Annotated in this window: 56 protein-coding genes (2 of these 56 running past the window's edge); 29 read left to right on the top strand and 27 right to left on the bottom strand. The window is 48.4% G+C overall.

Going from position 1 to position 57,671, the window contains the following annotated elements; all coding sequences use genetic code 11:
• The 7 genes from hisD to rho form a co-directional block, all read right to left on the bottom strand.
• Positions 1 to 1,150, bottom strand: the 5' portion of a protein-coding gene (hisD, locus tag ACWHX8_RS03995) for a histidinol dehydrogenase (protein ID WP_447970675.1). It extends 134 nt beyond the left edge of the window; 1,150 of the gene's 1,284 nt are visible here — the first part of the coding sequence; the start codon lies at positions 1,148 to 1,150; the stop codon falls past the left edge of the window.
• A 123-nt stretch (positions 1,151 to 1,273) separates the two neighbouring features.
• The gene (gene hisG, locus ACWHX8_RS03990) at positions 1,274 to 1,909 is read right to left on the bottom strand and encodes an ATP phosphoribosyltransferase (RefSeq protein WP_447971858.1); all 636 of its coding nucleotides are present in this window, start codon (positions 1,907 to 1,909) and stop codon (positions 1,274 to 1,276) included.
• Positions 1,909 to 3,165, bottom strand: a complete 1,257-nt coding sequence (gene murA / locus ACWHX8_RS03985; RefSeq protein WP_447970674.1) for a UDP-N-acetylglucosamine 1-carboxyvinyltransferase — start codon at positions 3,163 to 3,165, stop codon at positions 1,909 to 1,911. The genes hisG and murA overlap by 1 nt, the downstream gene beginning before the upstream one ends.
• Before the next feature lie 17 nt (positions 3,166 to 3,182).
• Entirely contained in the window at positions 3,183 to 4,046 is an 864-nt protein-coding gene (gene prmC, locus ACWHX8_RS03980; protein WP_447970673.1) for a peptide chain release factor N(5)-glutamine methyltransferase, read from the bottom strand.
• Between the two features lie 105 nt (positions 4,047 to 4,151).
• Positions 4,152 to 5,231 (bottom strand): peptide chain release factor 1, encoded by a 1,080-nt coding sequence (gene prfA, locus ACWHX8_RS03975; protein ID WP_447970672.1) that lies wholly within the window; start codon positions 5,229 to 5,231, stop codon positions 4,152 to 4,154.
• Positions 5,232 to 5,311: 80 nt separating this feature from the next.
• Entirely contained in the window at positions 5,312 to 5,536 is a 225-nt protein-coding gene (gene rpmE, locus ACWHX8_RS03970) for a 50S ribosomal protein L31 (RefSeq protein WP_447970671.1), read from the bottom strand.
• Between the two features lie 410 nt (positions 5,537 to 5,946).
• On the bottom strand, positions 5,947 to 7,197 hold the full coding sequence (gene rho / locus ACWHX8_RS03965) for a transcription termination factor Rho (protein ID WP_447970670.1): 1,251 nt from the start codon (positions 7,195 to 7,197) through the stop codon (positions 5,947 to 5,949).
• A gap of 572 nt (positions 7,198 to 7,769) precedes the next feature.
• Here rho and ACWHX8_RS03960 point away from each other — a divergent pair.
• Together ACWHX8_RS03960 and ACWHX8_RS03955 are read left to right on the top strand one after the other, a co-directional pair.
• On the top strand, positions 7,770 to 8,186 hold the full coding sequence (locus ACWHX8_RS03960; protein ID WP_447970669.1) for a DUF2203 domain-containing protein: 417 nt from the start codon (positions 7,770 to 7,772) through the stop codon (positions 8,184 to 8,186).
• A gap of 117 nt (positions 8,187 to 8,303) precedes the next feature.
• Entirely contained in the window at positions 8,304 to 8,588 is a 285-nt protein-coding gene (locus ACWHX8_RS03955) for a YciI family protein (RefSeq protein WP_447970668.1), read from the top strand.
• A gap of 60 nt (positions 8,589 to 8,648) precedes the next feature.
• Here ACWHX8_RS03955 and ACWHX8_RS03950 read toward each other — a convergent pair whose 3' ends face one another.
• A complete protein-coding gene (locus tag ACWHX8_RS03950; protein ID WP_447970667.1) occupies positions 8,649 to 9,119 on the bottom strand; it encodes an EVE domain-containing protein in 471 nt (156 codons plus the stop codon).
• Positions 9,120 to 9,266: 147 nt separating this feature from the next.
• Between ACWHX8_RS03950 and ACWHX8_RS03945 the strand changes: the two genes are divergently transcribed.
• The 3 genes from ACWHX8_RS03945 to ACWHX8_RS03935 all read left to right on the top strand — a co-directional run bounded on the left by ACWHX8_RS03945 (position 9,267) and on the right by ACWHX8_RS03935 (position 12,604).
• On the top strand, positions 9,267 to 9,707 hold the full coding sequence (locus tag ACWHX8_RS03945) for a PGPGW domain-containing protein (protein ID WP_447970666.1): 441 nt from the start codon (positions 9,267 to 9,269) through the stop codon (positions 9,705 to 9,707).
• A gap of 270 nt (positions 9,708 to 9,977) precedes the next feature.
• Positions 9,978 to 11,927, top strand: a complete 1,950-nt coding sequence (locus ACWHX8_RS03940) for a carbon starvation CstA family protein (protein ID WP_447970665.1) — start codon at positions 9,978 to 9,980, stop codon at positions 11,925 to 11,927.
• 179 nt (positions 11,928 to 12,106) lie between these two features.
• On the top strand, positions 12,107 to 12,604 hold the full coding sequence (locus ACWHX8_RS03935) for a YajQ family cyclic di-GMP-binding protein (RefSeq protein ID WP_447970664.1): 498 nt from the start codon (positions 12,107 to 12,109) through the stop codon (positions 12,602 to 12,604).
• Between the two features lie 25 nt (positions 12,605 to 12,629).
• Here ACWHX8_RS03935 and ACWHX8_RS03930 read toward each other — a convergent pair whose 3' ends face one another.
• A complete protein-coding gene (locus tag ACWHX8_RS03930) occupies positions 12,630 to 13,334 on the bottom strand; it encodes a hypothetical protein (protein ID WP_447970663.1) in 705 nt (234 codons plus the stop codon).
• Positions 13,335 to 13,342: 8 nt separating this feature from the next.
• Entirely contained in the window at positions 13,343 to 14,092 is a 750-nt protein-coding gene (locus ACWHX8_RS03925; RefSeq protein ID WP_447970662.1) for a hypothetical protein, read from the bottom strand.
• Positions 14,093 to 14,324: 232 nt separating this feature from the next.
• On the opposite strand from ACWHX8_RS03925, the gene ACWHX8_RS03920 reads away from it, so the two are divergent.
• From ACWHX8_RS03920 to ACWHX8_RS03880, 9 genes are all read left to right on the top strand, one after another.
• Positions 14,325 to 16,097 carry a caspase family protein gene (locus tag ACWHX8_RS03920; protein WP_447970661.1) on the top strand — a complete coding sequence of 591 codons (1,773 nt, stop codon included), beginning with the start codon at positions 14,325 to 14,327 and terminating at the stop codon, positions 16,095 to 16,097.
• Positions 16,098 to 16,611: 514 nt separating this feature from the next.
• Positions 16,612 to 17,493 carry a hypothetical protein gene (locus tag ACWHX8_RS03915; protein WP_447970660.1) on the top strand — a complete coding sequence of 294 codons (882 nt, stop codon included), beginning with the start codon at positions 16,612 to 16,614 and terminating at the stop codon, positions 17,491 to 17,493.
• A gap of 99 nt (positions 17,494 to 17,592) precedes the next feature.
• Positions 17,593 to 18,753 carry a hypothetical protein gene (locus ACWHX8_RS03910; RefSeq protein ID WP_447970659.1) on the top strand — a complete coding sequence of 387 codons (1,161 nt, stop codon included), beginning with the start codon at positions 17,593 to 17,595 and terminating at the stop codon, positions 18,751 to 18,753.
• 26 nt (positions 18,754 to 18,779) lie between these two features.
• Complete coding sequence (locus ACWHX8_RS03905; RefSeq protein ID WP_447970658.1) at positions 18,780 to 19,166, top strand: hypothetical protein; 387 nt, start codon at positions 18,780 to 18,782, stop codon at positions 19,164 to 19,166.
• 5 nt (positions 19,167 to 19,171) lie between these two features.
• On the top strand, positions 19,172 to 19,624 hold the full coding sequence (locus ACWHX8_RS03900; protein WP_447970657.1) for a CsgE family curli-type amyloid fiber assembly protein: 453 nt from the start codon (positions 19,172 to 19,174) through the stop codon (positions 19,622 to 19,624).
• 74 nt (positions 19,625 to 19,698) lie between these two features.
• Complete coding sequence (locus ACWHX8_RS03895) at positions 19,699 to 20,121, top strand: curli assembly protein CsgF (RefSeq protein ID WP_447970656.1); 423 nt, start codon at positions 19,699 to 19,701, stop codon at positions 20,119 to 20,121.
• Between the two features lie 20 nt (positions 20,122 to 20,141).
• Positions 20,142 to 21,032 (top strand): CsgG/HfaB family protein, encoded by an 891-nt coding sequence (locus ACWHX8_RS03890; RefSeq protein WP_447970655.1) that lies wholly within the window; start codon positions 20,142 to 20,144, stop codon positions 21,030 to 21,032.
• A gap of 231 nt (positions 21,033 to 21,263) precedes the next feature.
• Positions 21,264 to 21,503, top strand: a complete 240-nt coding sequence (locus tag ACWHX8_RS03885; RefSeq protein ID WP_447970654.1) for a CopG family transcriptional regulator — start codon at positions 21,264 to 21,266, stop codon at positions 21,501 to 21,503.
• On the top strand, positions 21,504 to 21,959 hold the full coding sequence (locus tag ACWHX8_RS03880; protein WP_447970653.1) for a putative toxin-antitoxin system toxin component, PIN family: 456 nt from the start codon (positions 21,504 to 21,506) through the stop codon (positions 21,957 to 21,959).
• 533 nt (positions 21,960 to 22,492) lie between these two features.
• On the opposite strand, the gene ACWHX8_RS03875 is transcribed toward ACWHX8_RS03880, so the two are convergent.
• The 4 genes from ACWHX8_RS03875 to ACWHX8_RS03860 form a co-directional block, all read right to left on the bottom strand.
• Positions 22,493 to 24,004: an alginate export family protein gene (locus ACWHX8_RS03875; RefSeq protein ID WP_447970652.1), complete on the bottom strand. Its 1,512-nt coding sequence runs from the start codon at positions 24,002 to 24,004 to the stop codon at positions 22,493 to 22,495.
• A gap of 500 nt (positions 24,005 to 24,504) precedes the next feature.
• Positions 24,505 to 24,795 (bottom strand): twin-arginine translocase TatA/TatE family subunit, encoded by a 291-nt coding sequence (gene tatA, locus ACWHX8_RS03870; protein WP_447970651.1) that lies wholly within the window; start codon positions 24,793 to 24,795, stop codon positions 24,505 to 24,507.
• Between the two features lie 60 nt (positions 24,796 to 24,855).
• The gene (tatA, locus tag ACWHX8_RS03865) at positions 24,856 to 25,164 is read right to left on the bottom strand and encodes a twin-arginine translocase TatA/TatE family subunit (RefSeq protein WP_447970650.1); all 309 of its coding nucleotides are present in this window, start codon (positions 25,162 to 25,164) and stop codon (positions 24,856 to 24,858) included.
• A 109-nt stretch (positions 25,165 to 25,273) separates the two neighbouring features.
• Positions 25,274 to 26,686, bottom strand: a complete 1,413-nt coding sequence (locus ACWHX8_RS03860) for an SAM-dependent methyltransferase (RefSeq protein ID WP_447970649.1) — start codon at positions 26,684 to 26,686, stop codon at positions 25,274 to 25,276.
• Between the two features lie 269 nt (positions 26,687 to 26,955).
• Here ACWHX8_RS03860 and ACWHX8_RS03855 point away from each other — a divergent pair, with 269 nt between their 5' ends.
• Both ACWHX8_RS03855 and ACWHX8_RS03850 read left to right on the top strand, forming a co-directional pair.
• Positions 26,956 to 27,546, top strand: a complete 591-nt coding sequence (locus ACWHX8_RS03855; protein ID WP_447970648.1) for a hypothetical protein — start codon at positions 26,956 to 26,958, stop codon at positions 27,544 to 27,546.
• A gap of 384 nt (positions 27,547 to 27,930) precedes the next feature.
• Positions 27,931 to 28,191, top strand: a complete 261-nt coding sequence (locus ACWHX8_RS03850; protein WP_447970647.1) for a DUF4321 domain-containing protein — start codon at positions 27,931 to 27,933, stop codon at positions 28,189 to 28,191.
• Between the two features lie 484 nt (positions 28,192 to 28,675).
• Here ACWHX8_RS03850 and ACWHX8_RS03845 read toward each other — a convergent pair whose 3' ends face one another.
• Positions 28,676 to 29,089 (bottom strand): hypothetical protein, encoded by a 414-nt coding sequence (locus ACWHX8_RS03845; RefSeq protein ID WP_447970646.1) that lies wholly within the window; start codon positions 29,087 to 29,089, stop codon positions 28,676 to 28,678.
• Between the two features lie 477 nt (positions 29,090 to 29,566).
• Positions 29,567 to 31,573: an excinuclease ABC subunit UvrB gene (uvrB, locus tag ACWHX8_RS03840; protein WP_447970645.1), complete on the bottom strand. Its 2,007-nt coding sequence runs from the start codon at positions 31,571 to 31,573 to the stop codon at positions 29,567 to 29,569.
• 210 nt (positions 31,574 to 31,783) lie between these two features.
• On the opposite strand from uvrB, the gene ACWHX8_RS03835 reads away from it, so the two are divergent.
• Positions 31,784 to 32,410 carry a PEP-CTERM sorting domain-containing protein gene (locus ACWHX8_RS03835; protein ID WP_447970644.1) on the top strand — a complete coding sequence of 209 codons (627 nt, stop codon included), beginning with the start codon at positions 31,784 to 31,786 and terminating at the stop codon, positions 32,408 to 32,410.
• Positions 32,411 to 32,530: 120 nt separating this feature from the next.
• Here ACWHX8_RS03835 and ACWHX8_RS03830 read toward each other — a convergent pair whose 3' ends face one another.
• Positions 32,531 to 34,207: a formate--tetrahydrofolate ligase gene (locus tag ACWHX8_RS03830; RefSeq protein WP_447970643.1), complete on the bottom strand. Its 1,677-nt coding sequence runs from the start codon at positions 34,205 to 34,207 to the stop codon at positions 32,531 to 32,533.
• A gap of 273 nt (positions 34,208 to 34,480) precedes the next feature.
• Here ACWHX8_RS03830 and ACWHX8_RS03825 point away from each other — a divergent pair, with 273 nt between their 5' ends.
• Positions 34,481 to 35,821, top strand: a complete 1,341-nt coding sequence (locus tag ACWHX8_RS03825; protein WP_447970642.1) for an endonuclease/exonuclease/phosphatase family protein — start codon at positions 34,481 to 34,483, stop codon at positions 35,819 to 35,821.
• Positions 35,822 to 35,981: 160 nt separating this feature from the next.
• On the opposite strand, the gene ACWHX8_RS03820 is transcribed toward ACWHX8_RS03825, so the two are convergent.
• Positions 35,982 to 36,920 carry a cation diffusion facilitator family transporter gene (locus ACWHX8_RS03820; RefSeq protein ID WP_447970641.1) on the bottom strand — a complete coding sequence of 313 codons (939 nt, stop codon included), beginning with the start codon at positions 36,918 to 36,920 and terminating at the stop codon, positions 35,982 to 35,984.
• Between the two features lie 104 nt (positions 36,921 to 37,024).
• Here ACWHX8_RS03820 and ACWHX8_RS03815 point away from each other — a divergent pair, with 104 nt between their 5' ends.
• Both ACWHX8_RS03815 and ACWHX8_RS03810 read left to right on the top strand, forming a co-directional pair.
• Positions 37,025 to 37,609: a DNA-3-methyladenine glycosylase I gene (locus ACWHX8_RS03815; RefSeq protein ID WP_447970640.1), complete on the top strand. Its 585-nt coding sequence runs from the start codon at positions 37,025 to 37,027 to the stop codon at positions 37,607 to 37,609.
• Positions 37,610 to 37,788: 179 nt separating this feature from the next.
• A complete protein-coding gene (locus tag ACWHX8_RS03810; protein WP_447970639.1) occupies positions 37,789 to 38,037 on the top strand; it encodes a hypothetical protein in 249 nt (82 codons plus the stop codon).
• Between the two features lie 190 nt (positions 38,038 to 38,227).
• Here ACWHX8_RS03810 and ACWHX8_RS03805 read toward each other — a convergent pair whose 3' ends face one another.
• A complete protein-coding gene (locus ACWHX8_RS03805; RefSeq protein ID WP_447970638.1) occupies positions 38,228 to 38,779 on the bottom strand; it encodes a metal-dependent hydrolase in 552 nt (183 codons plus the stop codon).
• A gap of 61 nt (positions 38,780 to 38,840) precedes the next feature.
• Positions 38,841 to 39,527: an HAD family hydrolase gene (locus tag ACWHX8_RS03800; RefSeq protein ID WP_447970637.1), complete on the bottom strand. Its 687-nt coding sequence runs from the start codon at positions 39,525 to 39,527 to the stop codon at positions 38,841 to 38,843.
• Positions 39,528 to 39,778: 251 nt separating this feature from the next.
• On the opposite strand from ACWHX8_RS03800, the gene ACWHX8_RS03795 reads away from it, so the two are divergent.
• Entirely contained in the window at positions 39,779 to 41,713 is a 1,935-nt protein-coding gene (locus ACWHX8_RS03795; RefSeq protein WP_447970636.1) for a CocE/NonD family hydrolase, read from the top strand.
• 591 nt (positions 41,714 to 42,304) lie between these two features.
• On the opposite strand, the gene ACWHX8_RS03790 is transcribed toward ACWHX8_RS03795, so the two are convergent.
• Positions 42,305 to 42,988: an urease accessory protein UreH domain-containing protein gene (locus ACWHX8_RS03790; RefSeq protein WP_447970635.1), complete on the bottom strand. Its 684-nt coding sequence runs from the start codon at positions 42,986 to 42,988 to the stop codon at positions 42,305 to 42,307.
• A 10-nt stretch (positions 42,989 to 42,998) separates the two neighbouring features.
• Positions 42,999 to 43,646 carry an O-methyltransferase gene (locus tag ACWHX8_RS03785; protein WP_447970634.1) on the bottom strand — a complete coding sequence of 216 codons (648 nt, stop codon included), beginning with the start codon at positions 43,644 to 43,646 and terminating at the stop codon, positions 42,999 to 43,001.
• A gap of 273 nt (positions 43,647 to 43,919) precedes the next feature.
• Here ACWHX8_RS03785 and ACWHX8_RS03780 point away from each other — a divergent pair, with 273 nt between their 5' ends.
• Both ACWHX8_RS03780 and ACWHX8_RS03775 read left to right on the top strand, forming a co-directional pair.
• The gene (locus ACWHX8_RS03780; protein WP_447970633.1) at positions 43,920 to 45,482 is read left to right on the top strand and encodes a carboxypeptidase M32; all 1,563 of its coding nucleotides are present in this window, start codon (positions 43,920 to 43,922) and stop codon (positions 45,480 to 45,482) included.
• A 266-nt stretch (positions 45,483 to 45,748) separates the two neighbouring features.
• Positions 45,749 to 46,057 carry a ComEA family DNA-binding protein gene (locus ACWHX8_RS03775; RefSeq protein WP_447970632.1) on the top strand — a complete coding sequence of 103 codons (309 nt, stop codon included), beginning with the start codon at positions 45,749 to 45,751 and terminating at the stop codon, positions 46,055 to 46,057.
• A 123-nt stretch (positions 46,058 to 46,180) separates the two neighbouring features.
• Here ACWHX8_RS03775 and ACWHX8_RS03770 read toward each other — a convergent pair whose 3' ends face one another.
• Complete coding sequence (locus ACWHX8_RS03770) at positions 46,181 to 46,741, bottom strand: hypothetical protein (RefSeq protein ID WP_447970631.1); 561 nt, start codon at positions 46,739 to 46,741, stop codon at positions 46,181 to 46,183.
• Positions 46,742 to 47,585: 844 nt separating this feature from the next.
• Between ACWHX8_RS03770 and ACWHX8_RS03765 the strand changes: the two genes are divergently transcribed.
• The 5 genes from ACWHX8_RS03765 to ACWHX8_RS03745 all read left to right on the top strand — a co-directional run bounded on the left by ACWHX8_RS03765 (position 47,586) and on the right by ACWHX8_RS03745 (position 53,019).
• Positions 47,586 to 48,083 (top strand): Fur family transcriptional regulator, encoded by a 498-nt coding sequence (locus ACWHX8_RS03765; RefSeq protein ID WP_447970630.1) that lies wholly within the window; start codon positions 47,586 to 47,588, stop codon positions 48,081 to 48,083.
• A 19-nt stretch (positions 48,084 to 48,102) separates the two neighbouring features.
• Positions 48,103 to 49,149 carry an extracellular solute-binding protein gene (locus ACWHX8_RS03760; protein ID WP_447970629.1) on the top strand — a complete coding sequence of 349 codons (1,047 nt, stop codon included), beginning with the start codon at positions 48,103 to 48,105 and terminating at the stop codon, positions 49,147 to 49,149.
• Between the two features lie 10 nt (positions 49,150 to 49,159).
• A complete protein-coding gene (locus tag ACWHX8_RS03755) occupies positions 49,160 to 50,749 on the top strand; it encodes an ABC transporter permease (protein WP_447970628.1) in 1,590 nt (529 codons plus the stop codon).
• A gap of 424 nt (positions 50,750 to 51,173) precedes the next feature.
• Positions 51,174 to 52,262, top strand: coding sequence for an ABC transporter ATP-binding protein (locus tag ACWHX8_RS03750; RefSeq protein ID WP_447970627.1), 1,089 nt, complete (start codon positions 51,174 to 51,176; stop codon positions 52,260 to 52,262).
• A 13-nt stretch (positions 52,263 to 52,275) separates the two neighbouring features.
• Positions 52,276 to 53,019, top strand: a complete 744-nt coding sequence (locus tag ACWHX8_RS03745; protein ID WP_447970626.1) for a Spy/CpxP family protein refolding chaperone — start codon at positions 52,276 to 52,278, stop codon at positions 53,017 to 53,019.
• An 806-nt stretch (positions 53,020 to 53,825) separates the two neighbouring features.
• Here ACWHX8_RS03745 and ACWHX8_RS03740 read toward each other — a convergent pair.
• The 4 genes from ACWHX8_RS03740 to ACWHX8_RS03725 form a co-directional block, all read right to left on the bottom strand.
• Positions 53,826 to 54,248, bottom strand: a complete 423-nt coding sequence (locus ACWHX8_RS03740) for a type II toxin-antitoxin system VapC family toxin (RefSeq protein WP_447970625.1) — start codon at positions 54,246 to 54,248, stop codon at positions 53,826 to 53,828.
• Between the two features lie 3 nt (positions 54,249 to 54,251).
• On the bottom strand, positions 54,252 to 54,518 hold the full coding sequence (locus ACWHX8_RS03735) for a type II toxin-antitoxin system Phd/YefM family antitoxin (protein ID WP_447970624.1): 267 nt from the start codon (positions 54,516 to 54,518) through the stop codon (positions 54,252 to 54,254).
• Between the two features lie 91 nt (positions 54,519 to 54,609).
• Positions 54,610 to 55,551 carry an FAD:protein FMN transferase gene (locus ACWHX8_RS03730; protein WP_447970623.1) on the bottom strand — a complete coding sequence of 314 codons (942 nt, stop codon included), beginning with the start codon at positions 55,549 to 55,551 and terminating at the stop codon, positions 54,610 to 54,612.
• Positions 55,552 to 55,696: 145 nt separating this feature from the next.
• Positions 55,697 to 56,278, bottom strand: coding sequence for a hypothetical protein (locus tag ACWHX8_RS03725; protein ID WP_447970622.1), 582 nt, complete (start codon positions 56,276 to 56,278; stop codon positions 55,697 to 55,699).
• Between the two features lie 802 nt (positions 56,279 to 57,080).
• Between ACWHX8_RS03725 and ACWHX8_RS03720 the strand changes: the two genes are divergently transcribed.
• Positions 57,081 to 57,671, top strand: partial view of a hypothetical protein gene (locus tag ACWHX8_RS03720; RefSeq protein WP_447970621.1) — the start only. 846 nt of this gene lie beyond the right edge of the window; 591 of the gene's 1,437 nt are visible here — the first part of the coding sequence; it begins with the start codon at positions 57,081 to 57,083; the stop codon falls past the right edge of the window.

The raw sequence follows: 57,671 nt of genomic DNA, 5'->3' as shown, positions 1-57,671 counted from the left end.
CATCTAGCGATAAGCTTGAAAAGAATCGCGCACTCCCACCAGTCGGCAGCACATGATTGGGTCCGGCTACATAGTCCGCGACGGCCGGAGGCGTATAGCGACCCAGAAAGATCGCCCCAGCATGTCGAATATGTGGAAGATAGGCATCCGGCCGGTCAAGATTGACTGACAAATGTTCTGGCGCAATTTGGTTCGAGAGTGCAAACGCTTTGGCTAAACTCGGCACCACAAACGCAAACGCATATTTTCGAATGGATGTTGTCGCAATTTTTCGACGTCCCAACGATGCAAGCTGTTGATCAATCATGGCAACCACGTTTTGCGCAAGCTTCTTGGAGGTTGTGACGAGATAAACACGAGCCTCTTCATCATGCTCAGCCTCACACAAAAGATCAGCGGCCACATGGGCTGGGTTACTCGTTCCATCGGCAATCACCAATAACTCACTGGGACCTGCCACCATATCAATATCTACCTGCCCGTAGACCAACCGCTTTGCCGTGGCGACATAGAGATTCCCTGGTCCAACGATTTTATCCACCGGCTGAATCGTCTTCGTTCCAAAGGCCATCCCGCCAATCGCTTGCACACCACCCACTCGATAGATTTCATCGACTCCCGCAATTGCAGCAGCGACGAGCAGGTACGGATGAATCTCTCCCGTTGACGTTGGCGTACACATCACAATTCGCTTCACACCGGCAACCTTCGCTGGAATAGCATTCATCATTACCGACGAGGGATAGAGGGCTTTTCCGCCAGGCACATATACACCAACAGCATCAAGTGGGGTCACTAACTGACCCAGTCGCACACCACCCTTATTGTACGTCCATGTCGAAGTCCGCTGACACTCATGAAATTCTCGAATTCGATTTGCCGCAAATCGAAGAGACTCCTCTTCCTCTTTCCCAATTTGCGCATGAGCCTTCTGAATTTCTTTACGTGTGACATGAAATTGTTTGGGCTGAAGACTCAATTGATCAAACTGCTTTACATAGCGAACGATAGCTGCATCGCCACCCTTTTTAATCGCCTGCAATATACCTTTTACAGACGTTTCCACCCGCTCATTCTGTTGAGCCGAACGATGAATGACGCCTTGGATAAGACGAGAAAACGTTTGGTCTTGATGTGAAATAATCTTCATATTCGTATAACGTTGAAACTGTATGACATTACCGTTACCTGATTCTCCAACAGTATAGATGGTATTTCTGAGGCCAAGCCTCAATCTGTTGCGGCATCATGAGACTCTGGAGTATCACGGACGCTATGGTCGGCTTTTTTTGAGTCGCTCAATCAATTCGGTAATGGCCGCATGCTTCATCTTGAGGCTTGCCCGGTTCACGATCACGCGTGCAGACGACCAGGCAATGACTTCCGTCTCGACAAGATTATGCGCTCTGAGCGTCCGGCCTGTTGAAACTAAATCGACAATCCGTTCGGTCAACCCAACAAGCGGGGCTAATTCAATGGAGCCATAGAGCTTAATGATTTCAATCGGTATGCCCAGTTGATTGAAATGTTTTTCCGTAATATTGGGATACTTGGTCGCGACGCGAAGCTTTGAAGACAAGCGATTCGGAAACGTCTTTCCTTTGGGCATAGCCACAACAAGCTTGCAGGTTCCCATTTGTAAATCAAGCGGTTCATACACATCCGGCTTTTGCTCAAGCAAGACATCTTTTCCCACCACACCTACATCAGCAGCTCCATATTCCACATAGGTCGGAACATCAGTGGGTCTGACAATAAGCAACGTATGACCGTCCTCTGGACATTCCCAGACTAACCGGCGTTCATCAATATTGCGGTCATGCCCCTTATAGCCAGCTTGACGAAAGAGGTCTAACGTTGGCGTCAGTAACGTTCCCTTAGACAGGGCTATGGTAACCGTATCGCTCATCATGATCCCGACAGACGTTGAACATTGGCCCCAAGCCCTTGGAGTTTTTCCTCAAATCGCTCATAACCCCGATCTAAATGATAGACACGCGAGACGGTGGTCTCTCCTTCAGCCGCCAAACCAGCAAGGATCAGCCCGGCGCTGGCTCGAAGGTCTGAGGCCATCACTGGCGCTCCGGTAAGAGTCGGCGTACCTTGAATTACCGCATGGTGTCCATCAACTTCAATTGTTGCACCCATGCGATGTAATTCCGGAACATGAAGAAACCGCCCTTCAAACACGGTCTCAGATACGACACTCGTCCCACTCGACACGCACATTAACGCCATCACCTGAGCCTGCAAGTCGGTAGGAAACCCTGGATACACTAAGGTCTTGATTTCCAGCGGCCGCAATCGTTGCGGAGCCGTCAGTCGCACGCCATGTTGCTCTTCATACACATCACATCCAGCTTCTTCTAGTTTACTGAGCACGGCACTTAAATGGGCAGGGATACAGTGATTCACCAGCACATCGCCCTGCGTGACCGCACCAGCCATTAAATACGTCCCGGCTTCGACACGATCAGGAATGACTGAATACTCCGCACCGTGCAATTCACTGACACCGTCAATCGTAATCGTATCGGTGCCGGCACCAAACACCTTTGCGCCACGCTTCACGAGAAAATCCGCTAAATCAACAATCTCCGGTTCCTTGGCTGCATTGTGAAGCACCGTCGTGCCATCGGCAAGACAGGCGGCCATCAAGAGGTTTTCCGTACCCGTGACAGTCGGAAAATCCAGTTCAATACGCCCGCCTTTGAGCTTCGACGCCTTCGCATGAATATAGCCATGCTCGACATACACATCCGCACCCAACGTCACCAAGCCCTTTAAATGCAGATTGACAGGCCTGGTGCCAATGGCACATCCACCTGGGAGCGAAACAGTCGCCTCGCCAAATCTCGCAAGCAAAGGCCCTAACACCAACACAGAGGCCCGCATGGTTTTCACCAAATCATAGGGAGCCTCGGTCGCATGGATATCCGATGCATTGAGGGTTACACAGGACCCTTCCGATTGATACGCGACGCCAAGAAGGTGAAGAAGCTTCACCATCGTTGACACGTCCCTGACCTGAGGGAGATTCGAGATGATGCAATCGCCACCACCTAATAAGGTAGAAGCCAGGATGGGCAGAGCAGCATTTTTTGCGCCGCCAATCGCCACCTCCCCCTTCAAACAACGTCCGCCTGAGATTACGACTTGATCCAATTGTATGACGAACGGCGTTACCCTGTTCGCTCTAAACAGACGACTCGCTGAATGCCCAGCGAGTCATGAATAATTTCATGTACACGAAAGCTCCCACTGCGGCAGGCTTCGTCACACAAACAATCGGCTTGGCCTTGCCCGACTTCAACAATTACATGCCCGTGAGGTTGTAAGATTCCTTCAGCTTCAGGAAGCAAGCGTCGATAGATAGCCAGGCCGTCAGCCCCCCCATCTAAGGCAAGTGTCGGCTCAAAATCACGAACATCTCGGGAAAGGGAGGCAAGCTCCCGTTCTGGAACATAGGGGAGATTGGCCACGATTGCCGTCACTTTACCTAGGAAGCTAGCTGATGACAAGGGGGACACAAGATCGCCAACACAAAATTTTACCCGGTCATATTGGCCATGAGACTTGGCATTCCCCACCGCGACGCGCAGAGCTTGAACAGAGCGATCCATAGCCACAATCATCGCATCAGAGCGTTCCACGCTCAGCGCAATGGCCAGACACCCTGACCCGGTACCGACATCCACTATGACCGGGCTGACAAAAGACTCAAGCCGCGACATGACCGCTTTGACCAACAACTCCGACTCCAGTCTCGGAATCAACACATGACTGGAAACCGCAAATTCCATCCCCCAAAACTCTTGCGTTCCTAGGATATATTGAAGTGGCTCCCCACCGGCTCGACGCTTGATGCAGCTCAAAGCTTGGCGCTGATCGTCATCCGGCACATGACGATCCGGTGATGCGTGAATCATCAAACGTGTGAGACCGATCGTCTGTTCGAGAATCCACGCCGCTTCATTGGCAGCATTGGTCACACCCCAAGCCGACAGCGTTCGAATGGCTTCTCGGTACAACTGCGAATAAGACATGCATCGACTCACAACCGACAAAAATCAGGCTTTACGAACATACGAACAATGGATTCAAGCGCCGTCTATAGGATGAGGGTCGTCGTCACGCGAATGCGCACACGTTTACTGAACGCGTAACGCGTCAATGAGATCATCAAGGTCTCCTTCAAGCACACGTTCGAGCTTGTGAAGAGAAAGACCGATACGATGGTCGGTCACTCGATTTTGCGGAAAGTTGTAGGTTCGAATCTTTTCACTACGATCACCAGTGCCGACCTGAGAGCGACGATTTTCAGCAATTGAGGCATCCTGCTTCTCTCGCTCCGCATCACCAATACGTGTCCGAAGCGTTCGCATTGCCTTATTGCGATTTTTCAACTGTGATCGCTCATCTTGACAGGTCACCACCACGCCAGTGGGAATATGTGTGATACGTATGGCGGAATACGTCGTATTCACACTTTGCCCACCAGCTCCGGAGGAACAATACGTGTCGATACGCAAGTCTTTCGGGTCAATCTGGACCTCCACTTCTTCGACTTCAGGCATCACCGCCACTGTCGCCGTGGACGTATGAATTCGGCCGTTCGCTTCCGTTGTCGGCACACGCTGCACTCGATGGACACCACTTTCATACTTAAAGCATCCATAGGCCCCTTTTCCTTCAACTAACAGCGAAGCATCTTTATACCCGCCAATACCAGTCTCGTGTGACTCAACCAATTCAGCATGCAACCCTTTAGCTTCAGCAAATTTGACATACATCCTGAGAAGCTCACCGGCGAATAATGCCGCCTCACTGCCTCCAGCTCCCGCACGAATTTCAATAAAGGTATTTTTGTCGGCCCCTGCATCACGAGGACGCATTAACTCCTGAGCCTGCTGCTCCATGTCCTCACGACGTGCGCAAAGCACGGTTAACTCTTCTTCAGCAAGACTGCGGAGCTCAACATCCGACCCAACGTCCTCCAGCATTCGCTGCGTATTGGTGATGTCTTCAAGAACCGATTGATAGGCAAGGTATAAATGAGCGGTTTCTTCAATCTCAGATCGTTCTTTATTGAGAGAAACAAGCAATGACGGTTGGCTCAGAACGGCGGGGTCAGCAAATTGATCGTTCAGCGTTTCATATCGATTGGCAATCGCTTCCCATTTTGTCAGGAACGCCCCTTCGGACGTATCAAGTTTTCCTTGTTCTGCCATAGCAGGGGTACTTCTACAAACACCAAAACGTTTGCCTTTATATCGATTTCAACGAGCGACCAGTCTCGCCTTTACCTAATTTACGACTTTGATTTCGAGGTCTTTGTATTCCGCGCATATTTTTTCTTGAACCGTTCAACGCGCCCTTCAGCGTCTACAATTTTCTGCGTACCGGTAAAGAATGGATGACAGTTTGAGCAAATGTCGACTTTCAAATCTCCCACCGTCGTACGGGTCTCAAACTTCATACCACACGCACAACTCACCGTGGCCATTTCATACGTTGGGTGAATATCTTTTCTCATGTGCATCCTCCGATTAATCTGATGTTGTGTTTTCCCGTTTGGCACGTATATAGAATTGCTCTAGTACACGATAATTCCAGGTTCAATTACCCTTTGATTATGGCTCATTTGCCGGATAAGAGCTTTGGCGTACAGCGTTGCCATTACAGGTGTACTATAGTGGTTTAACTTTCAAATGAGCTTGTCCCCTCACCCTAACCCTCTCTCCAGAGAGGCAAGGAACGTAAAGTGTGTACCAGTTGAAAGGTAAAATACTCTAGTACACGATAATTCCAGGCTCAATTACCCTTTGATTATGGCTCATTTGCCGGATAAGGGCTTTGGCGTACAGCGTTGCCATTACAGGTGTACTAGTATGCAAGAGTTGAGGGCTTGGATTCAATACCTAGCACTATCGCTCGTGAAACGTCTTAGCGATTCATCGACTGCAGAAACTCTTGATTGTTTTTGGTGCCTCCGATTTTATCCATCAAAAACTCCATCGCTTCCATCGTCCCTAAGGGACTCAGGACTTTTCGAAGAATCCACATCTTATTGAGACGATCCCGATCCACCAACAACTCTTCTTTTCGGGTACCTGATTGATTAATATCAATAGCAGGAAACAGGCGTTTATCGGCAAGGCGACGATCCAGATGGACTTCCATGTTTCCGGTTCCCTTGAACTCTTCGAAAATCACATCGTCCATACGACTTCCCGTATCGACCAACGAGGTCGCTAAAATAGTCAGACTTCCGCCATGCTCAATGTTCCGTGCCGCCCCAAAAAATCGTTTTGGACGTTGAAGCGCATTCGAATCTAATCCACCGGACAAGACCTTCCCACTGGGAGGAGCAATCGTATTGTAGGCCCGAGCCAGCCGTGTAATGCTATCGAGAAGAATCACGACATCGCGTTTATGCTCAACCAGTCGCTTCGCCTTTTCCATCACGATTTCCGCTACCTGAGCATGACGTTGAGCCGGCTCATCAAAGGTTGAGCTGATGACTTCAGCAGACTTTACTTGCCGCTGCCAATCCGTCACTTCTTCCGGACGCTCATCAATCAACAACACAATGAGCGTAATTTCAGAATGATTGCTCAAGATCGCCCGGGCCATGGCTTGAAGAAGCATGGTCTTCCCGGTTCGCGGTGCAGCGACAATCAGACCACGCTGTCCCTTCCCGATGGGCGTCGTCAGCTCCAAGACCCGAGTGCAATACTCTTCTTGATCAAATTCAAGGTTAATACGTTCTTCCGGATACAGAGGAGTTAAGTTATCGAAAAGAATTTTATCTCGCTGAACTTCCGGATCGTCAAAATTTATCTTTTCGACTTTCAGCAATGCAAAGTACCGCTCACCTTCTTTGGGCGGTCGAATCTGGCCTGAGACGATATCGCCGGTTCGTAAATTAAATCGACGTATTTGGGATGGGGAGATATAAATATCATCGGGGCCCGGCAAGTAGTTTGAATCCGGAGCGCGAAGAAACCCAAAACCATCAGACAGCGTTTCAAGAACACCTTCCCCAAAAATCACCCCGTTTTTCTCGGTTTGTCCTTGCAGTATGGAGAAAATGAGCTCTTGCTTTCGAAGATTCGGCGCCCCATCTATTTTCAGTTCACGGGCCAGGTCGTTGAGTTCACCAATCGATTTCTGCTTCAGTTCAGCCAAGTGCATAATATTCTCCATTAAGGGTCAAATTTCCGGACATCCATGATTCAGACTATCCCGTTCGCTTGTGCTCACATCATTAAAAAAGAATGAAAACGATATGACATAGTGTGGACAATACAACAGAAAGAAAGAAACGTATTGGGATTAATTCTTCTGGTTACTTATGTGTCTAGGTGTACTGGAAGACTAATTAGAGAAACTGTGAGGCCACAATCTGAATCCTGACTAAGAACTCGTTTTCAGCCCAGAGCTTTGAATGAACGTTGGTAGATCCGGGAAGCTACGCAGGCAGAAATGATTTCCAAAGAGTCGGGAAGGTGTATTCAATTTTGTATCTTACGGATGATGATAATGTCAATAGTCTTTCTCGGTAAATTCACTCAATAACTTAAATGAAAATAATCACAACGAAAAAAATAATGAAGTTACAAGCAGTTACAAGTACGCGCCTCAGACACTTTACCGAGCCTACATAACGAATGCAGCGACAAAGATTCCTGACATGATTGCGCCCAGGTACAGGTTATGATAAATGAAGAACAAGCGTTTTACTTGAGCCCAACGTCTTTTTCATCATGCACAATCAAGAAGATCCACAAGAAAACGAACGTATCTTCACCCTCGATGAGGCCAATGAGCTCATTCCTCAGCTTGAACAACTGTGGACGCTGATTAAACAAGGAAAAACCATTCTCGTTCAGACTCGAGACGAAATTAAAAAGGCAAGTGCAAACGCACACTTAGGAGGAGGGAGCCTTGCCGGCCCCAAATACATTCAAGCTCTCAAAGACATTAACGAAAGCTTGCACACGGTTCACGAATTTGGAGTCATTGTTAAAGACGTCGATCTCGGACTGTGTGACTTCCCCTATCTTCTGGATGGGAAAATCGTCTACCTCTGCTGGAAACTTGGAGAAGAGAAGATCTCATGGTGGCACGAAGTCAGTAGCGGATACTCTGGCCGACAGGTCTTACCGGAGAGTACGAGTTAATGAGACTTGGCACATGCCGAATTCATCACGCCGTCCCCCTTCGATACCGACATCACACTGAACTGACAATCGATTCATGACATTCCCCAAACAACACCGTCGAGAACATACGTCTTTATGAAATTCGTTATTATTGGGCATGATGGCCCTGAAGGTTTAACGAAGCGCCCGATTCATCGGCCTGCCCACCTAGAACGGCTTAAGGCCTTGGACTCTCAAGGGCGCCTTATCCTTGCAGGTCCCTTTGCCGATCACTCTGGAAGCCTCGTGATCATCGACGTTGATTCCCAAGCCGAAGCCGAAACCTTTGCCCAGGAAGACCCGTATACCATACACGGCGTCTTTCAACATGTGGAAATTCACCCGTTCACTCAAGTCCTTCCCGAAACATCACCCGACTGAAAATCCGTACGTGTCATGAACATTCCACGACGCAACAATCAGCAGTTTCTCGGGCATGCCTCATGACACTTTTCCGGCAAGTCGCAGAATAGCCTTCCACTCATGTGCACGTACTGGTTGGACCGAAAGCCGAGAGCCTTTTCGAAGGAGTTCCATGTCACGCAATTCGGGAACGTCTCTCAAAAGCGAAAGCGAAAGATCGGCAGTAAACTTCCTCACGAATTTGACATCGACCATAAACCACATGGACGCCTCAGGCGTGCTTTTGGAGTCGTAGTAGCGGCTGTTCGAATCAAAGGCATAGTGGTCAGGATAGGACGCCTTCACAATCTCAACAAGACCTACGATGGCAGGAGGATCTGCATTGCTATGATAAAAAAAGGCTTGATCGCCACGCTTCATGGCGCAGAGAAAATTTCGAGCTTGATAATTTCGTACGCCCTCCCAACAAGTCGTTTGACGTGAAGACGCTGCAAGATCATCAATAGAAAAGGTCTTCGGTTCGGATTTTAAAAGCCAATATTGAGACATGCGATGTTGACTTTCTGTAAACACTGGAGTGAAAGGATTTGGTCTGAACGTGGAAATATGCCTGGAAAATTATAGGATGTCCATTGTGAGGAATACAATCACGATAGAAACGACGCGGCACCGCCTTCCCCAGTTCAGGGGTCATTCATGATTGATCAACTCATTCAATTCGCTGAATCATGGATTTCCAAAGAAGCGTGGGTTGGCCTCATTGTGTTTTCCGTCGTTGCCTTCGTGGGCACACTGCTTGCTATTCCCGCAATTCTCATTCGGTTGCCACCGGATTACTTCCAGAATCATCACCACAAACCCTGGTTCGCCAATCATCATCCCATTGTGCGCATGCTGGGTCTGGCCATCAAAAATATTGTGGGAATCATTTTTCTCCTCGCAGGCATTCTCATGCTGGTGCTGCCAGGGCAAGGCTTGCTCACCATACTCTTAGGCATTCTCTTTATCGATTTCCCCGGCAAACATCGACTGGAAAAAAAGCTCATTCAACATCCAAGCATTCTCAAAACCATCAATGCACTCAGGGGAAAAGCCGGCAAACCTCCGTTTACGTTCGATGAGCCACTCGGGTCTTGAGTACCGCATCAACTCACATGATATTCATCTCAATGATTTACTCCGAATCATTCCATTGCTAGGATAGAGCGAATCCAAATGCACAGCAGTGCGCTTGGACACGATACCTACAAAACCTTGCACTACTCACAGACATTCAACGTTGTCACTCAATAATCCAGCTAATCTCTGCATGACAGGTGTCCAAGTCAAGTTGAACCATGAGGACTTGCAACGCGGTATCCAAGGCACCAAGGGTACGGAAATTCATTGAATCAGCTATAATCGTCTATGCCAAAGCTCCATACAGTCGGCTGGATTGGCCTGGCGATCCTCTGTGCGATCGCATTTGGTCAAGTCGTCGGCTTCGTCAACCCTGCCGAAAAAGTCAATGGCTTATGGTTAGTCGTCGCCGCCTCGTGTTTTTATATCTTGGCCTACCGGTTTTATGGGCGGTTCTTAGCTCGACGCGTCATGAACCTGGACAATCAGCGACGCACGCCAGCCCATCGCCTGGAAGACGGCACCAACTTCTACCCGGCTAACAAATATATTCTCTTTGGTCATCACTTTGCCGCGATTGCCGGAGCCGGCCCACTTCTTGGGCCAGTCTTAGCTTCGCAATTCGGTTACCTTCCAGGGTTTCTCTGGATTGTCGTAGGCGCGGTACTCGCTGGCGCGGTCCAGGACTTCGTGATTCTCGTAGCCTCCATGCGGCGAAACGGCCGTTCGCTACCGGAAATTGCACATGCCGAAATCGGTTCTGTCACCGGAATGGCCACAGCCATTGCCGTGCTCTTCATCGTCATTGTGGCACTGGCAGGATTGGGGCTTGCTGTCGTCAATGCGCTCCATCAAAACGCCTGGGGAGTTTTTACCATTACGATGACTATCCCGATTGCCTTTGTGATGGGTACCTACTTACAGAAATTTCGCCCTGGCCGAATTGGAGAGATGTCACTCATCGGGGTTGCCTTATTGACTATCGCAATTATTGTCGGTCGGACGGTGGCGCAGTCTGAATGGGCCGAATGGTTTCTCTTCGATCGACCAACCTTAGTGTGGGGACTGGCGATTTATGGTTTTTTCGCATCGGTACTTCCCGTCTGGATGCTCCTCGTACCTCGGGACTACCTGTCGACGTTTATGAAACTTGGCGTTGTCGCCCTACTCGGAGTCGGCGTCATCGTGCTTGCGCCAGTCATTGAAATGCCACGCACGACGGATTTCGTCTATGGTAACGGCCCAATTATTCCAGGCACGCTCTTTCCATTCTTGTTCATCACGATTGCCTGCGGGGCGATATCAGGGTTTCATTCTTTAGTCTCGTCCGGGACAACGCCGAAGCTCATCAGCCAAGAATCGCAAGCCATCGTGGGCTACGGTGCGATGTTACTGGAAAGTTTCGTGGGGGTCATCGCGCTTATCGCAGCCTGTCTCCTTGTTCCAGGAGATTACTTTGCTATCAATACACGACTTTCGATTGACACACTCGCATCAATGGGATTTCCCGTCTCACACATTCACGAACTTTCTCAAATGGTGGAAGTTGATGTATCCGGAAGGCCTGGTGGCGCTGTCTCGCTTGCCGTGGGCATGGCCTCGATCTTCTCGGCTCTTCCAGGTATGTCGGGTCTCATGGCCTATTGGTATCAGTTTGCCCTCTTGTTTGAAGCCTTATTTATCTTAACGACGATTGATGCGGGCACCAGAGTCGCACGATATCTCGTGCAGGAACTTGGAGGACATGCCTACGAACCGCTCAAGCAGATGAATTGGTGGCCTGGAGTGATTGGCTGTAGCGGGCTCGTCGTCGGCGCCTGGGGCTATTTAATCGGAACAGGCTCCATCTCCACTATTTGGCCGATGTTTGGAGCCGCAAATCAGCTGTTGGGCATGCTAGCCCTGTGTATTGCCACAACCGTCTTAATCAAAATGAATAAAGCGAAATATCTCTGGGTCACCGTCATGCCAATGATCTTTGTAGGAGTCATTACGCTAGCCGGATGTTACGAGCTGTTTCACCTCTTCCTCCAACGTGCATTGATCGGCCCGAGCACTCAGGCCTTGACCATGTGGGTCAATACCGTTCTGGTTGGAGTGGTCGCGACATTGGCCGTCGTCGTGCTCATCGACAGCCTCATGAAATGGTATGGATATCTTATTTTAAAACGGCCCTATACGAACAGTGAGGTGATTGAGGGTGAAGGCATTCATCTCCCGGCAGGTCCCTGCTGTTAAAACACGTGAGAAAAAACGTATCTCGTCGCAGAGGAAAACGTATTTCGTTGCTCGTTGTTCGTATCTCGCAAAAAGAGTTTTTGAGTTTGAACGAGATACGCTTCACGAACGATGAGCAACGAACAACAAGCGACTATTCACGAATGGATCACCGGTAGAGGTTTCCGGAAAGGAGCGTAATGGCTAATCAATACTCATTTGATGTTGTCTCAAAAATTGACATGCAGGAAATGAAAAATGCGGTTGATCAAACAGACAAAGAAATCAGTCAACGATTTGATTTTAAAGGATCAAAAACGGAATTAACCCTGAAAGAGAAGGAACGGGAACTCGAAATCGTCTCCGATGATGAATACAAACTCAACGCGGTGATTGATATCTTGAAAGGCAAATGCATCAAGAGAAATATTTCCTTAAAAGGTCTCACCTTTGGAAAAATGGAAGATGCGTTGGGAAGTACGGTTCGTCAAAAAATCGGGATTCAAAGCGGCATTCCTGATGACAAAGCGAAAGTTATCACCAAAGCCATCAAAGAACAGAAGTTAAAAGCCCAAGCTCAAATTCAAGGGGACCAGATACGCGTGCAAAGTAAGAGCAAAGACGAACTCCAGGCGGTGATGAGCTTTCTGAAACAAGGCGACTTTGAAATCGATCTCACGTTTGAGAATTATCGATAAACTCCTCACCGATCACATTGAGCGATCAGGACGAGGAACACCCTCGCGTCAAGTCTTGCAGTCCACGATCTAACGCTTGTTGTCCAGCCTGGGCGCGAAGAATATCCAGCGCCTCTTCTCGCGTGCCTTGATTATGGCCTATGGGCACATTCAGTCGATCCAAGCGTTCGACTGCGGTCTTTTCTACGCGAAACGCAATACGTTCCTCTGCAATATCAATCAATGCAAGCTCGACCAAGGCCGTATTGTACGTCGTCGTTCCCGGCATCTGCGTCATCATTCGTGCCTCACCGAACGTCGCTGGCTCTATCGACTCTGTACTCGAAAATATGACGATGATGACCGCCTCAACATTCTGTTTTTGGGCAACGTGGCGTAACGTAGCCAGCCCCGACTTCTCAGAAAGCCTTGGCACTGAAAGACGCTTCAAGTCAGTGACACCACACTGGCGTTCGAGAGTGGCCTCTATTCTTCGTGTCAGCGTTAACAGCAGAGGGGAAGACATGGCTGGAGCGGCCTCTGGACCAGTCGAATCGGAAAGAGTCACGACCCCAAACGTCCGGTGATTTGCCCAGTGACCCGACGGATTCGAATTCACACCCATGGTCTCTTCCGACAGTCCGAGAATCGCCGGCATTCTCGGGCTGACAGGCGAAACGCACCCGCCCACACTCAGCATCAGAAAACCGATGACGAATCCAAAGCCCAGCTGTCGTTTCAAAATGTTCATGAAAACCATCACTTTCCCCATTCGGTCTGAAAATGCATAAGGGCCTGCTTCATTGCATCATTTGCGGACACGACACGAAGCATGTCATAGGCAGTTTCCTCTGTCGGATAGATTGGCGGTTGAGTGAGGTCTCGTCGAACCACAGGGTAGACATTGGAGGCAAGCGGTACAGTGAGCCGCTCCAACACAGACCAAGCCGACCCGTTCGCATGGACGACAGGAAAGCCGGTCTTGCCATCGACTAAGGCTAACTCTACCAGCGCATAGTTTTCGGCGCGAACGCCAACAAGGAGCCCTCCCCGAGCCCCTACACCCTGTTGCGTACCCTGTAACGGGAAACGATCGGAGACTTCTTTTTCAGTGCTCGAGAGAACGGCAAATAGAAGAGAGTCCAGGCCTTCCTGCTGAGCAACGTGAACAAACTGCTCAACGCCCCTTCCCTGTGCCACAGAACCGGCGTCAAGCACATTCACGATCGTCAATGGAAACTGCGCACCAAGAGCCACTTGCAAATCATGGGTAAATCTATCGAATGCCTCCTCAGAAAGTGCAGGAGCCGATTCAGGAGCCGTCGTATCGTTGATAACCACGAGCCCTGTCTTTTCTCCTGCTATAGGAGTGGAGTTCGATGGAGCCTGAGCCCACATCTTGTGACTAAGCTCCCAGTACGCCGGGAGTCGTTCCGGCAAGGATTGAGTCGCACAACTACTGACGATGAAGACACTCACAACCACACTGGCGATTGATAGAGATTTCATGGGCATTCCCTCTTTTGTGGGTGATCGGACCAGTAGCACTGGTGAATCAGGAATATTGTCCGCCCCTACATCCTATGTCGTCAAGAAAGTTCACCCGATAGCCCAAGAGTATATTGCATCTCCCGAAGTCATCGGGTAGGTTACCAGTATGTCGAAACCAACTGTGAAATGGTTGCATCTATTTTTGTCGGTCTTTTTCATGAGTTCTTTTGCCGCATGCGAGAAGATCTCCATGCCGCGTCTCTCCTTCGATGAAAAACCCGAAACCAAGCTCCCTATCTCTGTGGTCTACCGATTTGATCCAACACTTGCTCAACATACGCAAGTCGTTGACGCCTGCGGCCTGCCCTATACGGTTAAGTCAGGTGAAATCATTACGGAAACATTTCTTCATGTGGGACAGGATCATTTTGCATCGGTCGGCACCCAACCCACCCTGGCATCTGGCGCATCTCCCAGCGTCTCAAACGAAGTCACCGTTGACTTAAAGTTTGTTCAGATGAATTTCGAGCCAGTTGGCCGATCGGGCGAAGAAGATCGATATCATGCCAATGTTGAGCTCCAACTCCAAGCCGTGTATCACGACTCACAGGGCAAGGCGTTGGCTCAAACTCCGCTTTCCTACGCGGACAAAGTCAATATGTGGACTCCGGCACTCACCAGTCAATCACAGTCGTGCGCGACCGGACAGTTTGACGCCGTGGTTGAAGAAGCTGCCGAAACATTAGCGAAAGACATGGCCAACGCGCTTCCACGTCTTTACGGCCTCTCTCCGCAGCCTCAACCTGGTCTAAGCGAAGCGAGTATTGTGGCATCACAGCCGTCTCCAGGCACATCCGCACCACAAGCCTCCCTTTCATTCAGAACCAAACTCCAGGATGCCAACGATAACTTAGTCCTGGAAGGTGGAGAGAACGTCATTCTTCAAATTGAAACAACGAACTCCAGTTCAATGCCTTTGCCCTCGGCCTACATCGAATTACGCGGCAGTCAAGCTATCGTTGATGCATTTACCTCAGTCACGACATTACCTATTTCGATTGGAGCTCTACAGCCCGGAGAAAGCAAAACCACAGAAATACGGGGCCGCATGCCTGCCACGGTCGAACAGGAAAAGGGCGAGTTAGTCGTATCCATTTCACTCTCGCAGGGCATTCCGCCTGGTGCGCATACGATTCTTGCCGCGATTCAACCCGGGACCTCCTCATCTCAACAGACTCCACAAAAAAGCATGCTCCCATCTCCTGAGGACGGAAACAGCAAGAATCCCCCAGAGAACACGCCAGAAGAGATTCCCAATTACGCTCTTGTGGTTGGACTCAATGAGTATCGAGATCCATGGCCACAGGCCAACCAGGTTTCAGCACAACAGATACAACGTCTGGCCGGCGTTCTTGGCGAAACAGGATCTTTCACCAAAGATCGCATCAAGGTTCTAAATGGAAGCCATGCTACTCGCACCGACATAGAAGAAGCCTTATTCACCTGGGCCAAGCATCAGCTGACTTCCGATACCATCTTCTTCTTCTATTTCGCTGGTCATGCTCTAGTCGATCCGGAGAAGGGAGAGGTGTACCTCGTTCCGTATGAAGGCTCACTCACCGCTTCAAAAAAACACCTAATCTCACTACGAAGCCTTCAACGTGTCCTAGGCAAACTCAAGGTCAAGCTTTCGCTCTTATTCTTGGATACGCCCATTGCTCAATATTTAGATGACACAGGAACCGCCGTCGGATTGAACGGAACAACCCCACCCAATTGGCGTGCGTCCATTTCCTCTATGGATTCATCCCGACCCCAGATCATTCAAATTCGACGACTTGCGGAAGAGAAAATTAAACAAGAACCAACTCAGCTGCTGGCCGGATTGCGAGGGAAAGCAGATCACAATCAAGACGGCACGGTTACGCTTGGAGAGTTTCTTAAGAATTTAGAAAGTATAGCAGAAGTAATTTACACCGAATCTCAAGCCTTGCCCCACCTCGATACTCCACTGGCTCAATAATTTCATCGAGACACGACACGTCGACACACTTCACGAGTCACACTCACACTTGACCTTACAAGAATCAGCGCAGACACGAAAGCCCGTGAATGGGTGAGTCGATGGACGAGCATTTTATGCTCCATGCATGACAAACGGTTGTCATCCTCATTCGTACGACTCGTATCGCTTCCACTCTTTTTCAATCTCGTAGACGGCTAGTACGATCAAAACATATCGTTATTCGCACATCATCACATTCTTCCGGTCAGTTCAACAGCCGTTCTCTCTTCAATGCAGGAAAGACGAAATTTATCTGAAAAGATACTGAACGTATCGTGTTGAATCGTTTTTGAGTTTTAGTTTGGTCTTGGCTTTTCCTCCCACTATCAATTCTCTTACAAGCAAATCTCCAGTAAAAATCATCATATTTCAAGAAGTTTTTTATGTATGTGCACATGCAGTTTGTGCCTGGCACTAATTCTGCTTTATTAGAATTTCATTGACATACTTCATTCATACAAGGAGTCCTGATATGGCACAACTCACATTTCTTCAAAAAGAATTTGACCATAGGCATATATTTCTCTTTAACATCTTCGGGTATCAATCCAACAGCAACTCTGCACGAGATCGTCCTCTCATGTATTTCAAAATGATTGAGATGACTAAGTTGCCCTTGTGTCTGCTGTTCTCTCTTTGTCTCTGTACCAGCGTATTAGGTGCCACTAATGACGCCCTGTTCACCCAATCAGGTGACTCACAGAGAGGGACCATCACTCACGAGGGCAACCAACTCCAGACCTCTCTTTCTCAATATGGACATGAGAATCACACCACAATCGAACAAGTCGGCGACGCGCACCATACAACAGTCCTTCAACGTGGGCTTCATCACATGACCGATATTTCACAAATTGGCGAAGGACATGTTGCCACACTCTCTCAGGAGGGTGGATCGAATCGGCTCAGCCTGAATCAAGACGGTGATGCGCACGAAGTTTATATTCGACAAGGCCCGTTATCACATGAAGGCCACATCACCGTTGAACAATTCGGCACGGCCCATGTGGCGTCAGCCCACCAAGATGGTGGATACAACACAATGACCCAACATCAAGAAGGATATGCCAATATCCTCGCCGCCTCTCAATTGGGCGACGACAATCAGATCAAGCAAGAACAAGAAGGGAGCGGGAACGAAGCTTCTGCCCGACAGCACGGCTATGGAAATACGATATCGCAATCACAGATTGGGAATAACAATACCGCAGAAGCCGAACAATTCGGTCAAGACAACTCAATTACCCACACGCAGATTGGTGACGGATTAGCCTATTCCATCACGCAAGAAGGTCAAGGGCTTGCCATTACGGTCACACAAGACTCCACCGGGACGGTAGCCATGAGTCCGTAGCACTCCAGGGAAAGGGTGCGGCTCGTCCGGCGCGCAGGACGGGAAATTTCATTCCCATGTGATTTCATCAATTCATTTACATTCATCAAGGAGGGTTTTATGTCACGCACATTCAACAGATATACACCATTCGCCGGGATCAGCACCGCCGTTCTCTTCGCGTTGCTGACCACAGGGGCATGGGCATCGGTACCCAATAACGTGGCGGAAATGATTCAAGATGGAGACGACAATACTGCAACAATTGTCCAGGCTCCAGATCCAGACGGTATACGCTTAGAAGCCTACATCAATCAGGCTGGCGACTATAATTATGCGACCATTACTCAAAACGACTCGTCAGCATACAATGTGGCGACGATTGATCAAAGTGGCGATGGGAATTCGGCTGATATATCTCAAAGCTGGTACTCCGAATACAATGAGGCCACTGTGGATCAAAGCGGCGATTACAATACTGCCTGGGTTTCTCAAAACGACAGTTCTGTGACCAATAACGCCACGATCGATCAAAGTGGTGATGGAAACTCAGCAGGGATTTCTCAAAGTTGGGACTCAGAATACAATGAGGCCACTGTGAATCAAGGAGGCGATTACAATACCACCTGGATTTCGCAAAACGATAGCTCACAAGGCAACACTGCCACTGTGGATCAAAGCGGCGACGAGAACTCAGCCGAAGCTTCACAAAGTTATGGGGCAGAATACAATGACGCCACTGTGGATCAAAGCGGAGACTACAATATCGCTTCCATTGACCAAGACGGCAGTCTCTACAATGTCGCCGAGGTCGACCAAAGCGGAAACGGCAATGATGCCACCGTCATTCAGCGGGAAGAGTCTGAGGGGAACTATGCCATGATTGCTCAAAGCGGCGATGGCAACTCTGCGACGGTATCGCAAGACTATCACTCATTCTACAACCACGCCACGATCGATCAAAGTGGCGATTATAACTCGGCAACTATCGAACAGAATTATGATTCTGCAGACAACTATGCGTCGGTTGATCAAAGTGGCAACGGTAATTCAGCTGAAATTTTTCAGAGTGAGTACGCCCAGAACAACACAGCCACAGTGGATCAAAGTGGAGATTACAACTCGGCAACGATTCTTCAAAACGAAAGCATGGACAATGTGGCGAGTGTCGATCAATCCGGCGACGGGAACCTAGCGTTCGTGAACATGGTTGGCCATGAATACGATGTGGTGACTGTAATGCAAGCAGGAAATGGTAACGTCGCCCAATACAATCCGTAATCATCCATGTACAAAGGATTCAGACGATGATCAGCAAGAGACACAACTGGAGAGCGAGCGCCTACCCTACGGGGTGGGCGCTCGGCCTAGGACTTTGGCTCTGTATGTATTCGGCACCAGCAGGGGGAACACCCTTTTCACTCGACTCAAAAGATAAGGATCAACAGATGGATTCTAATCATCAAACCATCATTCAAAACGGTGTGGATAATCAAAAAACCATTAGGCAACGCGGCAAACACCTAGACTTGAGATTAGAACAGCAAGGAGACCGCAACGCTTCAGATCTCCAGCAAGACGGGACAAACAACAAGGCCACCTCGATTCAACAGGGGGACAACAATTCAAGTCGTATTCGCCAACAGGGTTCCGGCAATAGAGCGACGATTATTCAACGAGGCTCAAGGAGATAACCCTCATGGTTCGATCTATCAACCATCGTCACATTTCACTCACGCAACGTCTATTGTGGAGTTTCACTCTGATGCTGTCCAGCATTTATCTCGTGATTCCGCAAGCCACACTGGGGTCAACACAAGCCTCTTCGGAAGAATCCGAAGAGGCATTTTTAGGGATATCCGGATTAATCGTTGATGAAACTCGAACCGTGGTGGGTCGAAATTTTTACGAGACATTTACAGCGCAATGGACGAATCTTTCGTCAACGACTCAAAATATCGTCATTAGTGAATTAGCCGATCCGCGTTTTGGCAGCATCATTTCAGTACAAATCGGAGAAAAAGTTGTGTTTCGACGTCTCTTGCCCCCTCGACTCGGTGACCTTGAAGAAGCCGTCGACATGGCAATAGTCAATGTCCGCCAAACATTGACTGACCAGGAACGTGTTCAACAAGAACTGGAAATGTACTAGAAACCAATAAAAGTTCAGTCACATGTAGAAACGCAACTAGGGATGGAACAGGATAGAACAAGGAGACACACACTATGTTGAACAAGATGATACTCACGGTGATTACCCTTCAATTGGCTGGATTAGCCTGGATCAGTGCACCGATCAACGCCTCTGAACTTCGACATCAATTTACCAATCCTAATTTTGGCGGCAATCCATTTAATGCTCAGCCCCTCTTGAATTCTGCCGTGTTACAAAACAATTTTGAAAATACAGAAACCAATGACGCAAGTACCTTAGAAGATTTTCAGTCTCGGTTAGATCGAGCTATCTTGAATCGTCTCTCTCGAGAAGTGGTAGCAGAAGTCTTTGGTGAAGAAAGCGATTTATCGGCAGGATCGTTTAATACAGGAAACTTTGAAGTTCAAATATCGGAAGACTTGGATGGCGTGACGATTGGAATCGTCGACACTCTCACAGGAGATGCCACGAACATTCAAGTCCCATTTTTTTAATAATGAGGAGAACCGTTCTCATGAAACGCTATCATTATTCTGGAAGTGTTTTTTTTCTCATCATCGCCAGCAGCTTTTTATTACAGAGCTGTTCAACGTTGTTTCAACCCCTAACCAGCGGAAAAGCTGAAGTAGGGTATGAGTCTCAAGTTTTTCAGCAACTGGCCTCCCTTCCACCGCCGACAGAACCGATTGTCGTGGTGGTCTATAAATTTCGTGATCATACCGGGCAATATAAGTCCAGTGACGCCGTCCTTCAATATTCCACAGCCGTCACCCAAGGCGCGACCTCACTCTTAATCAAAGCCTTGATGGATGCTGGGAACGGGAAATGGTTTACGGTTCTGGAGCGCGAAGGACTGTCCAATCTACTCAACGAACGAAAGATTATTCGTCAAACCCGCAAACAATATGTCAATGGCGGCGAGAGACTCCCTCCACTTCCCCCCTTACTCTATGCGCCCATTCTTCTGGATGGAGGTATTGTGGCCTATGAATCCAATCTCTTAAGTGGCGGCATGGGTGCCAGGTACTTCGGAGCTGGCGGGTTCACAGAATTTCGTCGTGACACCGTCACCGTGGACTTGCGAGCGGTTTCTGTTAAGCGTGGAACGATTCTCAATACGCTTCAAACACGAAAAACTATTCTTTCCGCGAAATTAGAAGGAGGCCTGTTCCGCTTCGTAGATCCGTTACGACTATTGGAAATCGAAGCCGGAATTGCCAGCAATGAAGCCCCGCAAATGGCGGTACGGGAAGGCATCGAACTGGCGGTCTACGGGCTAATCCTCGAAGGTATCAAGGATCGAATATGGACGTTCAAAGACCCGGAAGTCGGCAAACCCATCCTTGCCGAGTACTTAGATGAGAAGCAAGAATCGGTCTATGCGGCCATGGAGAAAAATGGATAAGCCATCTTGCATCCCCAGGATGGGTATCCCACGTTGGTCATGCATTCCGTTCAACCGGTCGAGGCTCAATGATCAAAGACTATGAAGAGTGGGAGGACCTCGGCTCAAAATGTTTTTCACTGATCAAGAGTCAGCGATTCTACTAGCTGAGCGCATCGTTATAAGTTCCAGTATTTGACGATTTTACATATAGGTGTTATGGTGTTTTTGTGTTTTCAAGAGAGGGCAACGATGGCAAGACTCACAATTAGCCTTTCAGATGAACGGCATATGGCACTCAAGGAAGCGGCGGCCCGTCGAGGCAAGACCATCGGAGAACTGATCGATGAAAGTCTTGAATGGTGCGGAATCAAGACGACCCGGACAGCCGAAGCTCTTGTGGCTAAAGCCCGATCCCAGGCGCGACTCAAGGCTAAACCTGCCATGGACTTGGCCATTTCAGAAACACGCTTGTCCCGCCGCAGAAAATAAATGACCAAACCCGTTGCGGTAATCGATACGAACGTTGTCGTGAGCGGGTTGATCAGCCAACAAACAGACAGTCCTCCTTGTTATATCCTTGATGAAATGCTTTCAGGAGAGGTTTCATTTCTTCTTTCTTTAGATCTCTTAACTGAATATCGACACGTATTGTTGCGTCCGAAAATGAAGAAATTACACCATCTCACAGAAGATGAGATTGATGGTATTCTCACGGCCATTTCAGTCAATGGTCAAGTCAGATACCCACCGCGTTCTCCCAACCATGGACCTGACCCAGGAGACCAGCATATATGGGACTTGATGGACTCGTACCCCGATGCCGTACTCGTCACAGGAGATATGGCCTTACAAAAGTTTAAAAATACGAAAGGCATCGTATTATCCCCGAAAGAATTCGTTGCACACCTCAAGGGAGCACACCCAAACCGCCTAGGGTACCTCTAAGCCCAATATTCAAAGAGCCTAATACTTGCTAGAAACGTTAAGTATCCAAGAACCAAAGGTCCGAACCACGTTCGTGTCCCAGATCGCCTTTATAGCCGCATCAGTTATACCGAAACAATTACGCGCCCCCCTTGCACACGTTGGATATCCAGCACGTGAGAGAACATGTCAGGGGCATGGAAGTTCACGAAATCGGCTATAGTAGCATTTTCCTGTATATAGCGAATCCAAATAAGTTCCAATCAGGAAAATGCCACGAACTCCGCGCGGTACCGCGTGAACATGAGGAAGGTTATGCCCGCCTGGATGACCTTTAGACGATTGACGATTCAATAACGAAAGGGCAATCAACATTCAATGGGTGACCTGTAGATTCGGCAAAACTGAAACGGCTATAGAATTTATGTGGATTTTCAATAAATCAAAAGTCATGTCTGACCCCCAAGAGGTAATAAAAAATCCCTGCCGGACTTGGTCCGGCAGGGATTCAGGATAACGGGGAAGAAGTGGATCTCCCCTTTTATGGTTATATATTAGAAGTTGATCCAGAGCTGGGTGTAGCCCCAATTCTGATCGGCGGATCCAAACCCATTCTTCTTATTGTAATCACCGGTGAAGAAATGACCGTAACCCAATTGCCATCCAACCTTGTTGTTTTGGAAGAACAGGGTATAGACCACGTCGATTTCACCACCCAATGATTTCTCATTGTTACCGGCTGGGGTCGTTTTGAAGACGCCTTGTCCGGCACTATACCAGTTGTCCTTTTCCTCCGCCAAACGCATGTAATGTCCGGCGATTTCAAAGTGACTGTTTTTGGTCGGACGCAATTGCAGGTTTCCACCAAACGTCATCATGTTCTGCCAGGACATTAAGTCCATGTAGCCGAAATGAATGTGATTGGTTGGGAACAACTGACTGAAGGTATCAGCACCACCAAACCCTGAGGTGTTGGCGTTCTTGTCACCAGAGGCCCAGTTATATTCGGCTCCGATGCGAGGTTGCATGGGAACAGGTAAGGTCACACCGGCATCGGCGTGGAATGCACCGGCATTGATGGTTCGATTGAATCCGCCACCAAATGTGCTTCCGCCCGTCGGGCCAATTCGTCCAAACTGATAGTACCCTTCAACTGTCGCATCAACGATGCCAGCATTCCCGGCAATTCTGGCCCCCACGGTATGCCGAGTTTGGTTTCCACGTTGTCCGCCAGCTCCGTTCACTCCTGTGGCACCGCCTTCTTCCAAAATCCAGGCAGGTTCAATCGCAATACCAGCTACTTTCATGGGGATTCGAGCGAAGAGGATGTTTCCATCTCCTCCATAACCACCACCGTTTGTTGAAGCTCCGCAAGCACCGGCATTTTGCGTACAATTGCCTTCCGCCACCTGTAACCAACCTAACTCAACCGGCACCTTGGAATGGTTGTAACGAAGGGTTACACCATCAAACGAAAACGCCACGTTGTTCCAGTCGAAGTGACCGAAAATACGGTGGTTACCCCAAACTACAAGTTGACGTCCAGCTTTTAACGTCAGGTTCGGTGCAAGGAAATTCCGAATTAACATGTACCCTTGACGCAAGAATAAGTCTGAACTGGATCCGTTTGGGTTAACCCCACCCGTTCCATCCGTGCCAGCATTATTGGCCCCAAAATTGTTTGAAACTTGTGGCTGGACAAAGAACACGACGTCTGGGGACAGGTCGTAATTGAATCCTAAGCGAATGAACTGTTGTGTGAAGAAACGATTGTCCTTCGTTGCAACGCCGGTCGAGTTCGTGCCAAATCCTGAATTGGTTCGAAACTCAGGACGTACACGCATGTCACCGGAAATCGTCAGATTCTTAAAGTCAAATGCCGGACTTTGAGGCGGATCAAATGCATGATACGGCTCCAAATCCGGAATAGCCCTGGGTACCGCCGGCACATTCGTGTTTTTGTCAGTTGCCGGCGTCGTCTTTGCCGCAAAAGCAGGAACAACCGACATGGATGCGATTAAGCATCCAGCCGTGAACCACTTGGAAGCACGAGAAAAATCGCTCATTGCACTCCTCCTGTTAGTTGAGTCCCCATAACAGATCAGGGACGTACAGTTGTTTGCATGAAGAACCCATCTCCTCCACGCGAACAAAGTTTACTTCTTCCTCTTACCCTCTACGTTATGAACGTAAATATATATGAACGTATGGTGAAATTACTGTTTCATTTGCCGTAAGGCCATCTGGTTAATGCATCAAAGTACATCTGCCAAAAGTTACACATGTGCTAAAAACATACCAGCATCGTAAATTTCGTATAACCTGTTGATAGTTATTACAATTTAACGTTCGATACGCTCGAATAGTCACAGTGAAAGTATTTCAATAAAGAGACGGGACGTTGCAAAAACACAACAAAAAGGAGGGTAAAGCACTATACGCAGCTTAAATTCTCTACTCACTAATTTTGAATGGAAATTGAATGGAGGTGGCCGTGCAGAAGATAGTAAAAGTAAAAAAAATAGTATGATAGCAAAGTGTAAGCCTGGCTCTCCCTCTCCAATTCTTAAACTAGCGAATTCCCTCCTTGCTTCTCTGTCGCTGAATCTGTCGCCCCTTTAATCTGTTCCTCTGCTTCTTTAACCGATGCCTCTAGGTCTTGTTCAACTGCCTTGAACTCTTGCTGGATCATATTGATTTCAGGCTCAACTGATTGACGAAGATCTTCAGTCGTTTCCTTAAAGCCTTTCACAGCTTTGCCAACTTGTTTTCCGATTTCTGGAAGTTCTTTCGGACCAAAAAGGAGAAACGCGATCACGAGAATGATCAGAATCTCCATGGCTCCAAGACCAAACATAATAACCTCTCGTTAGACGTAAGGCGTGAGACATATATAGCACGCCTCATGCTTCACGTATTATCCTTGTCTGGCTTGTTCTGGTTGGGGTGGTTGAACAGCCTCAGGCTGCGAGGGTGGCTGGACGACCGTTTGAGCGGTTTGCTGTGATGCAACTTGCTCCGGCTGTGGAGGGGCCTCCTGCGCCATGTTGGGTTGATCCGGGTTAGGCGTGACATCTAACGCGTCGGCTTCATGCACAGACTTTTTAAAGCCCTTAATCGCCTTCCCTAAGCCTTCTCCGAGCTGTGGAATCTTCCCTGCGCCAAATACAATAAGGACGATGATGAGAATAAGCAGTAGTTCCATCCAGCCGAATGACCCAATCATAAAGAAACCTTTCGTTGCACCCGCTGTTTCATAAGCCTGAGATCGTTCATTGAGTTCGATTAGTATACAAGAGCAACAGAGAAAAATCTACACTAATCCACGACAGCACCTAGGAGGAGGCTTTGAGGAAAAAGTGCGTATAGTCCACCAATTGTGGAGGTGACTGCAGCATCATGGTGATTCCTTCGCTGTCGTACCCCAGCCTCTCCAGAGCCGGCTGCGCTTTGCGTATTTCGGTTTCCGTCACATAGGCGATCATATCAGGAAGGCCATTCGACTTGGTATGAGACAGCATGTCATGCAATTTGGCTTTTTCATCTGAAGGCATGTCATCGCGAAGAGGAAATTCTATGCGTCGCGTATAGGGACTGTCATAGCTGGCGTTGATCGCTTCAAGTGTCCGAACCACATGCGCATCGAATTCCCATGAACTCGAGTTTGGAAGATTAGGATGGGCAGCCATCAAATCCATGAGCGTTAACACGTTGGCCCCTAAACTATTGCCGACAAATTCCCGTTGCGACTCAAGGACCAGGCTCTTTGCACCAAGATGACGCCCAATCTCTTCGACCAAGGCAAAATTCACCATAAAACTGAACTGTCCACCATGCACTGAGTAACAGGGCTTTTCCGGATCATTCAACACATGCGCATCAAATGTTCCTGCATCAAAACTGCTAAACCCAATGGCGTCCGGAGCCAACAGACGCATCGCTTCCTTGACTGTCGAAGCCGCACCGGTGTTGACCGGCACCAGGACTTCGTCATCAATGTTTTTTAAAAATTCTGCAATCGTCCGACGAAAGGCTAACGATTTGGCTTCAATTTCATGGTATTCACGCTCCCAGACCAAGTCTTCCAAAAAGCTTGGAAACGCCTGTAACCCTTCAATATCTTTTTGATCGAACGCCTTGACGAATCCTGCCCAATCCGTGATTTCCGCAAGTTTCGACTCGCTGACATTTGGTCGAAGATGTTCTTCATGCAAATTACTGGCTTTTCGAAACATCAGTTTGGTCGGAAGCTCACTCCACAATTCATTACAGAGAATACGATCCACTGTGCCGTCTTGGAATGACGTCAGATCAGCCACATCCCCTCGCGTGACGGTAAACCGTCCTTGGTGGCGGACCAGATCAGGATTATTCCTTGCCTCATTGAGCACCGCTTCGTTTTTATCGATGAGATGGTAGTGCACCAGCGGGTAGACCCGACCATCTGCATCCAACGCCTGCAGGCGATCTAAAAAGCAAGCCGCAAGATTTCCATTCCCGCACCCCAATTCTATGAGAATAACGGGAGAATTCTTTGCACGTTGGCACGCACGACGATAATAATCTTCCGCTAATGCATAGGCGAGACGATAATCAGCCGACGCAAATGTTTGATAAAACTCGCGCAGCCGTGAACCACGAAGACCATAAAATACTTCATTGATATGCATTTGCCATTCATCAACTGGATGGAAGTCTCCAATAATTTGCGGGAGGGCATCGGGATCTAGCGAAGAGTGCACAGCCATAACCATACCATTCCTTTATATCACACAAGTAATTGAATTTTCTAAAGAAAGCGATTTTAACAGACCATCGGAACCCCTGCAAGATACATCGCGACATTCTTGACAGGCTCGCGCCACAAAGAGTAGAGGTTACCCATTAGTAGCCGTCATGCTCCTGCAGCATCCCGCGATCAATTTGCTACTCAACGCTCAGACGGTCATTCATGCGGTTTCATCTCCTACCATTCACTAGGGCTTCGCTCCTCGCGTTTGCTGTATGGTGGCTCTGCGTGACTGCAACGCCTCACTTCCTTCACGCTGAACCATCTGATCCTACGCCCCCTCCTGTTTTCCAACCTGACGAAACACAGCATGGGTTTTCTAAATATGAAAGCATCCCGCATTACCCTGAACCATCAAACCAACCTTCCCTTGAAGAGCCGGACTCAGACGTCAACCATGCACTCGACCAGCCTCCCGGTGGACTCTTTTATCGCCTGGAATTTGCCAAGGGCTTTGAAGAGGCTCAAGGTATGCGAAAAGGACATACGATTGTTTCCGTGGAACCAACGACGGTTTTTGCTCCTGACAGTCCATTTGTATTTCTGGTGTTTCAAGTCCATCAACACTATGCACCGTATCAGGTCTTTGGCCGTCTCTATCCCGAGAACGTCAAAGGAAAAGATCCATCGACCCTCATAGAAGAAGACGCGATCTACCTTGCCACAGAAGATGACGGCGGATATCTGCAATTTGACCGGCCAGCAAAACAGTGGCCGGCTGGAGACTATCGGGTGGAAATTTATATAGGGTTCGAAGTGAATCCCATCAATATGATGGGCACGATGAGGTTTTCAGTGGCGGCACATTCAACGCAGTGACCTATCTACGATGTTCGGCTCAAGGCGCAAAGAGCTAGCTCATAAAAAGAGGCTTGACAGGTCATAGGGGTTTTAGTATCGTGATTAGCAGTTTACCCTAAGCATATTTTTCGGTTTATAGCCGTTTTAGTTATGCCGAATCAGGTACACGTCGACCCCCTGAATTCTGATTGACCCTTCGTTCGTGAACCGTTAATCGTCTGCAGGTCATCCAGGCGGGCATAACCTTTCTCATGTGCATGTTGTACCGCGCGAAGTTCGTGTCATTTTCCTGCATGGAACGTATTGAGATTCGTTATAGTCCTTGAAAATTAGTCGGTTACACAACTTTTTCAGCCAAAGAATCGCCTCATCATCATGGAGCGATATGAGGAACTACGCTAAATGAAAAAAACAGGCTGGACACTCTTCATGTTCGTCCTAGTCGGTGGACTCTTTGGAGGCATACTAGGAGAGATTTTTCGAGTTGCAACCCCGCCCGGCACGGTGCAAAACATTTTTGCCAGAGCCATATCACCAGGCCTTGACCCACCAGTAACCGTAGACCTTGTGCTTATCAAGGTTACCATCGGCTTCCTTCTCAAAATGAACTTCTTTACCTTCGTAGGCGCAGTCCTAGGCTTCTACCTCTATAAAAATTTGTGACTTGGAAATCTGTAATATACACATTCAGGATGGAATTCGGTCCGTCTTCGTTAGATGCCCCCTACTTGACGGTTGAAATTTAGAACTACCATTTCCAAGCACATCCGCAATCGCCATGTCGATGTACCGACCGATGCTTCAACATTGAATGTACTTCAGTAGCTCTCAGTCACAGAACTATCGTGTTCGAGAACACCTATAATTTCGACACCAATACCATTTGTCACACCAAGCAAAGTGGCACATCAAACAGCCCTTATATCTCAGAACAACCGTTTCCAAGCACACCTGGAGTCGACATAGCAATACCCAGACTGACTCTTCAACAATCAACATACATCAGCAGCCCTCAGTCGCAGAACTATCGTGTTCGAGGAAACCTGTAATCTCGACACCAATACCATTAGCATACTTCTTTAATTCGACACTATGAAGGGTCCTGTGCACATTCGTGCCAAAATACACACTAAGGGATTTTGACAATTTAACCCGTATCTTCATTTTCTACAGGCCCTGACCATACCCATTCTTTATGCTGTGTTCCGAGCCACGATTTGAAATTGGGTTTTTGCCCTTTTCGGTAAAGCCCTCCACTGAGACAGCTCCTCCACATGATAATTTCGTCATTGAATAAATGTTTTAGGAAGTCGATGACCTCGTCCGTGATCGATTCAGCCTTTTGTGCTTCCGTGAGTCCGCCCTCGTAACAAGCTGCGTGCCAGTGTGTAAAGTTTCCAATAAATACTGTGAGTTCATCGCCATCCTCCTCTATAGCAATACTCCCAACATCTGGATGATTGGGAGCAAAGGTGATGAGAGACTCTCCTTCGTCAATGGTGAATGTCCTCTCTGGGAATTCTCTCTTTATTCTCTCAATCAATGTGTCTCGCAACGTCATTTATCAACGTTCCTCTGCATTTCCCTAAAGAGGGTGGAACGACCGTTACTCCCCCCATTCAACGTTACCCATCAAACTGTACTTGCAGCTCAGAACTACCGTTTCCAAGCACACCTACAATCGACATATCTATACGCTGGCCGACTCTTCAACCATGAACATACTTCAATCGCTCTCAGCCTCAAGAACAATCGTGTCCAAGAACACCTACTTATCTAAAGTTTTTGAATATAGCGAATCCAAATACGTTCCAGCTGAGGTCGATCAACTATAGCGAATCTCAATTCGGTCCAGTTATAGCCGTTCCAATTTACTTCCGTCTGCACGACGTGTGTTGTTGCGCTGTGTACATGATGTACATTCGGTTGGAAGTTATTTGGTTTCGCTATAATGCCTAAAGACTTTCAACGCGGTATCAAAACCTTCATGGGTTCGGAAGTTATTTGAAACGGCTATATCCCCCCAAAACACCCCACCCTAACTCCCCATTTGCAGTTCCTTTTGTCGCAGACTCCGAATCTTGTCACGCAACTTTGCCGCTTTTTCAAATTCTAAAGCTTTGGCTGCCGCTTTCATTTCTTTCTCTAACGCGCTAATGGCTTTCTCCATACCTCCTTCGGTGTGATACACCACTTCCTCTTCCGCAGCAAGTGAGAGTTCGGGGTAATCGGCTTCGGCGATTTGATGCTCCAAGTCATGAATTCGTTTGATGATTGTTTCTGGAGTAATATCATGCGCCACATTGTATGCACGCTGAATCTCTCGTCGTCGTGCGGTTTCATTCAGCGCCACTTGCATAGAGTCCGTGACGCGATCTCCATAGAGAATAACTTTTCCGTGACTATTGCGAGCAGCACGCCCCGCGGTCTGAATCAACGCACGCTGGCCCCGCAAAAATCCTTCTTTATCAGCATCCAACACTCCCACAAGACTCACCTCAGGAAGGTCCAGCCCTTCCCGAAGTAAGTTAATGCCAACAAGCACATCAAAGACGCCACGCCGAAGATCACGAATAATCTCAGCACGTTCAAGAGTTTTAATATCCGAATGCAAATACCGGACTTTCAGTCCCACGTCGTGATAATATTCTGTCAGATCTTCAGCCATCCGCTTCGTCAACGTCGTCACCAGTACCCGATCGCCCTTGTCGATGGTGCCACGAATTTCCTTCAGCAAATCTTCGACTTGCCCCTTGGCCGGCTTTACCTCCATGACCGGATCCATCAGCCCAGTCGGTCGAATGATTTGCTCAACCACGGCTTTCCCCGCATGTTTCATTTCATAGGAGCCTGGCGTGGCCGACACATACACGACTTGATGCATACATTCTTCAAATTCTGGGAATTTGAGTGGACGATTATCAAGGGCTGACGGCAGACGAAATCCGTAATTGACCAGATTCTGTTTACGGGAATGATCGCCTTCATACATGCCGCCAAACTGTGGGATGGTCACATGCGACTCATCGACGATGAGCAGATAATCTTTGGGGAAATAATCCAGTAAGGTGGGTGGCGGCTCTCCAGGCGCCCGGCCACTCAGATGCCGGGAGTAGTTCTCAATTCCATGGCAATAGCCCATGACACGAATCATTTCCAAGTCGAACTTCGTACGTTGTTCGATCCGCTGCGCTTCCAGCAATTGATTATTGCGCTGAAAATAAGCGATCCGTTCTTCCAGTTCCTCTTCGATACCCTTAATGGCACGTTCATGCCGGTCCGGCGCAATCACATAATGGGTTTTGGGGTAAATCGGAATCTTCGGAATGCGTCGCAACGACTGTCCCGTAAGCGGATCAATCTCATACATGGCTTCAATTTCATCGCCAAACATTTCAACCCGAATGGTGTTGGAATCTGACGCGGCAGGAAAGATCTCCACCACATCCCCACGGGCCCGGAAGGTTCCACGCTGCAATTCCGTATCGTTCCTGGCATATTGAATTTCCACAAGTTTTGCCAACATCGCATCACGACGAATCTCCATTCCTTCTTCCAGATACAACACCATGCCATGATACACCTCAGGTGAACCCAGGCCGTAAATACAGGAGACCGACGCGATGATGATAATATCGTTACGCTCCAAGAGTGCTGTGGTTGCGGCATGCCGCATTTGATCAATCGTGTCATTGATCGACGCGTCTTTGGCGATATAGGTATCGGTTGTCGGAATATACGCCTCAGGCTGATAGTAGTCGTAATAACTCACAAAATATTCAACGGCATTCTCCGGGAAAAAACCTTTGAATTCTTGATACAGTTGCGCCGCCAACGTTTTATTATGGACAACCACTAAGGTTGGACGCTGAATATTCACGATAACATTGGCCATCGTAAACGTTTTGCCGGATCCGGTGACCCCAAGCAGGACTTGATGGGACAAGCCTCGCCCTATGCCCTGAGAAAGAGACGCAATCGCCTTCCCTTGATCACCCTTAGGGGAATAGTCCGACTGCAATGCAAATAACTGCTCTGAGCTCATCGAGTTACCCTACCATAAGGCGTCAATACGCTTCGGCTTCGGCCTTAGCATCGGAAATCCCCTAGGAACCTAACCTTCAACATGATCACAACATTTGCTTGTGAATGTGACTTTGCTATACTGAAACGGAAATTTACAATTCTATATCCGGCCCCCCCCTTGTCGGACATGATGCGTATCATCTTACTCTTCAATAAGGAGATATCAGCGATGAAACATTCTTTGTTCGGCGGGATGATTCTTGGCAGTGCGCTATGCCTTGCAACCTTCACGTCATTCACCTTTGCCGCTTCGTACGATATCACATGGGAAGGCGCGGATGGCTACTCCATGTCTGGACAGATTTCACATGCAGACTCCCTGATCGGCAGCATCAACGGCGCACAGGTCGACAGCTTTTCCATCGAAGGGTTCCAACACGGTACATCCGTGGGCAGTTGGAATCTACCGGCGGGTCAAGCCGGCACTACCTTTAATTTCAACTTTGACACAAACACCGGCACGTTCCTCACAGGAGGACGAAGCGATACGCCAACGGGCCAACTGTGGAACGTCCCAACCGGAGATGGGTTCGGATTCTTCAGTGGGAATAGCTCTCAAGGTCTCTACGTTAATGGCTTCCATGTCGCCTCATCTCAGCTCATTATCGGGTCAACGGTGACCACCATTGGCCTTGAATCATCGACCTTGCGCGCAACGCTCAATTCTACGCCCCCCACCTCTCCGCCTGGAGGGAATGTCATTAACCCAGAGCCATCGACCATTTTACTCTTCGGCACCGGCTTCGGAACATTGTTAGCCTATCGGCTCCGAAAGCAACGAACGGCAAGCTCATAATGAAGAATTCGAATTAGTTTGTTGTTGCCAAAATGTAAAAATCGATCCACAAGACGGGGCTTCAAAATCCTCTGGAGCCTCGTCATACATTCTTTCGGCACGTCATATCCTCTTTCATTCTTAAAACAAGCCTGAAATCTCGCCTTTCCCATTCACGCCTATGGCATTAGCCGAAGGCACCCGTGGAAGTCCGGGCATGGTCATAATATCACCCGTCAGGACGACGATAAATTCTGCACCTAAGGAGAGGCGTATCTCCCGAACCGGAATCGTAAACCCGGTCGGTGCCCCTTTCTTTGCGGGGTCAGTTGAAAAACTATATTGGGTTTTGGCAATACACACAGGAAAATGACCGTACCCAGACTCCTCGAGTTCAGCAAATCGATCTAAGACCGGCTTGGGAAAGTCGACACCATCGGCTCTGTACACTTCTTGTGCAATCAGTCGAACTTTATCGGCCAATGGTAGGTCATCAGGATAGAGGACATGAAAGTCCGCGTGTGTGTCCTCAAGCAGACGAACGACTTCCTCCGCTAACTCTACGGCCCCATTCCCACCCTTGGCCCAATGCTCGGCAAGCACGACCTTTACCCCAAGGTTCGCACAGTCTTTCTTGACCAACTCAATTTCAGCCTTCGTGTCGGAGGTAAACTGGTTCATGGCCACGATAGTCGGCACTCCAAACTTTTTCACATTTTCCAAATGCCGTAAAAGGTTCGGAATGCCCTGGTGCAGCGCATTGAGATCTTCCCGCTCAAGCTGTTTTGGATCGGCCCCTCCATGAAGTTTCAATGCCTTAATCGTTGCGACCACAACAGCACAGTCCGGTCGCAACCCCGAGCGGCGGCACTTAATATTAAAGAACTTTTCCGCACCGAGATCCGCGCCAAATCCAGCTTCCGTCACTACGTAATCGGCTAACGTTAATGCCGTTTGGGTGGCGACAACCGAATTGCAGCCATGTGCGATATTCCCAAACGGCCCACCATGGACCAACGCAGGGTTCCGTTCCAACGTCTGCACCAGATTGGGATTGATCGCATCTTTCAACAATGCCGTCATGGCGCCTTGAGCATGCAAATCTTTCGCAAACACCATGTCTTTATTCGCGGTCCGCCCCACCTTGATATTACCTAAACGTCGCTGAAGATCATTGAGGTCAGAAGCTAACCCAAGAATCGCCATCACTTCAGAGGCTGCGGTAATATCGAATCGTGCTTCACGCACAAACCCGTTGGCTACTCCCCCAAGCCCTGTCGCCACAACTCGCAATGCTCGATCATTCATATCCATCACACGCCGCCAGGAGATTCGCCTGGCATCCAATCGAGGTTCATGGCCCCAATAGAGATGATTATCCGCCATCGCCGCTAATAAATTATGCGCAGCGGTAATTGCATGAAAGTCTCCTGTAAAATGCAAATTAATATCCGTCATCGGGACGACCTGCGCATACCCACCACCACATGCGCCGCCCTTCATCCCAAAGCACGGACCAACACTCGGTTCACGAATAGCCACAAGAGCATTCTTCCCAATCGTATTCAATCCATCAACCAGGCCAACTGCTGTCGTCGTTTTTCCTTCTCCCGCTGTTGTTGGAGACATGGCCGTCATCAAAATTAATTTACCATTGGGACGATCCCGAAATGATTCAAGAACAGAAAGAGGAATCTTGGCTTTATAGCGACCATAGGGTTCGAGTTGATCCTGGGAAAGACCCAGTCGATTTTTCGCAAGATCCAGAATCGGCTCCAACACGGCGTGATTGGCAATTTCAATATTGCTATGAGTCATGATCTTCTCCAACAGTTCAAGGTGACAAAAAAGCGATCATACCAACGAAGACCTTCCCAAAACTATGCGATCAGCTTATCTTAATCGATACGTATTTCGTGTCGCATGCTAGACATTACCTACTCGCCATCTTAGGATAACTCATACTGGGTATATGTTGGCTGCGAGCCTTCTCACGGTCTCGTCAGACAACGACAAACGCCCCAACAAAGAACCGACTCTTGCTACTCCACGTACCAATGGCGGTGGATGTCTCACCTGACAAGGGGGCCTATGGCACCGATCGTTCGACTCCTATTCTATGTGGCAATTGTACATTTCGCGGGCACCACTTCAGTGTTTGCCCAAGAATTTGAAGTGGGACGGCCCATCATCCTCCAAGCGACAAAACCCGTTGGCGTCCCGCTCCATCAAGAACACCCTCCGAATTACTGGAAACATGTTCCAACAAGAACACAAGTGACGCTCGAAGACATCGCATCGGATGGGCAATGGCTCAGCATCCGCCTGCCTACAGGAGAACAGGCCTGGGTCAGCATCAAATACATTCGAGCCAATGCTCCACCTCCAGCAAACGATTCACAAGACACCAAACGTATCCATGCCCAATCTGCCTCACGATCGCCATCATCAAAAGAAGATGAAGCCAAAGTCTGGAATTCGCGTGAAGGATGCGAACATGTGGTGCGGGACGGAGGACGGATGGCTCACGCTTCAGAAAAAACCATACGCCTTGCCACGTGGAATCTTCGATGGTTTCCCATCGGGCAACCCAAGGACCAACAGCATTCATCCGCCAAACCCACTGATATTGATTGGCTGATCTGTACGCTCGTGTGGATGCAACTTGACATCTTAACCGTCCAAGAAAGTCTCGCAACATCTCTCGCGGATAATGCGTGGGACACACTCACCAGAATACTCGCCAAGAAAACAGGAGGGAAGTGGAAATGGTACCGACAACCCTGTGGCCGGCCGAACGACCATCATATTGGCCTATTGTGGAATGATACTCACGTTAAGCTTTCTCAATTTGAAAGCCTGTGGCAATTTAATTCAAAAGCCAACTCCCCGAAGAAAGCCTGTACGTATGGACTCCGGCCCGGACAATACGTTCATGTCAAGTCTCGAAGAACGCATGGCGCGGACTTTCATCTCATTGGACTTCACCTCAAATCGGGTCCAACCGTTTTTGCCGTCGAGGAGCGTCACAAGGCCTTAAATCGTATTGACCGTACCGTAGCTCCGTTGCTCAAACAAGATCAGGACGTCGTGATCCTTGGTGATTTCAATACGATGGGTGCCGGAGACCGTCAATCGCAGACATCCGAATTAAAACATGTCCGTCGGAAAGTCGGAAACGAAAGTCCAGGGTTTGATGACCTCACGCTCACACCGCAGTGCTCACATTACTTTCGCGGCCGTGGCGGCTGGCTTGATCATGTACTCGTGACAAAAGGCATGAAAGAAGTCAAAGATACCAAAGCCCGCGTGACAGGGTATTGCGGTGTCGCCAAATGCCAAAGAATGAAAGGCGCCTACCCTGCCGCCTATCAACGATTATCCGATCATTGTCCAGTCGTTGTTGAGATCACCAATCAAGATAAGGACTAACCTGCAGTCAGTCTACACGCTACCGAAGAAAATCTCATTGCTTGATACACGTCTAAAGCTATCAGTCTTCAGTCTAAGGTGCTGTCGATGAACATTAGACTTTACACCCCCAGACTTCTTAAAAAATTCCCAGCATTCATGGACAGGCTTTATGCGCGATCTATGAAACGATCTCCTCTGCTTCCGGGCTTTTCCATTTTCGTTTTTCCGCCTCGATAAAAATTCGTTTGACACGGGGATGCGCCTCTTTGATTCGCCGATCAATCGTGTCAATCGTGTATTCCACCTGTTCGGAAGGTAACCCATCGTAAAACGCCACACTCACATTCACTAAAATAAATTCAGGTCCCATATGCATGGTGAGGACTTCGTTCACATGCGTGACTTCGGAAAAACCTCCGGCAATCTGCCGAATACTCTGCACAACTTCACGATTTGCACTTTCACCGATTAATAGTCCCTTCGTTTCGTAGGCCAACCAGACTGCCGTCCCCCCCAGAATCAACCCGATTATGACTGTGGCTGCTCCATCTAGATATGCAAGCCCTGTCACCTGCCCCAACCAAATTCCGACAAACGCCACCACCAGCCCCAGGACGGCAGCCGTATCTTCAAACAAGACCATGAATATCGTTGGATCTTTTCCACGCTGAACCGCTTGCATGTACGACCACTTGCCTTTTGCGTTTGAAAATTCTTTGAAAGCAAAGAACCATGCCCCGCCCTCAAAGATCAAAGCCAACCCCAACACAATATAATTAATCATCGGGTTCTCGACTGGCTCGGGATGAAAGATATGCAAGACTCCTTCATAGAGTGAGATCCCTGACCCCAATGCAAAGATTAATATGGCAACCACAAAACTCCAAAAATACACTTCCTTGCCATGACCAAAGGGAAATTTTTCATCGGCAGGCTTCTTGGCTTTATGTAGTCCATAGAGCAACAGCCCCTGATTCCCGGTATCCACCAATGAATGAATACCTTCAGCTAGCATTGCTGAACTCCCCGTCAAAGCTGACGCGGCAAACTTGGTAACCGCAATCAAGGCATTGCCGATTAACGCGGCGTAGATGACTTTTTTCGAACCAGAGGGCATAGGACACACAGAGTTAATCGATTAATGATAAAATTCAACGGCTATGACGCGCTGATTCTCACAGCGAGCATTCTGCACGGATTTGCGAACAAACGGATAACGTCATGATACGTTGTGCATGGGCCACAAAGGCTTTAGACATCACATACCACGACCAAGAATGGGGCGTTCCCCTTCATGATGACCGGCAACTCTTTGAATTCCTCATTCTCGAAGGCATGCAGGCCGGCTTAAGCTGGCACACGATTCTGCAAAAACGCATGGCCTTGCGCGTGGCCTTCGATTATTTCGACGCACAAAAAATGTCTAGATACGGTCCCAAAAAGATTCAACAACTTCTGCAAAATGCCGATATCATTCGCAACAGACGTAAAATAGCAGCCGCTGTGGGCAATGCCAAATCCTATCTGCAGATTCAAAAAAGTTTTGAAAGTTTCGATCAGTATATTTGGCAATTTGTCGATGGCAACCCCATTCAGAATCGATGGGCCGATCATCAAACGGTTCCTTCCCGTTCGACGATGTCTGATGCAATGAGCATGGACCTCAAGCAACGAGGGTTTTCATTTGTTGGATCGACAATTTGCTATGCCTTTATGCAAGCAACCGGCATGGTGAATGACCACACGACTGACTGCTTTCGGCATTCAGAAATTCTCAAGCAGTTCTCACTCAAACAAAAACCTTAAAATACTTTACTTAAGCATACAAAGTATTGTATGCTTGGTTCTATCCTAACCATACCCATTGCGGTATAAATTTATCCCGGCATCATCCGTGTTCAATCTGAATGTTCTCTTTTTGTCCATCTCATGGAACTTTCTACTCCATGGTGTGGAAAAACGTCTTACACGTTAGGAGGTCTTTCATGGCAACACAAGCCGGCATTGCAGAAAAATCCACCATCTTTAAAAAGGGCCGAAAAAAAGGATTCGAAGAATGGTTCGTTCGAGTGACGTGCAATGTCTTGGGATCCAGAGTCTATGGCCCCTTTCCTGCGGAACACGACGCAGAACGATTTCGCGAAGGGGCTGAGTTTGAACTGCGAAAACTCTTAGACTTTCAACTACCGATTCTGTCTGGCAACTCCTATATCAACGCCCAGACAAAAAGGTAGGTACAGTAATTTTTGCTGCTGCTCCTTTTTGTTCTTAAGATCTTTCGGCTCTTTTCCGGGAAAGACGGATAGCTGTTGATGCCGCACACCACCTCTCTTTTTGTTTTTCCCTCGAATATTCTACTTGAGCTTTGAGTTTTTCAGACGGTTATTGAGAAAAAGGCCGTTATTGGAGCCGTTCGACCGATCCCTAGTCTTCCTTGTTGCGAGAACACCTGCGTCTTGCCCACATTCCTGTCAACCAGATACCAACCGGCATTCCAATCCATATCACCTCGCTGCCCAATACGTGTAACCCTCGTTCACTGATAAAACTACCAATACCAATGGGAGACACCTTCACAGGAGTCCAGGGGAAAAAATACCGCGCATTGTCAAACGGGGCAAAAAACGCGACACCAAGGCCTCCATCGGTTAGCGCGTCCAAAAAGCCGTGGGACGCGGTGACAATGGAAAAATGCGCCACAAGCATCCATGCATGCCTAGAGCTTAGTCCAAGGTGCGAAAATCCAAATCGCACAACGCCTATCCCTAAGACAACGGCAAAAGAAAGGGAATGCGTCAGCCCCCGATGTCCCAAGACGTGCTCGTAGGAAATGCCAATCGTAAATGCAAGAACATCAAGGTCGGGCAGAATGGAGCAGGCAATGGTCAATAACCAAAAACGTTGCGGATCGACTGTCCATCGATGTGAACGTCCTATGGCAAACGCCACAAGCGCATGGGAAAACGCAGAGGCCATACACACTCAATTCGATGATTCGACTCTTCGTACTAAAGACCAGTCATTCACAGACTCCGCATTACCGAAAGTCAGCGTGGAAATGTAATGCGCGATCAATGACAGGATCGGATAAACTGCTTGCGATGAGGTTCACACCTGAGAAAGAATGGTTTTGGCTATGCTCACCAGGCACAGCGACCGTATACGCACCGGCGGCAATGGCCGCACAACAGCCGATTTCACTGTCCTCCAACACTAGCATGCGCGCCGCATCGACCTGAAACCGTTGCGCAGCCTTGCAATAAATTTCTGGATCCGGCTTGCCATTGACAATATCTTCTGCCGTCAAGAGAAATTCAAACCGATCCGCGGCACCGATGAGATCAAGCACACGCATGACAAACTTCCGTCGACTGCTGGTTGTCACGGCTTTCGGAATCTTGCGCGTCTCCAGCTTTGCTAGCAACGATAACAAGCCTGGCATCGGAGCTAACCGATCCTCTAACAATCTGGAAAAGATCTCATCCGTTTCCGCTTGAAGCTGTGCAACAGTGGCATCGAGCTGGTGCCAATCAATCATGACCTGTAAGGCCACGGAACTTTGACGTCCCATCATGTTATCAAGCAACTCACGAGTCACCTGCTTGCCACGTCGTGCCAATAAGACTCCACCAACTTCGGTGTAGAGTTCTTCCGTATTCACCATCAGCCCATCAAGGTCAAACGCGACAGCCGCGATTGCCGGCGAATGATTATGACTCTCCATTCCGTCCCCTTTACGTTTCAGATACTGACGATTCGCGTGAAATACGTGTGAATACGATGAACAAACAATGCCTGACACCTAAAAATCCCAACTCAATATCCAGTAGCTCATGCCACTCATTGCCTGTATGATAAGTCTATTCTTTCCATCGCAAAAGATATCGGGCTTACGTTAGCGCTCATTCAAAATGTCACTGGCAACAATATTTTTATTGCCAGGCTTCGCATTGTTACTTGGAGGCCGCACATTCAATGATGATCGCATTCCACAACACTGTCGTTACCATATCACGGACACTCCGATTGTGGGACCCCAAGGTTTCTTTATTAACCCTTGCCTGTGCGATCCTGTGTTCGGGAAGTCTCGACTCAGTCTCGGCACACACCGATGCCGCACAATCGATTCCTCGTCCGTATCATGGCAATGCGTCGCTAGAGCATTCTGAATACACGCGGTTTTCTCGATACCTCACCATGCGCGATGGCGTAAGGATTGCCATTACCGTCTATCAACCCAGCAAGAAAAAAAAGGGAACCCGCCACCCCACCATTCTGCACCAAACACGCTACTGGCGATCAATTGACTACCGTTGGCCCATGTCTCTCTTTAAAGATAAAAAGCCACGCGGGTTAATGGGAATCTATGCAACGCGATTTCTTGCCAATGGATATGTCTGGGTCGATGTGGATGTACGAGGCTCCGGTGCGTCGTTCGGGTCACGTCCTTATGCCTATGCACCAAAAGAAATTCAAGATGGTGCCGACATCGTCGAGTGGCTCATACAGCAGCCGTGGTCGAATGGACGCGTCGGAGCTCTCGGAATATCTTATGCTGGAGCGGCAGCAGAAATGCTTCTCGTCAACAAGCATCCTGCCGTCAAGGCTGTGGCCCCGCTTTTTTCTGGATATGATCTGTATCCAGAAATTGCGTTTCCCGGCGGTATTCACCTGAGTTGGTTCACCAAAACATGGACCTATATCAATAATCAACTTGACCAGAATCAGCTACCGTTTAGTAGTTGGATAGCACAAGCATTTGTGCATGGAGTGAGTCCTGTCGATGAGGACAATGGTCGCTCGCGTCTGAACTCCGCGCTCACGGAACATCATGTAAACTGGAGTCCACACACACAAGCGCTTGCACTCACCTTCCGCGATGATATTCCTCTGTCAAAGGCCATCCCCAGCATCGACAACTTGAGTACGCTACACTACGCCAACGAGATCGCCGATTCCGGCGCTGCGATATATAGCTATAGCGGGTGGTTAGATGGAGGCTATCAGCTGGCGGCGATCAAGCGGCAACTTCGACACAACACATCCGCCAACAAGCTCATCGTTGGACCGTGGGACCACGGGGGAAAGCAAAATATCAGTCCATTCAATAGTGGACCGTCAGCATTCGATCACCAAGGTGAGCTTCTGAAGTTTTTTGATTATCACTTACAAGACATCGACACTGGCATTCAGAATGAAGCCCCTATCCATTACTTCACCATGGGCAAAGAACGATGGAATGCCAGTGACATCTGGCCACCCGCCGCACGAAATTTCCAATATTATTTTGGAACTGATCATCAACTCACAGCACATCATCTGGAGGAAGATACGGGCACAGATCAGTATGTTGCCAACACGTCCGTCGGAACTGGTCACAACAGCCGTTGGGATACATTGATTGGGAAATCTCTAGACACGCCCTATGCCGACCGCAACCAAAAACCCGAACATCTGCTGCTCTATACATCGATGCCTTTGGAACGATCAATGGAAGTCACCGGTCATCCACTCGTCACACTGTATCTGAGCGCAAACACAACCGATGCCACAATCTTTGCCTATCTTGAAGATATCGATGAAACTGGAACAGCCACTTATGTTACAGAAGGTCAGCTACGAGCACTGCATAGAAAAGTCGTGACCTCCCCCAAGTACTATCCCAGTGGCATTCCGTACAGAACGTTCACTCGCCAACACGCATCACCGCTCATCCCCGGCACAGTCGCCAAGCTTTCTTTCGATCTGCTTCCGACATCCTATCAATTTCAACAAGACCATCAAATCCGACTCACAATCGCCGGCGCCGACAAAGATCACTTTGCCGTCCTGCCTGGCAAGAATCCTACCTTGACGATTCATCGCGCTACACCCTATCCCTCACACTTGATTCTTCCTGTTGTGGATTAGTAAACAAACACTTTGCTTCGATCCATTCCCCCCAATATGTGGTTTTGAGTCTCCGCTATAGCCATTCCGATAAACTTTCATACATACGAAGTTGCATTTCGCGCTCTCTCAGTTGATGCACATGTTTTCAAAATGCACCTGCTAACGCACGCTGCCTATAGGAGCACTCTCGATCATTCAACTTACCGTATCCGAGGACAATTTGGTTAATTTTTTTTGATGTTCCTCTATCCCCTGATAATGGGGAAAAGGTTGTGCATAACCTTGGAATGGAATCACTTCACACAGCAACGTCGATCATTTACACCAAACTGCCTAATTGATAGGCATTGTGTACAGCAGAAATGAACCCACAAGATCTACCGTCGTGATGTTCCTCAGGGTTAAACACCTAAGGTCAACAAGTCTTCGTGTCTCGTCGTTCGTATTTCGTCGCTCGCTATTCATAGAAAGAGTCTTCTGATTTTCATTGACTCTTCACGCTTGCGCGCCGAAGCGCTACAGCGCGCAGGCACGAATGACGCTTCACCGTCTTTCACAAGATTCGAGTCATGACAATGTAGATGGCAGAAAGGAGAGAAAAAGGAAGAGTTACCCAAGAACCGACCATGTGAAATACCCACCAAACCCAATGGCTAGAAGCGCAGCGCTGACCTTCATATTGTAATGCCATGTTCCTGGAACGAACACAAATGGAAGACTGATCAACGTACTCATGAGCAACATGCCGCCAATTGAGCCGAGACCAAATACGGCGATATAACTCATACCCATCGTCAAGGAAGGCATCGTGGTCATCACAGCTAAACTCAGTGCGGCACTTCCTGCCACGCCATGAATAAATCCGACGGTTAAGGCCTTCACTTGCGAACCCCCAATATGATGTCCATGGGCTTGCTGATCATGCCCATGAAGGTGAACATGGGAATGCGTCGTTTCATCATGACGATGCTCATGAACATGCACGGTCCAGGGTTGCCAGCATCGCCAGAGGAGATGCACGCCAAGCGCGAGGATCATCACCCCGACAACCGCTTCCAATCCAGCTGCAAGCTGTTCGGGAATCGTCCACTTCAAGCTCAAGACAAGAGCGCCGACCAACCCTAAGGCACAGGTATGTCCAATACCCCAGATGATTCCCATCAATGCCGATCGCCGAAGGTTTTTAGACTCTGCCGCTAACGTGCCAACGGCAACAAGGTGGTCAGGATCCAGGGCATGCGCAATACCCAGGGCCAGCCCAAGCAATAATGATGTGAGAAGTACGTGATCCATGACTTACACTCTACTGGCCATTCGAAGTGATAACGAGCACACCATCCCGAATTGTCACCAACACCGCAGACACACGAGGGTCGGTATGGACCATACGGTTTAACTCTTGAATGGCCGTGGTTGAGTCATCAACTGGTGGTGCCTGAACAACATCTCCACCCCATAACACATTGTCAATCAATATGACGCCTCGCTTCGTCAACAATTCCATGGCCCGCTGATAATAATGGACATAGTTCACCTTATCGGCATCGATAAAAATGAGATCGAACGGACCGGTAATTGTCTGAAGCGTATCCAAGGCCGGACCAAGTTTGATCTCGATTTTCTGTCCATGCGGACTTTCGTGAAAATACTTTTTAGCGAGTGTTGTCGATTGGACATCGATATCACAGGTGATAACCTGCCCATCAGCAGGCAACACTTCGGCAAAACAAAGTGCGCTATAGCCAGTAAATGTCCCAATTTCAAGAACACGTGTGGCCTTGACAACACGTGTCATCATTTTTAAAAACGCGCCTTCTAACGGACCGACCACCATCTGCGGCAAATCCATCGTCCGATAGGTTTCTTCTCGCACACGCCGACACACATCCGATTCGGCCATCGAATGCGCTTCGGCATAGGCTTCAATTTCCGGTAAGACTAAAGGCTTCACGAATCGATTATTCCTCTTCAGTTCAACCCGTCACGAGCATAGCATAGCCATCCGACCTCTTTGCAGTCCATGGCAGATGGAAAAAACCTTGAATCCATCCGCAAGGGCTTTGGATTGGTGAATTCCATACCCTTAACCGAACGAAATAGTCTTCAACTTCCGGATTGGACGTAAAACATCTATGGCCATTTCCCCATTGCCAAACGACGATACCTGTCGTACAGTTGCTCGAAATTCCTCACGACAGGACACAATAACCAAGGAGCATGTTCTGTGAATGACGACAAGTCACTCGATGAACTCAAGTCGCACTTACTCAAGGTTCACCATCTCAAAGATGCCGGCGCCGTACTTTCCTGGGACCAGGAAACATACATGCCCTCTGGCGGAGGATCTGCCCGGGCCGAGCAAATTGCTACACTCCAAACACTGGCACACGATGCTCTCATCTCCCCGGAAACCGAGAAGCTCCTAGCCGCCTGGGTTGACCTCCCAACTGGACACCTTCTCGAAAAAGCCCAAACAGCATTATCAGACTCCTCTCAAGCACTCATCCGTGAGGTCTGGCGTGACTTTCATCATGCAAAAAAACTCCCTTCAGAATTTGTGAATACACTGGAACGTGAATGTTCCTTGGCGCAACAAGTTTGGATTGACGCCAGGAAGAAAAATGACTTTTTCGCCTTCCTACCCAATCTTCGCACCATCGTCTCTCTCAAACTCGAAGAAACGCAATATCTTGGATATACGGATTCCCCATATGACGCGCTGCTGGATGAGTATGAACCTGGCTCAACGGTCGCAACGTTGAAACCTCTGTTCTCCACATTACGACCGCGTCTCGTCTCATTACTTCACCAGGTGCTTCAGGCCTCGATCAAACCCAACCAAGCGCTTATGACGCAATCATTCGACAACACCAAACAGATTGAGTTTGGGGAATTGGTGCTTAAAGCAATGGGGTATCGATTCGATCATGGCCGATTAGATCAATCAGCCCACCCCTTCACCACCTCGTTTCATCCCAACGACGTACGCGTTACCACACGCGTGTTCGAAAAAGACTTTCAATCCTGTTTGTTTAGCTGCATCCACGAAGGTGGTCATGGCCTGTATGAACAAGGCCTCCTGCCTGAACATTACGGCACACCGCTCAGTGAAGCCGTATCATTAGGCATTCATGAAAGTCAGTCAAGGCTGTGGGAAAACGCCGTCGGCCGGTCTCGGCCTTTTTGGAAACATTTCTTTCCCCTTGCACAACGTACATTTCCTGATCAACTCCGCGATGTCGCATTTGATGACTTTTACTTGGCAATCAACAACGTCCAACCCTCCCTCGTGCGCGTGGAAGCTGATGAGTTAACCTATAATCTGCATGTTATGGTGAGATTCGAAATAGAGCTTGACCTTATCGAGGGACGTATCCATGTAGAAGACCTTCCTGAAATCTGGAATGAAAAAATGCTCGACTATTTGGGAATCACACCAGACAGCGATACCAACGGGATCCTGCAAGATGTTCATTGGTCTTTCGGCGCATTCGGGTATTTCCCTACCTACACCTTGGGCAATCTGTACGCATCGATGTTCTATGATCAGGCCAAACAGGACATTCCCAATCTTGAACATGGGATAGCGGAAGGCAACATGCTTCCACTCAAAGGTTGGCTCAATCAACACGTGCATCGATGGGGACGGCAATACCCGCCGGAAGAACTCATTCGCCGCGTGACGGGACAGGCCCTTAGTCCAGAACCATTCCTAAATTATCTCGAAACAAAATTCAGTCAACTGTATGACTTTTCTCTGGACACAAACGTATCTCGTCGCTCGTAATTCGTATCTCGTCAAACACGGTCTATCGCAACGTCCATTCTCTCTACTTCATCTCACTTTTACATTCTTCACTTTCTACTTTTCACCTTTTTTCCCCTCATATACCCCAGAAGACTAATTGACCCTCTCTCGTCCGAAACATAGGCTACCCTCCAGAACATTCATCTAGGAGGAGAGAGCAAGGCCAATAGCGTGTGACCTCTTCCTCTCTATTCATCTATTCAGAGCGACCCCATTCGCTCTTTTTACATACAAAGGAGGCTTCAATGCCGCTACGATCTTTTCTTAAACGCGTGTGTATTCTTTCACTGCTTTGTTCAGCACTTCTTCTGGGTTCTGCCGTCAGTTTTGCAGGACAAATGCCGATTAATCTCAACAACGCCACAGCGTCTCAGCTTGAAACACTTCCGGGCATCGGGCCTGCATTGGCAGAACGGATTATGGAATATAAAAAGAAGAACGGGGATTTTAAGAACGTTCAGGATTTAGCCAAGGTAAAGGGTATTGGAGAAAAGAAGTTAACGATGCTCAAAGACTCAATCACCGTGGAAAAATCTACGAAAAAGAAGAAGTAGGGAATTTCAAACATCCAAGTAAAACGTGAGACGAAAAGGCTTTCAGATGAAACGGGCTTTCTTCGTCTCACGTTTCACCTCTCGCGAGACAGAGTCGTAATGGATTCTTCCGACAGTTACCACCTAAGCTCCAAGAGCCTTATTGAATCGAGCCAATTGCGCGGATGAGATCGTAAACTCACCAGTCACGTCAATTCGAGACGGCACCAGCATGATGGTATGAAACGAAATATCACGAATGGCGATTTTTTCCTCAAGTTCATCGGTTGAACTAATTTCAATCGCTTCGACCGATTCCATGACTTGACCATTATCTTGCGGCCCATACGTGGCAACAACTTCTTGAAGAATTTCCAGGATTTGCTCATGTACTTCAGATTCTTTGACAGCCTGGTCGACCAGTTCCACCACCCCTTGGGCTTGGTCAGTCAGACTAAAGTTTTCCAACCGTTCTTTTCTCCGTAAGAACAACAGATCGTTATCCACATCTTTGCTAAATGCGCCGTAGGCAAAACGCATAAATTCAAAATGCAGGCCCTTGAGCCCTTTTCCCAACATTTGCAATTCACTGAGAAACATGAGTTGTTGGAATTTTACGTCACTCATAAACCCATGGGGTTCGGCTAAATTGAGTAAATACAGCAACAGAGCGCGGTCAACAGTAATATCGGAAGGCTTTCGCATGAAGGTCTCGATCCTTTACAACTATAGCGAAACCAAATAACTTCCAACCGAATGTACATCATGTGCACAGCGCAAAAACACACGTCGTACAGACGGAAGGAAATTGGAACGGCTATAGACGCTAACAAAAATAATGCTGAGAATTCTTGAGGTACGCTTGTATGTTTCACCATAATCCTCGAAATATCGCTGGCTATCGTCCTTTAACTTCTGATATTTCAAGAGCAACAGATTAGAACACCAACGATCAATAAGCCAGTTACTCCCGTATCCCGATACGTCGCCTGGATCTTACTCATGCCTGTACATCGGGATTATAGGTGTCTTGGCTACGATCGTTCTAAAATTTTTCGATAGTGTTGATAAATTGTTTGACTGACGCCGTACCCCCACTTGATACTCTCTTGACAGGTGTTCTTGGATACACTTGTTGACTAGGCCAATGGCCCATGTGTGTCCAGTCTTTCTTTGAGTCCATAGCAGCCTTAACACTGGGATTACAGGTGGCCTTGGATACGGTCGGTGAAGGGGCCATACCCTCACGTATGTTCAGACTTTGCTTAGAATCAGCATCCAGCTTTAACACTAGGATTACAGGTGTTCTTGAACACGATTGTTTACTAGCCCAATGGCCAATGTATGTCCAGTCTTTCTTTGAGTTCGTAGCAGCCTTAACATTGGGATTACAGGTGTTCAAGTCTAGCGGCCATTAAATGGGAGGGTCAAGGAGTGGGTCCCACGAGGTTTGGTACAATGAAACCCAAGTACTGAAATGGCTACAAACTTGACCATGTGATCGTTTTGAGTTTTAATATGCCTCTTTTCAAAAAGGGCTTTTCTCGTTATGGCAAAGAACTCGAAAGAACTGCAGCTCCTCAAGGACCACTTAACGAAAAATAATCTCAAGCTCACACGTCAGCGTGAAAACATTTTAAGTAATTTCTTAAAGATGGAGCACGTGACCGCTGAGCAAATGTATCGTCTCCTCTCAAAGAAAGATCCACACATCGGACTCGCTACCGTGTACCGGACGCTCAAACTGTTCTGCGACATGGGTGTCGCACAAGAACAACATTTTGGCTCGCAAACGCAATTCGACAACATTGCGCACAAGGGTCATCACGACCATCTTATCTGCACGGCATGTGAAAAAATCATTGAATTTGAAAACTGTCAGATCGAAGAACTCCAGGAAGAAGTCGCCGCAAAAAATGGATTTTCCATCAAGACCCATCGGTTAGAACTCTATTGCGATCCTATCCGATTATCCAGTGGAAATTGCAAAAATTGCAGCCGCCCGTTAACCGCACAAGCACCCTACCAGGTCGACAGTGCTCATTAAAAAAGGAAAAGGATTGACGATGACTGTTCTTCCTACGCTTCGAACTTCCCAAAGCGTCCAAATGCGACGAGTGCTACTTTTCTTCGTTACCATATTCGTGATGCTTCCAGCCATGAGTATGGCCGCCGATCAACTCGTCGTCTATTCAGGACGCGCAGAGCGACTCATTCAACCAGTATTGGACACGTTTCAAGATAAAACTGGCATACAGATTCAATTATTGACGGGAAGCAGCACGCAGTTAGTCAACCGCATACAAGCTGAAGGGCCACACACACAAGCTGATGTGTTCATCACCAACGACGCTGGAACGCTTGAACGGGCCAGAGAGCTTCAATTACTCAAACCCATGAAAATTGACGGCATCAAGCACATCATTCCACCGGCGTTCCGGGCGCCCGATAATAGCTGGATTGGTCTATCAGGAAGAATTTGGGTCATTGTTTACAATACCACCATGATGCAGCCCGACCAGGTCACATCAATTCTTGATGTCGCCGATCCAAAATGGAAGGGGAAGCTGGCTATTCCTACTGCAAACAGTGAGTATCTACAAGCCGGGGTCTCCGTCATTAGTGCCGTCAAAGGAGACGAACGAACAGAAACCTTTTTGAAGGGTATTCGAGATAATGCCGGAAATTTCATCTATGGGAAAAATCGACAAATCGTAGATGCCGTGGCTAAAGGCAAGGTTGCAATGGGACTCGTAAACCACTATTACATTTACCGTTATCTAGCAGAGCATGCCGATGCACCGATTGCGCCACTCCTCACGGATCAAAAAACAGGTGAGATGGGCATGATCATGAATGCCACCGGCATTGGAGTCGTGACACATTCCACGCATACCGCAGAAGCCAAAAAATTAATTCAATTCCTCATCTCACAACCCGGTCAACACATGTTTGCCGACCGCAATAAAGAATACCCGATCCACCACGAGGTCAAGGCGGACCCAGCCCTTCCCCCACGAAAAAGTTTTCACGTCGCACAAGTTCCACTCGCTCAGCTGGCAAAGCTTCGTGAACCCACGATGTTGTTGATCGAACGCTCCGGCCTTCGCTAATTGCAATGACATGACTGCCCTATCCCGGCGACAGGTAGGTTTTTCACCCCTGCCTGTCTTCGCCTTTGTCATCGCAACGACCCTCGCCTTTCCCTTACTGTATGTCACCTATTCGGCCTTCTCGGCTAAAGGCGAAGTGTGGGGACGCTTATGGGCAACTCGCATCCCCGAATTACTCTTCAATACCGTCACACTCGCGATTGGCGTTGGCGTCACAACGCTACTCCTTGGAGTCTCTCTTGCCTGGTTTGTCACACGATATGAATTTCCCGGCAAACGGATATGGGAATGGGCCTTAGTCCTCCCACTCGCAATCCCCTCATACGTCCTCGCCTATATCTACACCTATGTCCTTGAAACAGGGGGAAGCCTCGAACAAGGCTGGCAATGGCTCATAGGACCCGATGCGCATATTTTCTCTCCCTACAGCTATGGCGGGGCCTGGCTCGTAATGACGCTGAATACATTTCCCTATGTGTATCTGCTCTCTCGAGCATCCTTACAAAATTTCAATCTGTCATTCGAAGAAGCGGCACACGCGTCAGGTGCCACACGATGGCAGACCATATTTCGCGTCTCGCTTCCACTCATCCGACCATCGCTCGTTGCAGGGCTCTTTCTCGTTACCTTATATGTGGTCTCTGACTTTGGAGCCGTCTCGCTCCTGCGTTTTCAAACCTTTACGTATGCCATCTACCAACAAATGACGGGACGATATGACTATGGGGCCGCATCCATCTTAAGTCTGCTTCTTGTGTTATTTGCCTTTATGTTTCTGATCGCCGAACGATGGTTTCGCCAACAAAGCCGGTTTTTTCAAACCGGTGGACATATTCGAACTCGAACAGCTACGCCATGCGGTCCACTCCACGCTCTCGGCATTAGCGTTTTTATGTTCTGTATCTTTTGCGCAGCTTTTGGCCTTCCTGTTCTCTTACTTATACAATGGACATGGGAAGCGTGGGTTGCAGGGAACATGGCCAGTGGGTTTCTGTACCATATCTGGAATAGCACCATGCTCTCAGGTATGGCCGCAACGATTGCCGTGGTCATCGGAACGCCCCTCGCATACTTAGCCTGTCGACATCCGACACGATTCAATCTTCTCTATCTCCAAGGCGCGTACACCGGGTATGTCTTGCCAGGCCCTGTCGCGGCACTCGCCCTTCTGACGCTGTTTACCCAATATCTGCCCTATCTCTATGGAACCGCCGTCATCTTGATCCTTGCCTATCTGGTCCACTTCCTTCCGGCTGGATTGCAAGCCATGGAATCAGCCATTCAACAAGTCAATCCGAATATCGAAGAAGCCTCAAGAAGTTTGGGAAGAAAGGCCTTGAATACCTTTCGGCATGTCACGTTTCCATTGGTCCGTGGAGGTTTTACCGTTGCATGGATCTTGATGTTTCTTCAAGCCATGAAGGAACTCCCAGCCACATTGCTTTTAAGACCAGTGGGATTCGATACCTTAGCGGTCAGAATATGGCTGGAAGCCAGTGAGGAGCTTTATCAACTCGCCGCCCCCCCAGCTCTCCTCATCGTGATCATTTCGATTCCTGTGGCGTTACTCCTTTTGAAGAAGAACTGGCAGACTGCCTAAATCTAGAGTAGACTAGAATACGTGTAATAAAAGTGTATGTTAGCGGTTGAATAAGCCTGGATAAATGACAATCAACAGCCTATATCACACTAAACTATCGTATTCTAGAATACCTATCATAAAAGTCTAGGCCAGCACCTGAACAAACCCGTATGGATGACCAACAGTGGGTAACAGAATACAGAACGACCGTATTCTAGCAACACCATTAACTCTGCAGTGAAGGCATATGTCAGCAATTGAATGAAGCAAGATAGAGAAGATCAAACAGCTTGCATAACTTCCAGAACCGCCGTATTCTAGAATACCTGTACTACACGTATATGCCAGCAAACAGAATGACCCGATATGGATGCCCAGCAGTGGATGACAAAACACCGAACCACCATATTCTAGAGTCCCAAATAGACGTATTTCCCTTGCAATGACAACATCACCCAACCACTCGGCTGATAAGTCCACCACAGTCCTCGACCTGCGCTATGTCACCTGCGCCTACCAACCAGAAAAACCGGCGGTTCAACATGTATCCATAACAGCCCAAGAAGGGGAAATCATTTGCTTGTTGGGACCATCAGGGTGTGGGAAAACAACGACACTTCGAGCGATTGCCGGGTTTGAAAAAGTGACGGCAGGTGAAATTTACTTAAACGAAGAACTCGTCTCCTCACCAAATATGCATGTTCCAACGGAACGTCGACGAGTGGGGATGGTCTTTCAAGACTATGCCCTCTTTCCGCATTTACCGGTATACGATAATGTGTCATTTGGATTACAGGCATGGTCGAAGGTCACACGTGCCGAACGGACAAAAGCGATGTTGGAACTCGTCGGCCTTACAGGATTTGAACATCGGTATCCACACGAATTATCAGGAGGACAACAACAGCGGGTGGCATTAGCCAGAGCCTTGGCACCCAACCCGGTCATCTTGCTCTTAGATGAACCCTTCAGCAATTTAGATCCTGACATGACGATTAAAATGCGAAAAGAACTGTACCGCTTACTTCGACAAACCAACACCACGGCGGTTCTTGTGACGCATGACCACCAAGAAGCCTTTGCCATGGCTGATCGCGTTGCGGTACTCCAAAACGGCCTACTGGTCCAATATGATTCCCCGGAGGCCATCTACCATCTTCCCACAACACAATTCGTCGCTGAATTCGTTGGAAAAGCTGATTTCATTCCTGGTATCGTGACAGAGGGTCGGGTTGAGACGGAAATTGGGGATTTTCCGAATCAACGAGATTATCAAGGCAATCCTAAAGTGTTTGTCATGATTCGGCCAGACGATGTACAGATCACACCGGCCCCCTCAGGTCATGCTCGAATCATTAGCCGCCAATTTCGAGGCTCGCAACACCTCTACACTATCCAATTAGCCTCAGGCCATATCGTTCATAGCGTACAACCATCCGACCATGCACACCCAATTGACATGACCGTCTCATTGGAAGTCATTGCGACCCATACGGTATTATTTGAACATCCAGTTGAATCAACAAGCTAAAGGAGGGACAAGTATGACACATTTGACCATCAAGCGTGCGCTCCTCTCATTCGTAATCTGGCCAGGGTGCCTTACGCTCATATTGTTGAATGCCTCGGCCTTTGCAAGCGGCAAAGGCTATGAAAGCCACCATAAAGGACAAGCGAGTCCTCATGCCAGTGCGGACATGAAACATCATGGGTCATCACATCACAAAGCCAATTATTCAGGACATGGGTCGGGGCACCACGGAAGTTCAAGCAAAGATTACGGCATGGGCGGTGGACATGCGTCCCATGGAAAAGGATACGGTGGCGGACATGGGAAGCGGAGCTATGGGAAACACGGTGGAGCTCATCAAAGTGCCAGTGAATTCATCCAGCATGTATTAAAATATAAAGATGGCATGGCGATTACCGATGAGCAAGAAGCCAAATTACACGACATTCAAACAACGTACAAAAAAACTCGAATTAAAATGAAAGCCGAAGTCGAACTAGCCAACTTAGATTTGCACGAACTACTTAAGAAAGAAGACTCGAATCTTTCAGATATCGAATCGAAACTCAAAAACATGCACAACATCAAGGCCGACCTCTACATGGCCTCAATCAAAGCTCGTCGTGAGGCAAAAGCCGTGTTGACCGACGAACAACGAAGCCGCATGAAAGCCGTACACGACCGGATCCAAGCCTACTCCTCAGGCGGAATGGCAAAGAAAGGTCATCCCGGTGGGTATAAACACCATGGGAAAGATGGAAAGAAAGACAGTTACTAATCACGCGAACCTTACAAGATAAACAAAGGGCCCCACATGGGGCCCTTTATTTTTGCAAATTTTGGGAAGCTATCGTAATCAACTAACGTTCAACCGAACCCCACCAAGAAATCAAGTAGGGCGCTCCTACGTTTGGTTAAGAGGAGACACGATATCCCCTTGATTTTGCATACTCCCCTTCAACGCCTCAAGCAACATAGAAGACCGACGACGATACGGGGCCAAGCTGGTGTACTGGGGTTCCATTGCTCATAGATGACCAACGGTTCCCACTTTCGTATACTTTCTTAGTCAACTGCAAACACTGACCTACATGCTTCAGCATCTATACTGTCATGCGTTGGTCTATAGCGAATCCAAATATACAGCACGTTGCTTGGACACGATCGTTGAGCGAACTCGATGGGCCTAACAGGCAATCATCGTTATGATCGGGCTGGCACTTATATCTCTATGACAGGTGTCCTTGGACACGATGGTTGAGCGACACGGCTGAGGCTGACAGGCAATCATCGTTATGATCGGGCTGGCACGCATATCTCTATGACAGGTGTCCTTGGGCACGATGGTTGAGCGACACGGCTGAGGCTGACAGGCAATCATCGTTATGATCGGGCTGGCACGCATATCTCTATGACAGGTGTCCAAGTAAGGACTTTCTACGCGGTATCCAACGCGTCAGGGGGTACGGAAATTATAGCCGTGCCTTTTAACTTTCGCTTATACGACGTGCGATGTACATTCGGCTGAACGTTATGCGGTTTCGCTCTAATTAAATCGGCTGTAGTACTATAAACGCTAAACTGTTAGCCGATGAGGAACCCTCTCGCCTTCGCGGCACGATTGAGACGACTGTCAAAGCACACAAAAGAAACGGGTTCCTCAACCGAAGCGTGCAGATGAAGGGCCGAGGCCAAATGCACTGCATCGTATGCCCTCAAACGATACTCTTCAGCTAACTCACCTGCTTGTCGAACAACTTCCCAACGCACTTCAAGAGCAAAGTACCGTTCCCAGTCATCGTGAAAGTCTTCGAGGATCGCACGATGGACTGCTTTATTTAGACGTTTATCCTGATAGGCTCTTGCAAATGCCGCTCGAGTTTCCGTATAGGCGAGCATTGAAGTACAAATAGTTGAACTATTGGTACAGACATCCTGAACCGTTTTAGAGCCGGATTCCTCAACATACAATTTCACAAGAGCGCTTGTATCCAAGTACGCAATCATCAATCACCGATCGTCAAGCACTGTTTGACTAAGAGACTTGCCGCGAAGCCGGTGAGGACGACGAGCACCTTGAGGTTTGCCTCCCGCCCAACGAGCCTCACCTGCCCCTAACAACTTTGTTAACGACTCCCGAAGGCCGTCCTTTTCTGCTGGGGTTAAAAGAACAAAGGGATGCCCTCGTTCGGTGACGAGAATCCGCTCACCTGTGGCAGCACGATGTAGATACTGACTGAGTCGACTTTTTAGTTCACGGACACCAACTTCCTTCATAGGCCTGACCTCCTTGTGTCCACATTTTACACTACAATGTGGGCACCGTCTAGAAGTCAGAGAAGAACCATCCCAAAACCAAGAAATTCACTTATTTTCGATCCGCATTCTGCATTTGCAATCGGCCATCCAAGCCGGATGAAACAGTCACGTTTCCATCTGCATCAACAATCACACCCTCGACTTGCGGCAGCCGTTCGAGTAACGCCATGCCTTTTTGTGGCCCCATGACAAAAATTCCCGTATCGAGTCCATCAGCCATAACCCCTTGAGACGCCACAACGGTAACGCTTTGCGAAGAACGCGCAGGATAAAGCGTCTTAGGATCTAAAATATGGTGATAGCGAACCCCATTCTGTTCGAAGTATCGTTGATAGTCTCCGGCAGTTGACACGGCTTCGTTTTCTAACACAATCGTCGCGAGAACATAGCCTTGCTCTTTTCGTGGATGTTGAATACCAAAGACAAATGGCTGACCATCCGGCATACGGCCAAATGTTTTGATATCTCCCGATATGGCAACCACTCCGGCTGTCGCGCCAGCCGACTTCATCACCTCGACCACAAGGTCCGCCGCAAAGCCTTTTCCGATTCCTCCAACATCAACCTGCATACCAGGACGCGCAAGCGAAACAGTTCTCGATTGTTGATTCAACTGCAGTTGAGTTAAATCAATAAGCGGCAGTACCGCATCCAGTTCTTGCTGAGTCGGCACTCTCCCCTTCTCACTCACATTCCAAGCAGCAACAGCAGGCCCCAGGGCAATATTGAAACTCCCTCCTGTTAATCGATCCATTTCCAATGAATGGTCAAGGAGATCCATGGTCTCTGCACTCACCTCTACCGCATGGTGACCAGCCGCGGCATTCACTCGAGACAATTCACTTTCGGGAATCCACGTACTCAACAGCTCTTCCAAGCGACGTATTTCTTTCAACCCTGCATCCACAGCCTGTCGTGCCGTCGCATCATCGGGAGCAACTCCAGTGACAAACACGAGGGTCCCCATCAAATATTGACTCCGCTTGATCATGACGCTCCCTGCAACACCCACCTCACTCATGACCAGAGAGAAGATGAGCAAGACGAAAAGACAGACGAACCGTTGACATGACTCAAACATGGTGCACGAAACCTCTCAAATCTATAGTCAGAGGACTCAAGAAACGACCGCTGGGCTATTGGCGATAAAAATATTTCAACTTAGGATTTGGCGCAACGGCATACAGTCTATCTTGGCTGTTCATCAACTGAGGAAATGCATTGACGATCGTCTTGCCTTCCATGCCCGGATCACGTCCACGCACCTCTTCCCAATTCCGATTTTCTTCGGATATCGTCAATGACACCATGCGTTGAGTACGCGGGGTCTCAACAGCAAATTGCCACCGCCCTAAATACGTCATCGCATCGGCCGGAATTTCAAACGTTGCGTGCAAGTAGGATTCAGCCATAAAGGGACCCTCATTAATCTGGACACGAATCATTTCATATGCACCGGGATGGAGCGATGTAGTAAAAGTCTGGAGTTCCGGGTTGACCATGATACGAGTTTGCTTCCGAGTGGACACGTGCACGACATCAATAAACCGGACACGAGCGGGAAATTGCCGAGGATTTGGCCCAACTTCCGTGACTTCAATGATCCCGAAAGCGACAGACGGCTCACGCTGCTGACTTTCCAGAACATCAGGACTGGATGACAGGCAGGCCGAAAAGATACAGCCACATACCGCGATTAATAAAGGAACACTCTTCATCGGCACCTCCCCCTCCACGCATTGTCGTACAACCTGGAAGCAGCATCCAGTCCTAATTGGCTGCAGACCAGCTTAACGACTCTTTATGGCTGCTGCAATCATGAAAATCAACCTGTCAGCGAAGATACAAGTGATTTTCATGAGAATAAACAATAGGTTCAAGAGATGAATCTAAGGGTTGACAAACTCTCAATCACTTAGATATTAATAATGGTTATCAATTTCAAATTATACGACTTCGTTATTCATTTTCAAAATTCGCGGAAATACAATTTTTTATTCATGAAAGTACATTCAAAGCAGCTAGAGCACAACGATGTGAGGCACGAGTTTTCCGAAGCTCGCTGCGAATGCGGTCAATTGGTGGCCAAGCTTGGCAATCAGGGTGTTGAGTTGAAATGCAAACGGTGCAAACGTCTTGTTTCTATATCTTTTTCCGACCTGGCTCATTCTGAAGTCACCGTTCAACTCTGCTCAGACCCACCAACGCTGAGAACTCCATCATAACCAACTGCTTGAACAATTATAGCGAATCCAAATGAATTTCTGTTGAACCATGAGGACATTCAACGCGGGATGAACGCTGAGACAGGCGGAAGGTGATACCCGCTTGGATGTACTGACAATGACTGACCTTGGATATCACGTATTGAATATCAACCGTGTACAAGATGGCGCTTTATCGTTTCGGTATAACTGAAGCGGTTATAACGAACAACAACCTGCGGACCGATGAGTCCCACTACACAATAACCTAAGAGGACCCTGTGAGTCCCCAGCTGTTTACATCGGAGGACGTGCAATGAAATCAACGTTGACGTTGGGGGCTCTAGGAGTCGCCGTCATGCTGTTGGGACCTTTGGGGGTTACGGACAAGGCAAATGCCGCAGACCGGTTAGATTCAAAGTCATCGACACCCGTGAGTGTCTTGACTGAAGAAGACATCAATCGCATTGTCGATCAGCGCGTGCAAGACGTCATGAACGGCCGCATGCAAGCCCCGCCACCAAAAGACTTCAGTCAAATGCCGGGACTCGGGGAAACCACACAAACACCGCAGAGGTCCAAATCCCAAATTCAGCAGCAAGGCGTAGATTGGGTCACGGGTGGATCCGTACTGCAAGGTGGTCGGACTATCTACGCAAAACCGTTTATCCGCGCACCAAAAACAATCGTCGGTGGATATATGGACTTCACCATTTCCGACTGTAACCACGCCGGCTCACGAGATTGCTCGGAAGGTCTTGAGTTTGACCAAGAACGCTTTGTGCCTTTCTTCTATTCACAAATCACCGACCGGCTCAGCATCGGTGCTGAAGTAGAGATTGAACATGGCGGCCCCCAGGGCAACCAGGGCGACGGTGATGTAAAAATCGAATTCGCCACGATGGAC

The sequence above is a fragment of the Nitrospira sp. M1 genome (assembly GCF_965152605.1).
Note: the sequence above shows the minus strand (reverse complement) of the source record. Positions and strands in the feature narration are given on the sequence as shown.

Excerpts from the sequence above, each read along its gene's own strand:
- ACWHX8_RS03800 (WP_447970637.1), bottom strand. The coding sequence starts at position 39,527 with ATGGAGAGTCATAATCATTCGCCGGCAATCGCGGCTGTCGCGTTTGAC.
- hisG (WP_447971858.1), bottom strand. The coding sequence starts at position 1,909 with ATGAGCGATACGGTTACCATAGCCCTGTCTAAGGGAACGTTACTGACG.
- ACWHX8_RS03860 (WP_447970649.1), bottom strand. The coding sequence starts at position 26,686 with ATGGCTGTGCACTCTTCGCTAGATCCCGATGCCCTCCCGCAAATTATT.
- ACWHX8_RS03745 (WP_447970626.1), top strand. The coding sequence starts at position 52,276 with ATGACACATTTGACCATCAAGCGTGCGCTCCTCTCATTCGTAATCTGG.
- ACWHX8_RS03915 (WP_447970660.1), top strand. The coding sequence starts at position 16,612 with ATGGCACAACTCACATTTCTTCAAAAAGAATTTGACCATAGGCATATA.
- ACWHX8_RS03765 (WP_447970630.1), top strand. The coding sequence starts at position 47,586 with ATGGCAAAGAACTCGAAAGAACTGCAGCTCCTCAAGGACCACTTAACG.
- ACWHX8_RS03830 (WP_447970643.1), bottom strand. The coding sequence starts at position 34,207 with ATGACTCATAGCAATATTGAAATTGCCAATCACGCCGTGTTGGAGCCG.
- ACWHX8_RS03905 (WP_447970658.1), top strand. The coding sequence starts at position 18,780 with ATGATCAGCAAGAGACACAACTGGAGAGCGAGCGCCTACCCTACGGGG.
- ACWHX8_RS03850 (WP_447970647.1), top strand. The coding sequence starts at position 27,931 with ATGAAAAAAACAGGCTGGACACTCTTCATGTTCGTCCTAGTCGGTGGA.
- prfA (WP_447970672.1), bottom strand. The coding sequence starts at position 5,231 with ATGGCAGAACAAGGAAAACTTGATACGTCCGAAGGGGCGTTCCTGACA.
- tatA (WP_447970650.1), bottom strand. The coding sequence starts at position 25,164 with ATGATTGGGTCATTCGGCTGGATGGAACTACTGCTTATTCTCATCATC.
- ACWHX8_RS03775 (WP_447970632.1), top strand. The coding sequence starts at position 45,749 with ATGCCGCTACGATCTTTTCTTAAACGCGTGTGTATTCTTTCACTGCTT.
- ACWHX8_RS03920 (WP_447970661.1), top strand. The coding sequence starts at position 14,325 with ATGCCGCGTCTCTCCTTCGATGAAAAACCCGAAACCAAGCTCCCTATC.
- ACWHX8_RS03885 (WP_447970654.1), top strand. The coding sequence starts at position 21,264 with ATGGCAAGACTCACAATTAGCCTTTCAGATGAACGGCATATGGCACTC.
- tatA (WP_447970651.1), bottom strand. The coding sequence starts at position 24,795 with ATGTTTGGTCTTGGAGCCATGGAGATTCTGATCATTCTCGTGATCGCG.
- ACWHX8_RS03805 (WP_447970638.1), bottom strand. The coding sequence starts at position 38,779 with ATGGCCTCTGCGTTTTCCCATGCGCTTGTGGCGTTTGCCATAGGACGT.
- ACWHX8_RS03925 (WP_447970662.1), bottom strand. The coding sequence starts at position 14,092 with ATGAAATCTCTATCAATCGCCAGTGTGGTTGTGAGTGTCTTCATCGTC.
- ACWHX8_RS03825 (WP_447970642.1), top strand. The coding sequence starts at position 34,481 with ATGGCACCGATCGTTCGACTCCTATTCTATGTGGCAATTGTACATTTC.
- ACWHX8_RS03900 (WP_447970657.1), top strand. The coding sequence starts at position 19,172 with ATGGTTCGATCTATCAACCATCGTCACATTTCACTCACGCAACGTCTA.
- ACWHX8_RS03960 (WP_447970669.1), top strand. The coding sequence starts at position 7,770 with ATGCACAATCAAGAAGATCCACAAGAAAACGAACGTATCTTCACCCTC.
- ACWHX8_RS03945 (WP_447970666.1), top strand. The coding sequence starts at position 9,267 with ATGATTGATCAACTCATTCAATTCGCTGAATCATGGATTTCCAAAGAA.
- ACWHX8_RS03950 (WP_447970667.1), bottom strand. The coding sequence starts at position 9,119 with ATGTCTCAATATTGGCTTTTAAAATCCGAACCGAAGACCTTTTCTATT.
- ACWHX8_RS03955 (WP_447970668.1), top strand. The coding sequence starts at position 8,304 with ATGAAATTCGTTATTATTGGGCATGATGGCCCTGAAGGTTTAACGAAG.
- ACWHX8_RS03790 (WP_447970635.1), bottom strand. The coding sequence starts at position 42,988 with ATGGATCACGTACTTCTCACATCATTATTGCTTGGGCTGGCCCTGGGT.
- ACWHX8_RS03935 (WP_447970664.1), top strand. The coding sequence starts at position 12,107 with ATGGCTAATCAATACTCATTTGATGTTGTCTCAAAAATTGACATGCAG.
- ACWHX8_RS03895 (WP_447970656.1), top strand. The coding sequence starts at position 19,699 with ATGTTGAACAAGATGATACTCACGGTGATTACCCTTCAATTGGCTGGA.
- prmC (WP_447970673.1), bottom strand. The coding sequence starts at position 4,046 with ATGTCTTATTCGCAGTTGTACCGAGAAGCCATTCGAACGCTGTCGGCT.
- ACWHX8_RS03910 (WP_447970659.1), top strand. The coding sequence starts at position 17,593 with ATGTCACGCACATTCAACAGATATACACCATTCGCCGGGATCAGCACC.
- ACWHX8_RS03730 (WP_447970623.1), bottom strand. The coding sequence starts at position 55,551 with ATGATCAAGCGGAGTCAATATTTGATGGGGACCCTCGTGTTTGTCACT.
- ACWHX8_RS03815 (WP_447970640.1), top strand. The coding sequence starts at position 37,025 with ATGATACGTTGTGCATGGGCCACAAAGGCTTTAGACATCACATACCAC.
- ACWHX8_RS03880 (WP_447970653.1), top strand. The coding sequence starts at position 21,504 with ATGACCAAACCCGTTGCGGTAATCGATACGAACGTTGTCGTGAGCGGG.
- ACWHX8_RS03820 (WP_447970641.1), bottom strand. The coding sequence starts at position 36,920 with ATGCCCTCTGGTTCGAAAAAAGTCATCTACGCCGCGTTAATCGGCAAT.
- ACWHX8_RS03940 (WP_447970665.1), top strand. The coding sequence starts at position 9,978 with ATGCCAAAGCTCCATACAGTCGGCTGGATTGGCCTGGCGATCCTCTGT.
- ACWHX8_RS03930 (WP_447970663.1), bottom strand. The coding sequence starts at position 13,334 with ATGAACATTTTGAAACGACAGCTGGGCTTTGGATTCGTCATCGGTTTT.
- ACWHX8_RS03875 (WP_447970652.1), bottom strand. The coding sequence starts at position 24,004 with ATGAGCGATTTTTCTCGTGCTTCCAAGTGGTTCACGGCTGGATGCTTA.
- ACWHX8_RS03810 (WP_447970639.1), top strand. The coding sequence starts at position 37,789 with ATGGCAACACAAGCCGGCATTGCAGAAAAATCCACCATCTTTAAAAAG.
- ACWHX8_RS03755 (WP_447970628.1), top strand. The coding sequence starts at position 49,160 with ATGACTGCCCTATCCCGGCGACAGGTAGGTTTTTCACCCCTGCCTGTC.
- ACWHX8_RS03795 (WP_447970636.1), top strand. The coding sequence starts at position 39,779 with ATGATGATCGCATTCCACAACACTGTCGTTACCATATCACGGACACTC.
- ACWHX8_RS03760 (WP_447970629.1), top strand. The coding sequence starts at position 48,103 with ATGACTGTTCTTCCTACGCTTCGAACTTCCCAAAGCGTCCAAATGCGA.
- ACWHX8_RS03890 (WP_447970655.1), top strand. The coding sequence starts at position 20,142 with ATGAAACGCTATCATTATTCTGGAAGTGTTTTTTTTCTCATCATCGCC.
- ACWHX8_RS03770 (WP_447970631.1), bottom strand. The coding sequence starts at position 46,741 with ATGCGAAAGCCTTCCGATATTACTGTTGACCGCGCTCTGTTGCTGTAT.
- rho (WP_447970670.1), bottom strand. The coding sequence starts at position 7,197 with ATGCACTTGGCTGAACTGAAGCAGAAATCGATTGGTGAACTCAACGAC.
- ACWHX8_RS03740 (WP_447970625.1), bottom strand. The coding sequence starts at position 54,248 with ATGATTGCGTACTTGGATACAAGCGCTCTTGTGAAATTGTATGTTGAG.
- ACWHX8_RS03725 (WP_447970622.1), bottom strand. The coding sequence starts at position 56,278 with ATGAAGAGTGTTCCTTTATTAATCGCGGTATGTGGCTGTATCTTTTCG.
- uvrB (WP_447970645.1), bottom strand. The coding sequence starts at position 31,573 with ATGAGCTCAGAGCAGTTATTTGCATTGCAGTCGGACTATTCCCCTAAG.
- ACWHX8_RS03835 (WP_447970644.1), top strand. The coding sequence starts at position 31,784 with ATGAAACATTCTTTGTTCGGCGGGATGATTCTTGGCAGTGCGCTATGC.
- ACWHX8_RS03845 (WP_447970646.1), bottom strand. The coding sequence starts at position 29,089 with ATGACGTTGCGAGACACATTGATTGAGAGAATAAAGAGAGAATTCCCA.
- ACWHX8_RS03735 (WP_447970624.1), bottom strand. The coding sequence starts at position 54,518 with ATGAAGGAAGTTGGTGTCCGTGAACTAAAAAGTCGACTCAGTCAGTAT.
- rpmE (WP_447970671.1), bottom strand. The coding sequence starts at position 5,536 with ATGAGAAAAGATATTCACCCAACGTATGAAATGGCCACGGTGAGTTGT.
- ACWHX8_RS03750 (WP_447970627.1), top strand. The coding sequence starts at position 51,174 with ATGACAACATCACCCAACCACTCGGCTGATAAGTCCACCACAGTCCTC.